This window comes from Micromonospora sp. DH14, assembly GCF_029809455.1.
Lineage (GTDB): Bacteria > Actinomycetota > Actinomycetes > Mycobacteriales > Micromonosporaceae > Micromonospora > Micromonospora parva.
On sequence record NZ_JARVKT010000034.1, the window covers coordinates 1 to 57,671 of the forward strand.

At 71.3% G+C, this 57,671-nt stretch carries 45 protein-coding genes (1 of these 45 running past the window's edge); 11 read left to right on the forward strand and 34 right to left on the reverse strand.

What is annotated here, in order from left to right; translation table 11 throughout:
- Positions 1-280: 280 nt before the first annotated feature.
- A complete protein-coding gene (locus QCZ28_RS29110; RefSeq protein ID WP_279519610.1) occupies positions 281-622 on the forward strand; it encodes a hypothetical protein in 342 nt (113 codons plus the stop codon).
- Positions 619-1,278, forward strand: coding sequence for a nucleotidyl transferase AbiEii/AbiGii toxin family protein (locus QCZ28_RS29115; protein WP_279519611.1), 660 nt, complete (start codon positions 619-621; stop codon positions 1,276-1,278). Before QCZ28_RS29110 ends, QCZ28_RS29115 begins: the two co-directional genes overlap by 4 nt.
- 84 nt (positions 1,279-1,362) lie before the next feature.
- On the opposite strand, the gene QCZ28_RS29120 is transcribed toward QCZ28_RS29115, so the two are convergent.
- Entirely contained in the window at positions 1,363-2,265 is a 903-nt protein-coding gene (locus QCZ28_RS29120; protein WP_279519612.1) for an SDR family oxidoreductase, read from the reverse strand.
- A gap of 187 nt (positions 2,266-2,452) precedes the next feature.
- On the opposite strand from QCZ28_RS29120, the gene QCZ28_RS29125 reads away from it, so the two are divergent.
- The gene (locus QCZ28_RS29125) at positions 2,453-4,243 is read left to right on the forward strand and encodes a 5'-nucleotidase C-terminal domain-containing protein (RefSeq protein WP_279519613.1); all 1,791 of its coding nucleotides are present in this window, start codon (positions 2,453-2,455) and stop codon (positions 4,241-4,243) included.
- A gap of 57 nt (positions 4,244-4,300) precedes the next feature.
- Here QCZ28_RS29125 and QCZ28_RS29130 read toward each other — a convergent pair whose 3' ends face one another.
- The gene (locus tag QCZ28_RS29130) at positions 4,301-4,561 is read right to left on the reverse strand and encodes a hypothetical protein (RefSeq protein ID WP_279519614.1); all 261 of its coding nucleotides are present in this window, start codon (positions 4,559-4,561) and stop codon (positions 4,301-4,303) included.
- 1 nt (position 4,562) lies between these two features.
- Positions 4,563-5,720, reverse strand: a complete 1,158-nt coding sequence (locus QCZ28_RS29135) for a geranylgeranyl reductase family protein (protein WP_279519615.1) — start codon at positions 5,718-5,720, stop codon at positions 4,563-4,565.
- 147 nt (positions 5,721-5,867) lie between these two features.
- Between QCZ28_RS29135 and QCZ28_RS29140 the strand changes: the two genes are divergently transcribed.
- Both QCZ28_RS29140 and QCZ28_RS29145 read left to right on the forward strand, forming a co-directional pair.
- Complete coding sequence (locus QCZ28_RS29140) at positions 5,868-6,104, forward strand: hypothetical protein (RefSeq protein WP_210859535.1); 237 nt, start codon at positions 5,868-5,870, stop codon at positions 6,102-6,104.
- Between the two features lie 85 nt (positions 6,105-6,189).
- Positions 6,190-7,629, forward strand: coding sequence for an MFS transporter (locus QCZ28_RS29145; protein ID WP_279519662.1), 1,440 nt, complete (start codon positions 6,190-6,192; stop codon positions 7,627-7,629).
- Positions 7,630-7,722: 93 nt separating this feature from the next.
- On the opposite strand, the gene QCZ28_RS29150 is transcribed toward QCZ28_RS29145, so the two are convergent.
- From QCZ28_RS29150 to QCZ28_RS29165, 4 genes are all read right to left on the reverse strand, one after another.
- The gene (locus QCZ28_RS29150) at positions 7,723-8,286 is read right to left on the reverse strand and encodes a hypothetical protein (RefSeq protein WP_279519616.1); all 564 of its coding nucleotides are present in this window, start codon (positions 8,284-8,286) and stop codon (positions 7,723-7,725) included.
- A 761-nt stretch (positions 8,287-9,047) separates the two neighbouring features.
- The gene (locus QCZ28_RS29155) at positions 9,048-9,677 is read right to left on the reverse strand and encodes a hypothetical protein (RefSeq protein ID WP_279519617.1); all 630 of its coding nucleotides are present in this window, start codon (positions 9,675-9,677) and stop codon (positions 9,048-9,050) included.
- 13 nt (positions 9,678-9,690) lie between these two features.
- A complete protein-coding gene (locus QCZ28_RS29160; protein WP_279519618.1) occupies positions 9,691-11,469 on the reverse strand; it encodes a DUF4012 domain-containing protein in 1,779 nt (592 codons plus the stop codon).
- A gap of 104 nt (positions 11,470-11,573) precedes the next feature.
- Positions 11,574-12,821 carry a glycosyltransferase family 4 protein gene (locus tag QCZ28_RS29165; RefSeq protein WP_279519619.1) on the reverse strand — a complete coding sequence of 416 codons (1,248 nt, stop codon included), beginning with the start codon at positions 12,819-12,821 and terminating at the stop codon, positions 11,574-11,576.
- 168 nt (positions 12,822-12,989) lie between these two features.
- Between QCZ28_RS29165 and QCZ28_RS29170 the strand changes: the two genes are divergently transcribed.
- Positions 12,990-13,544 carry a low molecular weight phosphatase family protein gene (locus QCZ28_RS29170; RefSeq protein ID WP_279519620.1) on the forward strand — a complete coding sequence of 185 codons (555 nt, stop codon included), beginning with the start codon at positions 12,990-12,992 and terminating at the stop codon, positions 13,542-13,544.
- Here the strand turns inward: QCZ28_RS29170 and QCZ28_RS29175 are convergent.
- The gene (locus QCZ28_RS29175; protein WP_279519621.1) at positions 13,525-14,988 is read right to left on the reverse strand and encodes a polysaccharide biosynthesis tyrosine autokinase; all 1,464 of its coding nucleotides are present in this window, start codon (positions 14,986-14,988) and stop codon (positions 13,525-13,527) included. The two genes, QCZ28_RS29170 and QCZ28_RS29175, sit on opposite strands and share 20 nt — an antisense overlap.
- Before the next feature lie 337 nt (positions 14,989-15,325).
- Here QCZ28_RS29175 and nhaA point away from each other — a divergent pair, with 337 nt between their 5' ends.
- Complete coding sequence (gene nhaA, locus QCZ28_RS29180) at positions 15,326-16,684, forward strand: Na+/H+ antiporter NhaA (RefSeq protein ID WP_279519622.1); 1,359 nt, start codon at positions 15,326-15,328, stop codon at positions 16,682-16,684.
- A gap of 78 nt (positions 16,685-16,762) precedes the next feature.
- Here the strand turns inward: nhaA and QCZ28_RS29185 are convergent, their stop codons facing one another.
- The 10 genes from QCZ28_RS29185 to QCZ28_RS29230 form a co-directional block, all read right to left on the reverse strand.
- On the reverse strand, positions 16,763-16,960 hold the full coding sequence (locus QCZ28_RS29185) for a hypothetical protein (RefSeq protein ID WP_030338041.1): 198 nt from the start codon (positions 16,958-16,960) through the stop codon (positions 16,763-16,765).
- A gap of 4 nt (positions 16,961-16,964) precedes the next feature.
- The gene (locus QCZ28_RS29190; RefSeq protein WP_156058029.1) at positions 16,965-17,288 is read right to left on the reverse strand and encodes a hypothetical protein; all 324 of its coding nucleotides are present in this window, start codon (positions 17,286-17,288) and stop codon (positions 16,965-16,967) included.
- On the reverse strand, positions 17,285-17,647 hold the full coding sequence (locus QCZ28_RS29195; protein WP_279519623.1) for a DUF1622 domain-containing protein: 363 nt from the start codon (positions 17,645-17,647) through the stop codon (positions 17,285-17,287). Before QCZ28_RS29195 ends, QCZ28_RS29190 begins: the two co-directional genes overlap by 4 nt.
- Positions 17,648-17,686: 39 nt before the next feature.
- The gene (locus QCZ28_RS29200) at positions 17,687-18,274 is read right to left on the reverse strand and encodes a TMEM165/GDT1 family protein (RefSeq protein ID WP_030338044.1); all 588 of its coding nucleotides are present in this window, start codon (positions 18,272-18,274) and stop codon (positions 17,687-17,689) included.
- 217 nt (positions 18,275-18,491) lie between these two features.
- Positions 18,492-19,457: an L-histidine N(alpha)-methyltransferase gene (gene egtD / locus QCZ28_RS29205; protein ID WP_279519624.1), complete on the reverse strand. Its 966-nt coding sequence runs from the start codon at positions 19,455-19,457 to the stop codon at positions 18,492-18,494.
- A 20-nt stretch (positions 19,458-19,477) separates the two neighbouring features.
- On the reverse strand, positions 19,478-20,251 hold the full coding sequence (gene egtC, locus QCZ28_RS29210) for an ergothioneine biosynthesis protein EgtC (protein ID WP_279519625.1): 774 nt from the start codon (positions 20,249-20,251) through the stop codon (positions 19,478-19,480).
- A 43-nt stretch (positions 20,252-20,294) separates the two neighbouring features.
- The gene (gene egtB / locus QCZ28_RS29215; RefSeq protein ID WP_279519663.1) at positions 20,295-21,641 is read right to left on the reverse strand and encodes an ergothioneine biosynthesis protein EgtB; all 1,347 of its coding nucleotides are present in this window, start codon (positions 21,639-21,641) and stop codon (positions 20,295-20,297) included.
- A gap of 20 nt (positions 21,642-21,661) precedes the next feature.
- Positions 21,662-22,897, reverse strand: coding sequence for an ergothioneine biosynthesis glutamate--cysteine ligase EgtA (gene egtA / locus QCZ28_RS29220; protein ID WP_279519626.1), 1,236 nt, complete (start codon positions 22,895-22,897; stop codon positions 21,662-21,664).
- Between the two features lie 155 nt (positions 22,898-23,052).
- Positions 23,053-23,871 carry a hypothetical protein gene (locus QCZ28_RS29225; protein WP_279519627.1) on the reverse strand — a complete coding sequence of 273 codons (819 nt, stop codon included), beginning with the start codon at positions 23,869-23,871 and terminating at the stop codon, positions 23,053-23,055.
- Positions 23,872-23,887: 16 nt separating this feature from the next.
- Complete coding sequence (locus tag QCZ28_RS29230) at positions 23,888-24,517, reverse strand: RNA polymerase sigma factor (protein ID WP_279519628.1); 630 nt, start codon at positions 24,515-24,517, stop codon at positions 23,888-23,890.
- Between the two features lie 537 nt (positions 24,518-25,054).
- On the opposite strand from QCZ28_RS29230, the gene QCZ28_RS29235 reads away from it, so the two are divergent.
- Both QCZ28_RS29235 and QCZ28_RS29240 read left to right on the forward strand, forming a co-directional pair.
- Positions 25,055-26,425 (forward strand): serine/threonine-protein kinase, encoded by a 1,371-nt coding sequence (locus QCZ28_RS29235; protein WP_279519629.1) that lies wholly within the window; start codon positions 25,055-25,057, stop codon positions 26,423-26,425.
- Positions 26,426-26,548: 123 nt separating this feature from the next.
- Positions 26,549-27,811 (forward strand): nucleotide sugar dehydrogenase, encoded by a 1,263-nt coding sequence (locus tag QCZ28_RS29240; RefSeq protein WP_279519630.1) that lies wholly within the window; start codon positions 26,549-26,551, stop codon positions 27,809-27,811.
- Positions 27,812-27,902: 91 nt separating this feature from the next.
- Here QCZ28_RS29240 and QCZ28_RS29245 read toward each other — a convergent pair whose 3' ends face one another.
- The 4 genes from QCZ28_RS29245 to QCZ28_RS29260 form a co-directional block, all read right to left on the reverse strand.
- Positions 27,903-30,377 carry an ABC transporter permease gene (locus tag QCZ28_RS29245; RefSeq protein WP_279519631.1) on the reverse strand — a complete coding sequence of 825 codons (2,475 nt, stop codon included), beginning with the start codon at positions 30,375-30,377 and terminating at the stop codon, positions 27,903-27,905.
- Positions 30,378-30,524: 147 nt separating this feature from the next.
- Complete coding sequence (locus QCZ28_RS29250) at positions 30,525-31,190, reverse strand: response regulator transcription factor (protein ID WP_279519632.1); 666 nt, start codon at positions 31,188-31,190, stop codon at positions 30,525-30,527.
- A complete protein-coding gene (locus QCZ28_RS29255; protein ID WP_279519633.1) occupies positions 31,187-32,410 on the reverse strand; it encodes a histidine kinase in 1,224 nt (407 codons plus the stop codon). Before QCZ28_RS29255 ends, QCZ28_RS29250 begins: the two co-directional genes overlap by 4 nt.
- Positions 32,411-32,474: 64 nt before the next feature.
- A complete protein-coding gene (locus tag QCZ28_RS29260; protein ID WP_279519634.1) occupies positions 32,475-33,182 on the reverse strand; it encodes a DUF305 domain-containing protein in 708 nt (235 codons plus the stop codon).
- A gap of 138 nt (positions 33,183-33,320) precedes the next feature.
- Between QCZ28_RS29260 and QCZ28_RS29265 the strand changes: the two genes are divergently transcribed.
- Positions 33,321-34,766, forward strand: a complete 1,446-nt coding sequence (locus QCZ28_RS29265; RefSeq protein WP_279519635.1) for a hypothetical protein — start codon at positions 33,321-33,323, stop codon at positions 34,764-34,766.
- A 291-nt stretch (positions 34,767-35,057) separates the two neighbouring features.
- Positions 35,058-36,284: an SLC13 family permease gene (locus tag QCZ28_RS29270; protein ID WP_279519636.1), complete on the forward strand. Its 1,227-nt coding sequence runs from the start codon at positions 35,058-35,060 to the stop codon at positions 36,282-36,284.
- A 41-nt stretch (positions 36,285-36,325) separates the two neighbouring features.
- On the opposite strand, the gene QCZ28_RS29275 is transcribed toward QCZ28_RS29270, so the two are convergent.
- From QCZ28_RS29275 to QCZ28_RS29330, 12 genes are all read right to left on the reverse strand, one after another.
- A complete protein-coding gene (locus tag QCZ28_RS29275; protein ID WP_279519637.1) occupies positions 36,326-37,153 on the reverse strand; it encodes a MerR family transcriptional regulator in 828 nt (275 codons plus the stop codon).
- A 61-nt stretch (positions 37,154-37,214) separates the two neighbouring features.
- A complete protein-coding gene (locus tag QCZ28_RS29280) occupies positions 37,215-38,804 on the reverse strand; it encodes an asparagine synthase-related protein (RefSeq protein WP_279519638.1) in 1,590 nt (529 codons plus the stop codon).
- A 4-nt stretch (positions 38,805-38,808) separates the two neighbouring features.
- Positions 38,809-39,777 (reverse strand): DUF5715 family protein, encoded by a 969-nt coding sequence (locus QCZ28_RS29285; RefSeq protein WP_279519639.1) that lies wholly within the window; start codon positions 39,775-39,777, stop codon positions 38,809-38,811.
- A 428-nt stretch (positions 39,778-40,205) separates the two neighbouring features.
- On the reverse strand, positions 40,206-41,003 hold the full coding sequence (locus QCZ28_RS29290) for an isocitrate lyase/phosphoenolpyruvate mutase family protein (RefSeq protein WP_279519640.1): 798 nt from the start codon (positions 41,001-41,003) through the stop codon (positions 40,206-40,208).
- Complete coding sequence (locus QCZ28_RS29295) at positions 41,000-41,938, reverse strand: cytochrome P450 (protein ID WP_279519641.1); 939 nt, start codon at positions 41,936-41,938, stop codon at positions 41,000-41,002. The genes QCZ28_RS29290 and QCZ28_RS29295 overlap by 4 nt, the downstream gene beginning before the upstream one ends.
- Before the next feature lie 191 nt (positions 41,939-42,129).
- Positions 42,130-42,873 (reverse strand): winged helix-turn-helix domain-containing protein, encoded by a 744-nt coding sequence (locus QCZ28_RS29300; RefSeq protein ID WP_279519642.1) that lies wholly within the window; start codon positions 42,871-42,873, stop codon positions 42,130-42,132.
- 222 nt (positions 42,874-43,095) lie between these two features.
- A complete protein-coding gene (locus QCZ28_RS29305; RefSeq protein ID WP_279519643.1) occupies positions 43,096-45,477 on the reverse strand; it encodes a hypothetical protein in 2,382 nt (793 codons plus the stop codon).
- A 62-nt stretch (positions 45,478-45,539) separates the two neighbouring features.
- Positions 45,540-45,842: a hypothetical protein gene (locus QCZ28_RS29310; protein WP_279519644.1), complete on the reverse strand. Its 303-nt coding sequence runs from the start codon at positions 45,840-45,842 to the stop codon at positions 45,540-45,542.
- Positions 45,843-45,856: 14 nt separating this feature from the next.
- A complete protein-coding gene (locus tag QCZ28_RS29315) occupies positions 45,857-55,816 on the reverse strand; it encodes a polymorphic toxin-type HINT domain-containing protein (RefSeq protein WP_279519645.1) in 9,960 nt (3,319 codons plus the stop codon).
- 537 nt (positions 55,817-56,353) lie between these two features.
- The gene (locus QCZ28_RS29320; RefSeq protein ID WP_279519646.1) at positions 56,354-56,863 is read right to left on the reverse strand and encodes a 2'-5' RNA ligase family protein; all 510 of its coding nucleotides are present in this window, start codon (positions 56,861-56,863) and stop codon (positions 56,354-56,356) included.
- A 46-nt stretch (positions 56,864-56,909) separates the two neighbouring features.
- A complete protein-coding gene (locus tag QCZ28_RS29325) occupies positions 56,910-57,515 on the reverse strand; it encodes a response regulator transcription factor (RefSeq protein ID WP_279519647.1) in 606 nt (201 codons plus the stop codon).
- On the reverse strand, positions 57,512-57,671 hold the final stretch of the coding sequence (locus QCZ28_RS29330; RefSeq protein WP_279519648.1) for a histidine kinase. It continues 995 nt past the right edge of the window; 160 of the gene's 1,155 nt are visible here — the last part of the coding sequence; the start codon falls outside the window, past its right edge; its stop codon occupies positions 57,512-57,514. Before QCZ28_RS29330 ends, QCZ28_RS29325 begins: the two co-directional genes overlap by 4 nt.

Here is a 57,671-nt window from a genome sequence, read left to right on the forward strand (position 1 = left end):
CACCCCACGACCCGACACACCATCCACACAACCACGAACCCGCGGCACCGAACCGGGCCCGCACACGCGTGATCCACTCGGGTTTCAGGAAGTCGGGGCATCCCGGACGGCCGGACACCCCGACTTCATGAAACCCGAGTCGATCACGCATCGGCTGATGAGCGCGGCTGGTGCATAACCGGACAAACATCGCGGCGAACAGGGTCGGGTGGGGCGTCTGCGGTAGCCCGATGGGATCAGCCTGAGCGACACCGGCCCGGGTGGGCGTTACCCTGACACCATGCAGGCCGTCTCCCCCACCGCGACCGGCGTGGCTTTTCTGGCCCGCCCGGGTCGTCCCGCTGTGGTGGCGCGGACGCTCGCCGAGCTGGCCGGTCCGACCCGGGGCGTGGTGGAGCTGCCGGTGCGGCTGATGTGGAACGCCGAGCGCACCTTCGACCTCGGCGACCCCGACCAGCTGCTCTGGATGTACGAGAACGTGCTTCGCGAGACCACCCGGGCCGAGGATCTGCGCGCCCTGATCAACGGGCGGACGTTGCGCCGGGTGTGGCGACTGCTCAACCTGCCTCGGGGCGTACGCCAGGCGTGGGAGAGCCGGCACCGCGGCCTGCGTACGGCGTGACCGAACCTCATCTGCACGAGTTCTACCGGCAGGTGGCCCGGGTGGCGCTGTCCGCCGCCGGGCCGTACCGGTTCGTACTGGGTGGTGGCGTGGCGTGGGCGGCGCACGGTCTGGTCGCCCGGCCGACGGAGGACGTCGACCTCTTCGCGGACGTGGAGGGTGCCGCGGCGGCGGCGTCCGCCGGGGTGCGCGTGGCCCTGGAGCGGGCAGGGTTCCTCGTCACTGACGCCGACCCGGACAGTGAGCTGGCCGAGCTGTTCGACGGGTACGAGCAGGACATGAAGGACTTCTTGGTGAGCCGCGACGGACGGCAGATCCGGCTCAGCCTCGCCCGGTTGGACCGCCAGCAGAGCCCGGTGGTGATGGACCTCGGCCCGGTGATGGACGTCCGTGACCTGGTGGCGAACAAGATCGCGGCGTTGGTCAACCGGCGAGAGGTTCGCGACTTCATCGACGTGGCCGCGGCTCTCGACCACTATGACGTGACCGAGCTGTTGGTGCTGGCCCGCCAGGTCGACCCCGCGCTGGACCCGGACGACGTCCGCGCCGCCGGCCGCTACCTGGACCGGCTCTCCGACCAGCGCTTCGGCCGGTACGGCCTGGGCGCCGCCGACGTCGCCGAGATCCGACAACGCTTCGCCGGCTGGCCGCGCTGACCCCACGCCCGACCACACCGCATCACCGGAGTAGGCCCGACCGCGCCGGGTGGGCGTCCGCACGACGCCCACCCGGGCGGGTCATCACTTGGTCGGTCGACCACCGGTGACGCCGAGGATCTCGCCGGTGACGTAGCTGGACTCCTGCGAGGCGAAGAAGACGTACGCGGGTGCCAGTTCGGCCGGCTGCCCGGGGCGTCCCTCCGGGGTGTCGGTGCCGAACTGCTCCACCTTCTCCTTCGGCATGGTGGCCGGGATCAGCGGCGTCCACACCGGACCGGGTGCGACAGCGTTGACCCGGATGCCCTGCTCGGCCAGGTCGGCGGCGAGGGCCTTGGTGAAGTTGGCGATCCCCGCCTTCGTGGTCGCGTAGTCCAGCAACTGCGGCGACGGGTCGAACGCCTGGATCGACGACGTGTTGATGATCGCCGCCCCTTCGGCCAGGTGCGGGATGGCGGCCTTGCAGAGCCAGAACATCGCGTACAGGTTGGTCTTGAACACCCGGTCGAACTGCTCGGTGCTGATCCCGAGGATGCCCTTGTCCTGCGACATCTGGTACGCCGCGTTGTTGACCAGGATGTCGAGGCCGCCCAGGTCCCGCACCGCCCGGTCGACCAGGTCCTGGCAGTGCGCCTCGTCGGTGATGTCGCCACGTACCGCGATGCCTCGACGCCCGGCGGCCTCGATCAGCCGGACGGTCTCCCGGGCGTCGGCGTCCTCCTCCTCGCCAAGGTAGGAGATGAGGACGTCCGCGCCCTCCCGGGCGAAGGCGATCGCGACCGCCCGACCGATCCCGGAGTCACCGCCGGTGATCAGTGCCCGCTTGCCGTCGAGTTTGCCGCTGCCCCGGTACGACTCCTCCCCGTGGTCCGGCTTCGGGGTCATCTCCGCGGTCGCGCCCGGCGCCGACTGCTGCTGTGCGGGTTGGCCGGACTGCTGGCCGTACTGGCTGGTCGGGTCCTGTGGGGTGTGCTGGTCCTCGCTCACTGCTGCCATCTCCTCGTCGCGCGCGGGAGGTGGGGCTCTCCCGCGAATGTCGTCGTGATCGCCCTACCCTGGGTCGGCCTGCGGAAACCGTTGCAGCTGCCGGGGCTGGCGTGGCGGGAGTGTCAGCTGCTGGTTATGGTGCGCAAGGCGCTCACGAGGCGCGTCCACCCCCATGGAAAGGCACGTCATGACCTCTGGATCCGGCCCGTCGCGCCGCCAGGTGCTCGTCGCCGCAGCGGCGGCGGCGACCACCCCGCTGATCGCCGCCGCGCCCGCGCAGGCGGCCGGCCCGGCCCGGCCGCGCACCTGGGACCTCACCCTCCTGGGCACGTCGGACACGCACGGCAACGTCTACAACTGGGATTACTACCGCGACGCCGAGTACGACGACAGCAAGCAGAACGACATCGGCGTCGCGAAGCTGGCGACCCTGATCAACCAGATCCGTCGGGAGCGGCGCGGCAAGGCGACGCTGGTGCTCGACGCCGGCGACACGATCCAGGGCACGCCGCTCGCCACGTACTACGCCAAGCAGGAACCGATCACCGCCACCGGGGAGAAGCACCCGATGGCCCGGGCGATGAACGTCATCGACTACGACGCGGTGACCCTGGGCAACCACGAGTTCAACTACGGTCTACCGTTGCTGGACCTGTGGATCCGCCAGCTCGGCTTCCCCGCGCTCGCCGCGAACGCGGTCAACGCGAAGACCGGCAAGCCGGCCTTCCTGCCGTACGTCATCAAGAAGGTCTCCCTCGGTTTCGCCGCGCCGACCCTGCGCGTCGGCATCCTGGGGCTGACCAACCCCGGCGTGGCCATCTGGGACAAGGGCAACGTCGAGGGCAAGCTGCGCTTCGACGACATGATCGCGACCGCCGCGAAGTGGGTGCCGATCATGCGGGCCCGCGGTGCGGACCTGGTGCTGATCTCCGCGCACGGCGGTGACAGCGGCACCTCCAGCTACGGCCCGGAGCTGCCGAACGAGAACCCGGTGGCGCTGATCGCCCAGCAGGTGCCGGGCATCGACGCGATCCTCTTCGGCCACGCGCACAACGAGGTGGTCGAGCGGTTCGTCACCAACGAGCGGACCGGTGCGCAGGTGCTGCTCTCCGAGCCGTCGAAGTGGGGCCAGCGGCTCACCCGGATGGACTTCACCCTGGCCCGCGAGCGCGGTCGGTGGACGATCACCAAGAAGGCCGCCACCATGTTGAACACCAACACGGTGGTCGAGGACCCGAAGGTGCTCGCGGCCGTGCGGGCCCAACACCAGAAGACCATCGCGTACGTCAACCAGGTGGTCGCGCAGTCGACAGTGGAGTTGTCGGCGGCCGAGTCGCGGTACAAGGACACCCCCATCCTGGACTTCATCAACCACGTGCAGACCGAGGGGGTCGGCGCGGCGCTGGCCGGCACCGCGTACGCGGACCTGCCGGTGCTGTCGATCGCGGCGCCGTTCAGCCGCACGGCCGTCTTCCCCGCCGGCGACGTCAAGATCCGTGACGTGGCCGGCCTGTACGTGTACGACAACACCCTCGAGGCGGTGGTGCTCAGCGGTGCCGAGGTGCGCGCGTACCTGGAGTACTCGGCGAAGTTCTTCCGCACCCTGGCGCCGGGCACGCCGGTCGACCCGGAGCAGATCAGTGACCCGGCCGTGCCGGACTACAACTACGACGTCTTCTCCGGCGTCGACTACGACATCGACATCTCCAAGCCGGTCGGGCAGCGGATCACCCGCCTGGTGCTGGCCGGCACCGACACTCCGGTGGCCGACAACGCCCAGTTCGTGGTGGCGGTGAACAACTACCGGCGCAGCGGCGGCGGCAACTTCCCCGGCATCGTGAAGACCCAGGTCTACAACGCGCAGCAGGAGATCCGCCAGCTGCTCATCGACTGGGCGCAGGCCAAGGGGACGATCGACCCGGCCGACTTCTTCCAGCCCAACTGGCGGCTGGTACGCGAGGGCGTGCCGGTCTTCTGACCTCAACGCACCATCGACGGGCCGTGGGTGGCGACACCCGCGGTCCGTCGTGCGTTGTCAGCCGGCGTGGCGCAGGTTCCAGTGGACCGGGTCGTCCCACACCTCGGGCTGATCGCTTCGTGACTCGGTTTCGGTCAGCTCGACCCGCTGATCGGGGCGGGCGGCGAGCGGCAACTGCCCGAACCGTACGTGGCGCAGGAACGCGTACTCGTCGTCGGTGAACGGCTGCTCGGTCATCGGCACCTCCTGGCTCTTCTGCGATTGTCCAGCGCCCCGCCCGCTGGACACCAGTGGCTGGGCGCACGTCGCGTAAGGCATCCTAGGATCCTGGGTGAATAGCGGGCGCCCGGCGCGGGGCGGGTAACCGATCCAGCACCGCCAGGGCCGCCCGGATGGGGCGGCGGCGCAACATCTCGTCGAAGCTCGCCCGCCCCTGGCAGAACTGCACGAACATCCGCCAGCCCGGCGGGGTCGCCAACAGGGCGTGGAACACATCCGGTCGGCGGGTGAACACGTCGAGCAGCCGGAACCCCGCCCGCATCTCCGGCAGCAGACGCTCGGCCACCGCCCGCTCGTACCCCGCCAGATCACCGCCCGCGACCGCCGCACCGGCCAACGCACCGGACCGCAACGCGAAGCTGATGCCCTCCCGACTCCACGGCTCCAACAGCCCCGCCGCGTCCCCCACGACCAGCACCCGGCCGTTGCGCAACGGTGAATCCTCCGCACGGCACCGGGTCAGGTGACCGGAGTCGTGCTCCGCCGGCAACCCGGTCAGACCCAACCGGTCGACGAACCGCCGCAGGTAGTCACGGGTCCCCTCCCCCGCGCCGCGACCGGCGATCACACCGACGGTCAGTCGGTCACCCTTGGGAAAGACCCAGGCGTACGAGCCCGGCATGGCACCCCAGTCCAGCAGCAGCCGACCCCGCCACCGCTCCTGCTCGGCGGGCGGCACCGGAAGCTCCACCTCCAGACCCAGATCCACCTGCCGGTACCGAACCCCGACATGCCGGCCGGTCACCCCCGACGAGCCGTCCGCCCCGATCACGGCACGAGCCGCGATCGTCGTACCGTCGGCCAGCCGCAGGCGTACCCCCTCAGGGTCCTGCTCGACAGCGCGGACCGCGACCCGCTCCCGCATCTCGGCCCCGGCGGCGACCGCGGCGGCCCGCAGCCGGTCGTCGAACTCCTCGCGGCGCACCATCGTCACCACTGGGCTGTCGTTGCGGCGGGTGAACTCCCGACGGCCGTCGCGGGTGAACGTCACCCGTTCCACCCGGTCGTGCGCGGGCACCTCGATCCGACCCTCGACGGCCGCCAGAGAGGTACCGATCAGACCACCACCGCAGGTCTTGTACCGCGGATGCGCGGCCCGCTCGACAACGAGTGTGGAAACGCCCGCACGGGCGGCGGCGTGCGCCGCGGACAGCCCGGCGGGGCCAGCGCCGACAACGACGAGGTCCCAAACGATCACGGAAGCAGCCTAGGGCACCACCGACACGCGACCAGCCGACCCGCCCGCCGTCGCGACCGCCCGATCGGGTGCGCATCTTCGGTCACCGAGGGGGTAACCGGCGCACGGCAACCGCCACCGCAGTGGCGGCCGAGCGAAGGAGGAACCATGCAGCAGGTGCCACTGTCGGAGGCCGAGCAACGGGTGTACCAGGCGGTCACCACCCTTGAGGCACGCGGGCAGGTGCCCTACCCGGACCTGATCGCCGAGGAATCCGGGCTCACCGAGGAACAGGTGGGCAGCCCCCTGCACCTGCTCACCGAGAAGGGCCTGCTGCACCGCGAGGACTCACCGATGGCCGGCCTCGACTTCGGCCCCCGGTTCTGCGCCCGCCAGATGGCGTGACCCACGGAACCAGCCGGCACGGTTCGCCCCCCGACGACCCGGGTAGCGGTCAACCATGCGTGACCCAGAGTCGACGGGGGGCACGATGAGCGCGGCGCAGCCGCCGCAACCGGTCACCCCGGCCGAGAACCGGCGACGCTGGCAGGCCGTCGGCGTCGGGCTCGTCGCCGCGTTCATGACCCTGCTCGACGTGAGCATCGTCAACGTCGCGGTGCCGTCCATCGACCGGGCGTTGCACGCCTCACCGAGCAACCTGCAGTGGATTCTCTCCGGGTACGCGCTCACCTTCGGCCTGGCGCTGGTGCCCGCCGGCCGCTTCGGCGACGCCCGCGGGCGGCGCAACGCGTTCGTCTTCGGCATCGCGCTGTTCACCATCACCAGCGCGCTCGCCGGCCTCGCCACCTCCCCCACCTGGCTGGTCATCACCCGACTGCTGCAGGGCGCCGCCGCCGGCGTCGTCAACCCGCAGGTCATCGGGCTGATCCAGCAACTCTTCCGGGGGCCCGAACGCGCCCGCCCGTTCGGGCTGCTCGGCGCCACCATCGGCATCTCCACCGCCGTCGGGCCGCTGCTCGGCGGGCTGCTCATCGCCGTCGGCGGCGAGGAGCACGGCTGGCGCTGGGTCTTCTTCGTCAACGTGCCCGTCGGTGTTCTCGCGGTGATCCTCGGCTGGCGGTTGCTGCCCGGCCGCCCCACCGGTCAACCCGGCTGGCGTCGACTCGACCCCGTCGGCGTCCTGCTGCTCGGCATCGGCGTGGTGCTGGTCCTGCTGCCACTGGTGCAGGAACAGCAGTGGCGCACCCCCTGGAAGTGGGCACTCATCCCGGCCGGCCTGGCGGTGCTGGTCGCCTTCGGGCTCTGGGAACGACGGTACGCGCGCCGCAACCAACCCCTGTTCGACCTTCGACTGTTCAACCTCCAGTCGTACACCCTGGGCTCGATCCTGGCGCTCGTCTACTTCGGCGGGTTCACCGCGATCTTCTTCATCTTCACCCTGTTCCTGCAGATGGGCCTCGGCTACAGCGCCCTCGTCGCCGGCCTGGCCATCACCCCCTTCGCCCTGGGCTCGGCCGCCGCCGCCGTACTCGGTGGCCGCATCGTCAACCGCTTCGGCCGACCACTGGTCGCCATCGGCCTGCTCACCGTGGTGGTCGGGCTGGCCGCGACCGTGATCGCGCTGCACCTCGCGCCGCACGCCCCGGCACCGTGGGTCACCGCCGGCCCGCTGCTCGTCGCCGGCATCGGCAGCGGACTGGTGATCGCCCCCAACCAGACGATCACCCTCTCCGAAGTGCCGGTAGATCAGGCGGGCAGCGGCGCCGGCATGCTCCAGACCGGTCAGCGGATCGGCGCCGCGGCCGGCATCGCCGCCGTCGGCTCACTGTTCTTCTCGTCGTTGGCCGACAGCCGCGACGACTGGACCACCGCCTTCGAACGGTCCCTCATGCTGGCTACCGGCATCATCGTGCTCGCGCTGATCGCCGCGCTGATCGACATCTGGCGCAACCACAACCACAAGAACTGACCGGGGTACGCCGCTGGCCGGCACCCCGGGTTGCGGGTGCCGGCCAGCGGTCGGTGTTCTTGCGGTGGTGCGGTGGTGCGGTGGTGCTGGTGGTCAGCTGTTCCAGTGCTGGGCGACGAGGTCGGTGGCCTGCTGCTCCCACTGGGCGTAGGCGTCCGGGTAGGCCGAGACCTGCACGGTCTGCGCGGCGTCGGTCAGGGGCATGTCCTGCCACCCGTCGACCTGCTTGAGGCCCTTGAGGAACGCGGTGGTGGAGTACTCGGGGTCGGTGATCTGCTCCGGGGTACCCCAACCCGAGCTCGGGCGCTGCTGGAACAGGCCCAGCGAGTCATGGTCGTTCATATCGCCGAGGTGGCCGAGGTTCTCCAGCTTGGACTCCTGCAGGCTCGTCGCGATGGAGATGACCGCGGCGCGCTCGGGCAGGCCGGCCTTCTTCGTGGCGGCGATGATCGCCTTGACGTTGGCGGTCTGCTCGTTGTTCAGGGTGATCCGGGACTGGTCGCCCTGCGGCTTCGCCGCCTGCACAGCCATTGCGGCGGCGGTGGGCTTGGCGTCCACGGCCGGGTTGGCGTGGGCGGCGATCGGGCCGGCGAACACACCACCGGCGAACGCGAGACCAGCAACAGAGAGCATGCTCTTACGGAAGATCGTGTTCATGGGGGTAGCTCCTTCGGGGGTAGGAACACCCGCACCACCAAGGGGGGAACGGCGGCAAGGGGTGTGAGCACCTCGTCCGGCGCTGCACTTGCAGGGGAAAGTCTTCGGGGTCGGCGGCCTGCGAGCGGAGGCTCGTGGCGCCGGGGTCCATGTGTAACGACCCGGGGGCCGGGGTCATTCCGGGGCGGCCCAACCCGTCGGCACTCACCCGGAGGCGGTGCCTGCGGTCGTTCGTGGAGGTCACAACGACCCGGCGGCCAGGGTCATTCCCGGTGGCCCGACCTGTCGACACCCCCATCACGGCGGTGCCTGCGGTCGTTCGTGGAGCTCACAACGACCGAGCCGCGGCGGGCATTCCAACCTGCGCGACCAACCTCACGGCCAGGGGTGCGGGTCGGTGGTGCTGCGATCGTCCGCATGTGTAACGACCCCGGGCCGGCCATGATTCCGGCCTGCGGGTGCGCCCGGTCACCACCCACAAACACCCACAACCCGACACACCACCCACACAACCACGGCCCCACGGCACCGAACCGGCCCGCAACAGCCGTGATCCACTCGGGTTCACGGAAACCGGGGTATCCCGGACGCCGGGACGCCCCGACTTCCTGAAACCCGAGTCGATCACGCATCGGACGACAGCATCAACGTGCACAAAGCGGACACACCGACCCTTGAGGCAGAAACCATGGACTGGCGCCCGTCGGAGTGTTCCGACGGGCGCCAGCTTCCGTGCGATCCAGGCGCAGCCCGGGGGTTGATCAGTGCGCCGCACCACCGAAGCGCTGGCGGCGACGCCAGGCCAGGGTCAGCAGGAGCATGACCGCTCCGGCGCCGACCAGGCCGCCGCCGAGCTTCATGGGTGTGCCGAGGCTGTCACCCGTGACGGGCAGCGGCTGCTTCTTGTGCAGCACCCGCAGCTCGGTGCTGGCGGTCCGGCCGGACTCCCGACCGGTGGCGGTGAAGGTCAGCAGACCTGTCACCGACGGCTTGTAGCTCTTGGTGAAGCGACCCTGGGCGTTGGTGTACGCCGTGAAGTTCAGGGGCGCGCTCGCCTGGTACGCCACCGGCTTCATGGCGACGGTGGTGCCGTCGCTCCGGCGAGCCGGAGCCTGACCGCCGGCCGGTGCGGCCAACGGGGTCACCGTCACGGAGATGTCGACTGTCTCGTTCGGGCCGAAGCCGGTGCCGGTCAGCAACACCGTCTCGCCGAGGAAGATCGTCGGCCGGTTGACGGTCAGCGAAGCGGCTGCCGGCGGGTACGGCGGCGGCTGGGGCGGGTCAGTGGTCGCGCTGGGCGCCGGCTGCGGCTGTGCCGCCCCCGCTGCCGTCGGCACGGCCACCACGGCCAGGCCGACCGTGAGCGCCATGATGATGCGGGATAGCCGCATGATTGGTTCCCTCCTACTGGTCACAGCTTGGTGCGGAATGAACTTGGGTGGTCCAGGGGCTGGCGGTGGGGGTCAGCCACAGCTCGGCCTGCCCGACGCCGGTCTTGGCGGTCAGCACGGTGACCTCCAGCGCCCTTTCGGCACCGGGGCCGACGTCCACGCTGGCCGTCGCCACCTGACGGCGGCGTTCGGTGCCGCTGCCAAGTGCCGTCTCGACCCCGTCGAGCCGGGCCTCGAGCACCGCTCCACCGGCCGGGCTGAAGATCGACACCAACGTGCGTGCGGTGTACGGATCGCCTGCCAGGCCGAGGCCGAGGACCGACTTGGTGAGTCCGGACTTCGGCGCCGTCGAGCGGAGGGTCACCCGCAGCCGGAGCTCGCGGCGGCCGTCGGGCCGGCATTCGCCGACCGTCAGGTTCGCCGTCGGCCGCAGGTAGTAGCCGAGCTTCGCGCCGCTGCCGTCGTTGAGGAACACGCCGACCGTTGGCACGGTGTCCTGCTCCGGAAGCGTTCCGGCCATGCGGCTGTCGCCGAATGTCCGCTGCTCCTCAGGTCGGGCACTCCAGAACAATATCCGGCGTTCCGTAATAGCACGGTCAAATGCGGACAACAACACCTTCGGGTTGACATTCTTCTTGAAAAAGGCGTCGAAGACCGCTGCGGCCGACGCCGCGAAGAACTCGTCCTGCTGTTTGAGGTCCAACCGCTGGTAGCTGTCGTTGAGCAGCGTCTGCACGACCTTCTCGCTGGCGAGCGGCACACCACCGGGCACGAGCACCGGGCCGGTCGCCTTGAGCAGATAGGACAGCACCACCGGGTCGACGGCGAGCACCCCGTCGACAGTGGTGCCGGTCTTGCGGCGGAACATCTCGCGGTACAGCGTGGCGGCGGTCGGGAAGTGCGGAGACAGGTTGACGTCGGCGGGGTAGATGCCGGGCAGGTCGGTCCAGAGGGCGCGGGTTTCGGTGGGCACCTTCAACGCCGGGACGAACCGACCGAGCGAGGCGCTGCTGCCCTGCTTGCCCATCGTCACTGCGCCGTTCTCGGCCTCGATCATCGCGTACGCGCCGAACATGCCGCCGGTCGCGCGCAGCTCGGCGAGGTTCTGCGAGACGAGCAGGTAGCGACGAGGGCCGTTCGCGCCGAGCAGCGGCGGCAACAGACGGGCTCCCTGGTCGGCGGCCGTGGTGAGGCTGGACAGCCGGCCGATCTCGTCACGCAGGTCCGTCAGCGCCTGCCGAATCTGGCTGACCAGCCGGTCGGCGGGCACCGCTGCCAGGTCCCGGCGGGTGCGCTGCACCGACTCGTTCACCCGGGTCAGCTCGGCGGAAACGGTGGTGAGCCGGGCCAGGTCCAGCCGGCCGCCGGTCGGCACCAGGCTGGTCAGGTCCGTGCGGAGCAGGGTCGGGAACGCCTGCCGGGCCAGGTCGTCGATGGCGATGGCGATCTGGCGGACGGCGTCGAGGTCGTCGCCGGCGATCGGCGTACGGCGGCCGAGTTGCCAGCTCGGGTCGGTGGTCGCGGCGCGGGCCGCACCGGCCTGCTCCTGGAGCGCGGCGAGGGTCCGCAGCGCCCGGGCACTGTCCCCACCGACCACCTGGGCGCTCAACTCCCGGGCCAGCCCGGCGGCGTTGAGCAGGTGGGCGCGCGCCTGCCAACCGCGGAAGCCGATCCATCCGCCGGTCGCCAGCAGCAGCGAGCCGACTACCAGGACGCCGAGAAGGGCCCGACGCAGTCGGGCACGCCGACGACGCCGGGACCGGCTCCGTCGCCGGGTCGGTCGTTCGCTCACCGTCACACCACACTCCTGTTCACGGAACCGGACAGAAGGTCGATTCCCTGACGTTCTTAGCACGCCTTAGGGACGTTCGTACCCTTATCACGGTTGTTGCCCTTTTAATGAGTCTTCTTCGTACTTACCGGCTGGCTGGGCGCGACCCGCCCGGCCGCCTCGTGCAACAGCCGTTCGATCTGGTCCACGCCGGCGGGCAGCGCCATCTCCCGCAGGTATGCGGCCCGCCCTCGACGCCCCATCTCGGTACGGGTCGGCGGCGGAATGGTGGCGGCCAACCAGAACCGGTCGGCCAGCGCCGCCCAGTCCTCCGGCGGGCAGGACAACCCGGCCCGCGCCCGCTCGACCAGCTCGGCGGTGTCCCCACCGGCCGACGCGATCACCGGCGCGGCACAGGAGAGCGCGGCCTGGAGCTTGCCGGGCACGGTGCCACGCAGCTCCGGAAGGTCACGCAACATGACCAGCTGGTAGTCGGCGGCGGCGTACAGCTCGGGCATGTCGACCGGCGAGCGCCGCTCCAGGAAGCGCACGTTCTCCGCGCCCAGCTCGGCGGCGAGCCCCCGCACCCGCCGCTCCTGCGCACCCGAACCGACCAGGACCAGATCCATCGTCCGGTCCAGCGCCGCAGCCGCCCGGACCGCGGTTTCCAACCCCTGCCGCGCCCCGATGGTCCCGGCGTGCATTACCACGCACCGACCGTCGCGGCGGACCAGTTGGCGGGCCGCCGCGCCGGGCGTCGCCGGGTGGAAGATCCGCTCGTCGGTCCAGTTCAGCACCATCCGGACCCGGTCCGGGTCCGCGCCGGCGGCGACCACCAGGTCCCGCATCGACGGCGCGGCGACCGCGATGCGCGCCGCGCTCCGGTAGATCCGGGTCATCGCGGCGCCCAGCCGCGCCGCCCAGCGCCCCTCGCCCCGCTCGTCGACGCCGTCGCGAGCCCAGACGTCCTGCACGTGCAGCACCGCCGGCACCCGGCCCAGCAACCGGAGCACCCCGGCGGCGGCGAACGTCGTCGCCGGCAGCTGGAAGACGTAGAGCGCGTCGACGTCGCCGAGGAACCGGCGGGCGACCAGGCCCGCGCTGCCGGCGAAGGAGAGGTAGCTGGCCATTCGGCCACCGACCGACGCGGCGCCCCCGGGGTAGCGGGGCACCCGTCGAACGCTGAGCCGTTGGCTGTGCGTCTCGTGGTGCCACCGCTGCCGCCAGCCCGGATAGACGTGCCCGCCGGGGTAGTCCGGAAAGCCGGTCAGGACCCGTACCTCGTGCCCCCGCGCGGCCAACTCCTCGGCGAGGCTCCCGGGGATGAACGCCGGCTCGGGCGGGAAGTGGTACGACAGGATGCCGATCTTCACCGGTTCACCCCCGTCCGCGGCGGATCGGCGTCGGCCGGCGCGGCAGCACAGCCGGTGGGCGTGCGGCCCGCGTACGATGCCGACAACCCCTCCTTGCGCGGCCACCGGCGTCGACGCACCGCCCTCACGGTGTGCGCGCCCGCGTCCGCACCGATGAGAGGGGCACCGATGCCTGATCGCGTGTTGTTCGTCTGCCACGCCAACCTGTGCCGTTCGCCAATGGCCGAGTACCTCGCCCGTCGGCTGCTGACCGACCGACCCGTCGAGGTGGCCAGCGCCGGCACCGACGCGATCGACGGGTTGACCATGCACCCGTACGCCATGGAGGTCGCGGCCGAGAGCGGCGCGGACCCGGCGGCGTTCCGGACCCGGGTGCTGCGCCCCGAGTACCTGGTCGACGCGACGCTCGTGCTGACCGCGACCCGGCGCCAACGCTCGGCCTGCACCGCGTTGGCGCCGGGAGCGCTGCACCGGACGTTCACGCTGCGCCAGTTCGGACGGCTGGCCGCCGCGGCCGAGCCGCCCGTCGGGTCGGCCGAGGATCCGCTGGGGGCGGCGATCGCCGCCGCCACCCAGGCCCGGGGCCGACTGCAACCGGCCGCCCCGGACGCGGACGACCTTCGGGACCCGATCGGCGGCACCGCCGCCGACTTCCGACTCTGCGCCGAGGAGATCGAACGGTCGCTGCGACCCCTCGCCGCGCTCATCGGGGCAGCCGGGTGAGTTCCTGGGTGTGGTCGGCGACGCCGTTGACCCCGGTGATGGTCTCGCTGTGCCGGCCGGACGCGGCCCGGTCGGCCGGCACCGAGGCTCCGGTCGCCGACGCGACCACCCGGTAGGCCTCGTACTGGTACGCCTCAGCCTTGGCCACCTTGGCCATGTTCAGCACACAGCCGAGCAGCCGGACCGAAACCGCGTGCAGTGACCGGGCCGCCGCGGCGACCTGGGTGCGCGAGGTACGGCCCTGCTGGGTCACCAACAGCGCGCCGTCGGCCTGCACGGCCACCACCACGCCGTCGGTCACGGCGAGCAGCGGCGCGGTGTCGATGATCACGATGTCCGCGGACTCGCGCAGCGCCAGCAGCAGGTCCGACATGGCCTTGGAGCCGAGCAGCTCGCTCGGGTTCGGCGGGGCGGACCCGCTGGGCAGCACCAACAGCGACTTGTCTCCCCAGCGCTGCACGACGTCGCCCACCTTCACGTCGCCCACCAGCACGTCGGTGAGGCCGACGCCGGCGTCGAGGCCCAGGTAGTCGTCGACCTTCGGTCGGCGCAGGTCCGCGTCGACAAGCAGCACCCGCCAGCCCGCCTCGGCCAGCGCGATGGCCAGGTTGCAGGAGAGCGTGGTCTTGCCCTCGCCCTGCAGGGCGCTGGTCACCGCGATGACCCGGGCCGGCTCGTGGACGTCCACGAAGCGCAGGTTGGTGCGCAGCTTGCGGACCGCCTCGGCCCGCGCCGAGGTGGCGGCGTCGCCCACGATGAGCGGGGCGCTGCGGGCGCTGGCCTCGAACGGGATCTCACCGAGCAGCGGGCTGGCGGTGGCGCGTTGCAGTCCGGCGGCGTCGCGCAGTCGGACGTCGGCGACGCCGCGCAGGATCGCCAGGCCGATGCCGAGGATCAGGCCGATCAGACCACCGAGGGCGAGGTTGCGCACCGGTTGCGGCGAGACGGGGTTGGCGCTGACCCGCGGGCCACTCACCACTTCGATCTTGATGGGCGCCTTGCCCTCCGGCGTCGTCTCGACCTTCTGGACGAGTTCGACGAACTTGCTGGCGAGGCTCTCCGTCACCCGCAACGCACGGGTCTGGTCGGTGTCGGTGACCGAGGCCCGCAGCAGGACGGTGCCGGTCTCGGTGGAGGTGCTCACCCGGCGCTGCACCTCGTCGGCGGTGAGGCCGACCGGAGTTTCGGCCACCACGCTCTGCGCCAGCCGGTCGCTGCTGAGCAGGTCGGCGTACGACTTGACGCGCTGTTGCAGGAAGAGCCCGCCCTGGTAGGCGTCGGTGACGCCCGAGTTGGGGGTGGTGACGAAGAAGGTCACCGAGGCGACGTACCGGGGTTGGGCCCGTACGGTCACGAACGCCGAGACGCCGAGGGCCACCATGACCGTGACCAGCGCGACCCACCAGTGCCGACGCACGTGGCGCAATTGGCGGAGCAGGTCCATCAGGAGCGCCTCCGTGTCGGTCCGGTTACGCCAAAGAACTTCACGAAAACCCCCAAGGTCGTCTCTAAACTCGTGAAACCATTAAAGCGGCTCATACGACTTATGTCCGGAGTTATGCATTTTCCGGCGACGTGATGCGCGCCCGCTTGACCAACCCGACAAACACCCATTCGGCAGCGGCGACAACCGGGAAAAAGTCGCCGGCCGATCGGACGGCAGCCGCTCGGGCCGGCCGTCGCCCCGCCCGAGCCGCCGGATAGGGTTGACAACGGTGTGCCGGGAAGCCTGGTCGGCGAGTGGATTTTTGCCGTCCCGACTCCCCTAGGTGAGCCCGCAGATGACCTCCCACACCCCGCCATCAGGGCCGCGCCCGCCGAAGAACCGACTGTTCTCCCGGTCGTCCTGGCCGGAGGCCCGGCACCTGGCCGACGTGCTCCGCACCGAAACCGTCGGTGGCGCGCTGCTGCTGGCCGGCGCCGTGATCGCGCTGATCTGGGCCAACTCCCCGTGGTCCGACTCGTACACCCGGCTCAGCCAGGCCGTGCCCTGGCCGGGCGCCCCCTGGCACCTCGACCTGGACGTGGCCACCTGGGCGGCGGACGGCCTGCTGGCCATCTTCTTCTTCGTGGTGGGCCTGGAACTCAAACGGGAGTTCGTCGCCGGGGAACTACGCGACCCGCGCCGGGCCGCGCTGCCGGTGGCGGCCGCACTCGGCGGAATGCTGCTGCCGGCGCTGATCTACGTGGCGGTGGTGCTGAGCGCGGGCGGCGACGGCCTGCGCGGATGGGCCATTCCGACCGCCACCGACATCGCTTTCGCGCTCGCCGTGCTCGCGGTGGTCAGCTCACATCTGCCGCAGGGCCTGCGCGCATTCCTGCTCACCCTCGCGGTGGTCGACGACCTGTTCGCGATCACCATCATCGCGATCTTCTACACCGCCGATTTCCAACCCCTTCCGTTGCTCGCCGCGTTGGCGCCGATCGCGCTCTTCGCGGTGCTGGTGCAGCGGGGGCGTACCTGGTGGTGGGCACTGATCCCCCTCGCGGTCGCCGCCTGGACCCTGATGCACGCCTCGGGCGTGCACGCCACGGTGGCCGGCGTCCTGCTCGGCTTCAGCGTCCCGGTGCTCGCCCGCCGACCGCGCGGCGGCGGCCAGCCGGCCACCGCCGACGCGGGAGCGGACCAGGGCGGCCTCGCCGCGCGCCTGGAGCATCGCTGGCGGCCGGTGTCGGCCGGCCTCGCGGTGCCGATCTTCGCCCTGTTCGCCGCCGGGGTCACAGTGCGCGGCACCGACCTGGGTGCCCTGTTGCGCGACCCGATCGTGATCGCCATCGTCGCCGGGCTGGTGTTCGGCAAGAGCATCGGCATCTTCGGGTCGACGTTCCTGTTGGCCCGGTTCACCCGCGCCGAACTGGACGAGGACATCACCTGGACCGACCTGCTCGGGATCGCCCTGCTGGCCGGCGTCGGGTTCACCGTCTCGCTGCTCATCGGCGACCTGGCCTTCGGCGCGGGCAGCACCGCCGACGACCGGGTCAAGGTCGCCGTCCTGCTCGGCTCGGTGATCTCCGCCGGGCTGGCCGCCACGGTGCTCAGCCGCCGCAACGCGACGTACCGGAGGGTGGCGCAACGGGAGCGAATGGACGCCGACGGGGACGGCGTACCCGACGTCTACCAGCACCCCGACGCCCGCTGAACCGTCCGACCCGGGGTGCGCACGACGCGGCCTGACGAGCACGGGCTCGTCGCCGCGCCGGCGGCCCGGGGCCGGCGGTCAGTGGCGACGGTCGGCGGGCGGCAGGTCCTCGGTCTCCTCGGCCAACGCCTCGGCGGTCGGCCCGGTGAGGTCGTCGCCCGGCACCGCCACCGCCTCGGCGCGGTCCTGCTCGTCGGGCTTCCCGCCGGGCTGCGGCTCCGGAGCGGTGGCACCGCCGGCGAAGCCGTACTCGTTCGGTTCGTCGTGCCGACCCATCTGGTCATCCTCCCGATTTACCGATTTCACCTGTCGACGCCAACGGTAGGTGGTGATCGTCGTCGGCGCAGCGGGCCGGGGATTGTCGGCCGGACCATGGTGCTGGCCTGCTCAGCGCCGCCCCGAGCAGCTGACGCAGGGCGATGATCGCCACCGCGCCGGCCAGCCCGTTCCAACCCGGATCGCCGGCGAGCCGCAGCAGGCCCGCCGCGGTGAGCAGGTCCAGCAGGACGCGTACGCCGCTGCGCAGCGCGCGGGCGCTGAGCGCGGTGACCACGCCAGCAACCAGCGCCAGCGCGGTGACCGCCGTGACCAGGACGCCCGTCACCGCCGACGCTCGCCCTCAGCCACCTGACGCTGCTCCTGGCGGATCTCCCGGCCCAGGAAGTAGTTCAGCGCCGTTCGGATCGTCGCGATCGCGGCCAGTTGGCCGATCTGCGTGAACGACGGGGACACCGCCGTACGCAGCACGTCGGCCGCCAGCTGGAACTCCAGGCCGAGGGTCAGAAACCGACCCAGCGAGAGCCGGATCGGCGTGAAGCGGGCGGCGGTGCGGTGTCGCAGCCCCTCGACCACGAACCGCACCGCCGCCCACACCGCGCCAACGAAGATCACCAGCGCGCCGGCCACCTCCACCACCGCAACCAGCACCTGGTCGCCCTGGCGCAACAACTCGGCCGGGTCCACCCCGGGCCGTTACCCGCCCACGGGGCAGCTAGTCGGCGCTCAGGTCAGCTCGTTCACCGCCTCCAGAATCAGCCAGAGACCGGAGATGGCGAAGAGGATCGCGGCGCCGTACTTGATGGTCTTCTCCGGCAGCCGCCGACCGAGCATCCGGCCGACCAGGATGGCCAGCGCGTCGGCGGCCACCATGCCGATCGTCGAGCCGAGCCAGACACCGAACCAGCCGTACTTGGTGGCGAGCGTGATCGTGGCCAGCATCGTCTTGTCGCCCAGCTCGGCGAGGAAGAACGCCACCGACACCGCCACCAGAGCGGTCTTGTTGGTCTTCTCGGCCTTGCGCTTCTCCTCCTCGGTGAGCTTGTCCCCGCGCAGCGTCCACGCACCGAACCCGAGGAACGCCACGCCAGCCACCAGGGAGATCCACTCGGTGGGCAGCACCGCCCCGAGACCCGCGCCGATGGCGACCGACGCCAGATGCACCACAGCGGTGGCCACCGTGATGCCGATCAGCACCGGGATCGGTTTGAACCGCGTGGCGAAGGTCAGCGCCATCAGCTGGGACTTGTCCCCCAGCTCGGCGACGAAGATGACGCCGAAGCTGACGACCAGCGCGGCGAAAAATCCCTCCATGACGTCCTTCCCGTTCACGCCGGGAGGAGGAGACAGGGGCGCCCTCGACCCGGCTGCAACAGCCTGAGTCGAAGGTCTCGCCCGCCCCGGCAGAACCGGGGCCGCGTGGCCGGATGCGGAACGCACCAGTATGTCGACCACGACATTGGGGGCTACTCCCCTTCGCGTGGTCAGCCTATCGGATCACCTCCGGCCCGACCGGGTCGGGTGAACAGGCTCACCGCGCCCGCGCCAGCGTGACGCCGAAGAGGGCGTCTGGCTCGGTCCAGAACTCCTGGGTGGCGAAGCCGGCGGTGGCCAACTCCGCAGCGATCCCCTCCCGGCGGAACTTCGCCGAGACCTCGGTACGCAGCTCCTCCCCCGCCGCGAAGTCGACGGTCAGCCCCAGCACCCGCACGCTCATCGGCCGGGTCGCCCGCAACCGCATCTCGATCCACTCATTGGCCGAATCCCAGACCGCGACGTGCTCGAACGCGCCCGGGTCGAAGTCCGCGCCCAACTCGCGGTTGATCACATGCAGCACGTTGCGGTTGAACTCGGCGGTGACCCCGGCGGCGTCGTCGTACGCCGGCACGATCACCGACGGGTCCTTCACCAGGTCCGTGCCGAGCAACAGCCAGTCGCCGACCTCCAGCGCCGCGCGCATCGCCGTGAGGAACTCGGCCCGCTCGACGGGCAACAGGTTGCCGATGGTGCCGCCGAGGAACACCACCAACCGCCGACCGCCGGTGGGCAGCCGGTCCAGTTGCCGGGTGAAGTCCCCCACGATGCCCCGGACCCGCAGGCGGGGATAGTCGGCGGCGATCTCGGCGGTGGACCCGCGCAGGGCACTGACCGACACGTCCAGCGGAACGAACGTGCCCAGCCCACCCTGGCGGGTGAACGCGTCCAACAGCAGCCGGGTCTTCTCCGACGAACCGGAACCCAACTCGATGAGCGTCTTCGCCCCGGTCAGCGCCGCGATGTCGGCAGCGTGCGCGGCCAGCACCGCCCGCTCGGCCCGGGTCGGGTAATACTCCGGAAGTCGGGTGATCTCCTCGAACAGCTCGCTGCCCCGCGCGTCGTAGAACCACTTCGGCGGCAGCCACTTCCTCCCGGCGCTCAACCCGGCCCGAACGTCGTCACGCAGGCCGCGCTCCAGGTCACCCTCTTCGAGGTAGATCTCCAGGGGTTCGGCTGTCATCGGTTCGCTCCTCTGTTCGATCAGTTGCGTGCCTGCCCGGCGCGGCGCACCGGAGCCGGCAGTGGACGTACCCGCAGCTCGCCCGCAGTGGCGACGACAAGGTGCCCCTCCGGCACCGACCGCCACCCGGGATCGTCGTCATGCGGCTCGGAGGCGAGCAGCACCGAACCCGGCGACTCGCGGACCGACAACGCGTGCCCCGCCACGCTGGCCACCACCCGGTGCCCGTCGGTGAGCAGCAGGTTGAGCCGCGACCCGGCAGCGGCGGCGGCGACGTCGGTCACCGTCCGCCCCACCGCCTCGACCGGGTCGACGCCGGCGCGCAACCGATGCCGCACCAACGCCCAGAGCAGCGCCGAATCGGTGGCCGCGTCCAGGGTGAGCAGGTCACGCACGGGCAGACCGGTGGCGAGTGGCACCACGCTGTCCGGCCAGCCGCGGACCACACCGTTGTGGCTGAACAGCCAACGCCCCTCGGCGAACGGCGCCGCCGCGCCGTCGAGCACCGCCATCCCCACCGTGGCCGACCGCACCGCCGCCAGCACCGCGCCACTGCGCGTCACCGCGGCCAACTGCGCGATGGTCGGATCGCTCCAGATCGGCTGCGCCCGCCGGTACCGCACCGGCTCACCCTCACCCGGATACCAGCCGACACCGAACCCGTCGGCGTTGATCGTGCCGCCGCCGCGCATGTCGCGCGGCGCCCAGGACTGCCGCACCAACGAGTACGGCGGCTCGAACAACAGCTCGGCAAGGGTCACCGGCGGCCCCAGGTAGGCCAGGTGGCGGCACATCAGCGCCCACGGCCCGCCGCCGGGCCACCGGTCGTGCGGCCACTCACCGGTACGACTCGTCCGGTCGCACGTCCCGGGCGCAACGGAAACCGCTGAAGATCTGCCGGCGGATCGGATAGTCCCAGTTGCGGAAGGTGCCCCGACAGGCAGAGCGGTCGGTGCCGAACGAGCCACCCCGCAACACCCGGTAGTCCTCGCCGAAGAAGACCTCCGAGTACTCGCGGTACGGAAACGCGGCGAACCCCGGGTGCCCGTCGAACGTCGTCGAGGTCCACTCCCAGACATCACCGATGAGCTGGTGCACACCCAACGGCGACGCACCCGCCGGGTACGCGCCCGCCGGCGCCGGCCACAGATGACGCTGATCGAGGTTGGCGTGCGCCTCCGACGGGTCGTCGTCCCCCCAGGGGTAACGACGGGACCGCCCGGTCGCCGGATCCCACCGGGCGGCCTTCTCCCACTCCGCCTCGGTCGGCAGCCGCTTGCCGGCCCACGCCGCGTACGCCTGCGCCTCGTACCAGCACACATGCACCACCGGCTCATCGGCGCGCACCCGATCCCACCGACCAAAACGCCGGTACGACCAGTCGTCACCGTCGCGACGCCAGTGCATCGGCGCGCTGAGCTGCTCGCGAACCCGATGCTCCCAACCCGCCGGGCTCCACCAACGCCGCTCGGTGTAGCCCCCGTCGGCGATGAAGGCCGCGTACTGGCCGTTGGTCACCGGCGCCGCGTCGATGGCGTACGCCGGGAGGTCCACCCGGTGCGCCGGGCGCTCGTTGTCCAACGCCCACGGATCGGTGTCGGTGCCCATGATGAACTCACCCGCCGGCACCAGCACCTCCCCGCCGACCCGCGCCGACGGCTCCGGCGGCGGCGGGGCGTGCAGCACCGCCGGCCCCGAACGCAGCTGATGGGTGGCGAGCATGGTCTCGTCGTGCTGCTGCTCGTGCTGCACGATCATGCCGAACGCGAACCCGTCGGCGACCAGCGGCCGCTCGGTGAAGGCCACCGCGTCGAGCAGGTCGTGCACCTTGTCCCGAACCGTGGCCAGATAGGCGCGCGCCTCCGCGGGCGGCAACAGGGGCAACGCGGGACGGTCCCGACGCGGCTGCTTGAACGCGTCGTACAACTCGTCGATGTCACACCGGACCGGCTCCCGGCCCCCGACGTCACGGACCAACCAGAGCTCCTCCTGGTTACCCACATGGGCCAGGTCCCAGACCAGCGGCGACATCAGCGGTGAGTGCTGGCGCATCAGGTCGCCGTCGTCGACCACCTCGGTCAACAAGGTGGTACGGGCACGCGCCCGCGCCAACTCCGCCGCGATGCGGTCGCGCAACCGCTCCCCGTGAACACCGCTCTCCGTTCGCGACTGCGAGGCTCGCAACCCCGGCTCACTCCTCGCGCTCACTGGTCTCTCCTCTCTGCGGCGGCCAGCCGTCGGCGTACCCCTTGTTGGATCTCGTCGTGGGTGCTGGCCGGCAACTCCAGTCGGGGTAGGGCGGTCAGGGCAAGGTCGAGCAGGGCCGCCGCGACGGCGGCCAACGCCGGGTCGGCCAGACCGTGCCGGGCGGCCGCCGACCAGCGGTGCGCCACCGGCATGGCGACCGCGTACGCCTCGCGCACGGTGCCCGGGTCGTCGAACAGGGCGGTCAGCACCGCCAACGGCAGCCGCCAGTCCCGGTCGGGCTGGGCGTCCAGGTAGCGCAACTCCAGGTAGCCGCGCGGTCGCACCGGCGGGAAGAGCGTGCTGACGTGGTAGTCGAGGTCATCGGTGGTGGGCGACTGCGGCAACGCGCCGTCGAGCCAGTCGGCGAAGGTCACGCCCGGCGGGGCGGCCCAGTCGGCGTCCCGCCGGCGCAGACACAGCAGCGGCGCGGCGAGCACATAGCTGACCCAGGCGTCGATCGGATCGTCAGCGGCACGGGCGGGTGACCAGACCGGGCGGGTCCGGGCCGGGTCGATGGCCAGCCAGGCGGCCATCCGGGCGGATGCCCAACCGGTGCGCCGCCCGGCGTGTCGGGCGGCGGAGGCGAACGCCGCGAGCAGTGGCGGCCCGACCGCGTGGGCCGCTGCCCAGCGGTCACCGACCTGGTCCGCCTCACCGGCGTCGAGGCAGACCTGCAGGCCGGCGGTGCTGTACATCATCGTGCGGCCGGCCGGGCCACGGCGGTCGAAGGTGTCGCGCATCGCGCGGTAACGGGGGGTCTCCACCACCGGGCGGGGCCGTCGGTGGGGGTCGATGCCGCTGCGGCCCAGGATCAGCCCGGCGGCGGCCAGCAGGTCGGTGACCTGGGCGATATCGGCCTCGGTGGCGCTGATCAGCGCGGCGACCGAGGGGCGGGGCGGGGTGGAGATCTCCAACTGGCCACCCGGCTCCAGGGTGACGGTGCCACCGTTTCGCAGCGGCTCGGCCGGGCTGCCGGCGTCCAGCGTGGCGGGGGTGTGCCGCCCCAACGCCGTCCGCAGCCGCGTCGCGTCGACAGGGCGGGCGGGATCGGCGGCGTCGTGCACGGTCCATTCCAGTTCGACGCCGGTGTGGGTGGGCGGCCCGGTCTTGAAACAGATCCGGACGAGGTGTCGGACCGCGGCTGCGGAATCGCGCAGGATGGTGCTGCGGTCCAGGTCGGGTGACGTCACCACGGGTCGGACCCCCTCTCCGTGTGCCGGTTTCGGCACTTCGCGCCACCGTAAACCCACCCACCGACACCGTCGGTGGGCGTGCGTGCCGCCAATCTCTGTCTAACAGACGAATTTCCGGCGCAGGGCGGAACCAAACCGTCTCGGCCGCCTACTGTTCAGCCGCCGGTGGGATGGCCTGGTCGCGGTGGTGACGGCGGGGCTTTCGCCGCCGGGGACGGCTTGGTCTTCGCCGACTCGGACGGGGTGGCCTTCGCCGACTCGGACGGCTTCGTCTCCGGCACCAGGCGCTGGCAGTACGCCTCGACGTCGGCGGGGCCGCCCGCGGCGGTCACCAGCGGGTGGAAGCCCGGCGTGCGCAGCGCCTTCTCCCGCTGGTCGGGCTTCTTGGCCCGCCACGCGCCGCACATTCCGGGCAGCTGGTTGGCGAGGGCGGGACTGGCCGATGGCGTGGCGGTGACGGACGACGACGCGCCCGGCGACGGGACGCCCGGGGCCACCGACCGACCTGACTCGTCCGACCGGGACGTGCCCGGCTGCGGCGACGGTGACGAGCCTGACGGGGCCGGCGCGACGGGGTCCGGTGCCCGGTCCCGGGTGACCGCGGCGAAGGCGGCCCCCGCGGTGGCGGTGGCGGCCACCGCGCCGATCCAGGCCACCACGCCGGTCCGGATCCGACGACGACGGGTCGGCGGCGGCGCGGCTGCTGCCGGGTCGGCCCGGGCGGCCCGGAACGCGGCCAGCGCGGCCTCCTCCCCGGCCAGCTCGCCGGCACGGACCGGCCCGGCAGCGGCGGCGAGCAACGCGGCCACCGGCTCGGTCGGGGGCACGTTCGGGCCGGTGGCGTACGCCTCGGGCGCGGTCGCGTCCGGGGGCGTGGCGGAGTGACGCTGGGCCGGCGCGGTGTCCAGCCGGGTGCGGGCCGAGTCGAGCAGCCGCTCGCTGTCGGCGTGGTCGGCCCGCCGGAACGGGTTCATCGGGAGTCCCCTCACGTCAGCCGTCCGCCGGTTCGGCCTGCGGTGCCCGCCGGGCGGGGCCGCTGCCCGCACGCGGCGGCGTCCCCTCGGTCGCGACCGGCGACCCGGTCGGGCTCTGCCGCTCCAACAGCACCGCCAGCCGTCGTAGACCCCGGTGAGCGGCGGTCCGCACGGCACCGGCGCGGCGGCCCAGCACCCGGCCGGCGGATCCCGCGTCCAGGCCGATCACGGCCCGCAAGAGGACCGCCTCGGCCTCCCGGGGCGGCAGGGTGGCGATCAGCGCGAGCGCGGTCTCGGTACCGATCGTCTCGCTGGCCCGCTCGGCGGTGTCCGCGTCGCTGGCCAGATCGACGAGCGCCTGCACCGGGACCGGGAGCGAGGGGCGGCGGCGCATCCGGCGGAGATGGTCCATGGCGCGGTTCCGGGCGATGGTGACCGTCCAGGCCCGGAACTCGCCGCCGGTGAAGCCGGGCAGGTCACGGGAGACCTGCAGCCAGGTCTCGGAGGCGACGTCCTCGGCGTCGGCCCCGACAATGGCGGTCAGGTACCGCAGCAGCCCGGGCTGGAGGCTGCGGTAGAGGAAGCGGAACGCCTCTTCGTCTCCGGCCTGCGCGGCGCTCACCACCTCCGACAAGTCGTCGGTCATCCGCGGCCCACGCATCGCCCGGGGCGGACCCGCCCGACCAACGGCACCGGGGCACGGCAGTGGGTACGAGTCGTCCGCCCGTTCAGCACCACGCCCGCACCGCCCTCCGCCGCTCTCGTTGTGCCCGCGACCACGATTGTCGGGGCGGCGTGTTTGGGGCCGACGCCAGGGGGTCGATCGGCGCGCTGCCCGCCGAGGTAGCCGGGAGGGCCCGAGCCGGGGCTAACGCTAGGAGGGGGCTCACGACGCGACAAGTCGGCGTCGTGTCACGGAAGAGTGACAATTCTCAGTCCTGCCGGGCGGCGCGTCGCGGTAACGGCCGGTGAGCAGGGAACACGAACCGCGTTCGGAGGCGGTTTCTTGCCACCGTTAAGGGCTTGAACGACGGAATTTGTCGCTTTTCGTGACACCACATATCCGCTGCGTCACCAAGGGTGAGCGTCCACACAGGTCACAGCGAATCAGCCAACCTGAACCAGCCACACGGCGGCCCTGCCACGGCGCGCCGGCCCGAGCCGCGCTAGGTACGGTAAGGCGGTGCTGTCATCGGAGGTCGTGCTCAGCGGTCGCTACCGCTTGGACGAACGTGTCGCCACGGGCGGCATGGGCGACGTTTGGCGTGCCTCCGACCTGATCCTCGGCCGACAGGTCGCGGTCAAGGTTCTGCTGCCGGCGCTGGTCTCCGACCCGGACTTCATCGCCCGGTTCCGCGCCGAGGCCCGGATCATGGCGGCGCTGCGGCACCCCGGCATCGTGCAGGTCTTCGACTGCGGCGCGGACGACCTGCCTGACGGTGGCCGGGCGGACTACCTCGTCATGGAGTTCGTCGCCGGTGAGCCGTTGTCCAAGCGGATCGAGGCGGCCGGGCGGCTCGACGTGGCCGAGACGATGTCGATCGTGGCCCAGGCGGCGGCAGCTCTCAACGCGGCCCATCGCGGCGGCATCGTGCACCGCGACGTCAAGCCCAGCAACCTGCTGGTGCAGGAGGACGGCACCGTCGTCCTGGTCGACTTCGGCGTGGCCCGCTCCACCGACATCACCAGCATCACCAGCACCAACGCGGTGCCGGGCACCGCCCTCTACATGGCTCCCGAGCAGGCGGCCGGTCGGCCGGTCAGCGGCGCCACCGACATCTACGCCCTGGGCGCGGTCACCTACTGCTGCCTGACCGGCAGTCCGCCGTTCACCGGCGACAACCCATTGCAGGTCGCCGTCCGGCACCTGGACGACGAGCCGCCGGAGCTGCCACACGACATCCCGGAGGCGGTCCGCGCCCTGGTGTCGCGGGCCCTGGCCAAGGATCCGCTGGAGCGGTTCACCAGCGGCGCGGCGATGGCCGAGGCCGCTCGGACGGCGGTCACCGACGGCGAGCCACCGACGGCGATGGCCACCCCTGTCGCGCTGCGCAACGCCGGGCCGGGCACCCGCACCGACGTGCCGGTGGGCGCGGCGGTGGCGAACGAGTCAGGGCTGGCGCGGCGGCGAGGCCCGCTGGTCGGTGCGGCCGCGGCCATGCTTGTCGCGCTGGTCGGGCTCGGTGCGGCACTGGCCGCGCAGCGCCACGTGGGCGACGATCCGGCGGTCCATCTGCCGACCACCGCGCCGACGGTGGCGCCGAGCGGTCCCGTGGACCTGCCCGCGGCCAACGAACAGATCACCAGCGTCGACCCGGGCCGACCCGACCGCCCACGGGCACCCAACAACTCACCGTCGGTCTCGGTCTCGGCCACGCCGAGCCTGGAGCCGAGCCAGACCGCCACCTCGCCGACGCCGACGGCGGTCGTCACCAGCGCACCGCCGACCAGCGCGCCACCGACCAGCCCGCCACCGACCGATCCGACGCCGCCGACCACGCCGCCCACGACCACGAGCGCGCCGGCGGACCCGGAGGTGCCGGCCGGCGGCTGAGCCGCGCGCCGTCGACGTCCCCACAGTCCCACCGGCACCGATATCCCCAAAACGGACTTACGTCACCGAAGACGCCTCTAGGCTCTCAGCAGGCCATTTACACCATCTGCTGCGGGAGCCTGGGTGAGCGCTGAAAAGCTGGTCGTCATCGGTCAGGGGTATGTGGGACTGCCACTGGCCATGCGGGCCGTCGAGGCGGGGCTCGACGTGGTCGGGCTGGACGTCGACGCCGACCGGGTGAAGCGTCTCGCCTCCGGCGAGTCGTTCGTCGAGGACATCCCGGCCGACCGGCTGGGCCGGGCGTTGGGCAGCGGTCGCTACCACCCCAGCACCGAATACACCGACGCCGACGGGTTCGACATCTGCGTGATCACGGTGCCGACCCCGCTGCGCGACGGCACCCCCGACCTGAGCTTCGTCGAGCAGGCCGGCATCGGCATCGGCCCGTACGTACGCCCGGGCTGCACGGTGATCCTGGAATCGACCACGTACCCCGGCACCACCGAGGAGCTGCTGCGCCCGCTGCTGGAGTCGGCCAGCGGGCTGACCAGCCCCGGCGACTTCCACCTGGGCTACAGCCCGGAGCGGATCGACCCGGGCAACCCGACCTGGCGCCTGGAGAACACCCCGAAGGTGGTCTCCGGTGTGGACGGGGCGTCGCTGGCCCGGGTGGACGAGTTCTACCGGCGCCTCGTGGAACGCACCGTGCCGGTGGACTCCACCCGCGTCGCCGAGCTGACCAAGCTGATCGAGAACACCTTCCGCCAGGTCAACATCGCGCTGATCAACGAGCTGACCATGCTCTCGCACCACCTGGACATCGACGTCTGGGAGGCGATCGACGCTGCCTCGACCAAGCCGTTCGGTTTCCTGCCGTTCCGGCCCGGCCCCGGCGTGGGCGGGCACTGCCTGCCGATCGACCCGTGCTACCTGTCCTGGCAGGTTAAGCGCCGCCTCGGGCGTCAGTTCCGGTTCATCGAGCTGGCCAACGACGTCAATCACGAGATGCCCGAACACGTCGCGCAGCGGATCATGGCGGGGCTGAACCGGGACGGTCGGGCCGCCAGAGGCGCCCGGCTGCTGCTGCTCGGTCTGGCCTACAAGAAGAACACCGGCGACATGCGGGACTCCCCCGCCGTCGACGTGGCGCGACGGTTGCAGGCCCTCGGCGCCGAGGTGCACGCCGTCGAGCCGTACGCGGAGGCGCACCAGTTCCCCGGCGGGGTCACCATGGTCGGGCTCACCGAGCGGGAGGTGCGCGCGGCCGACGCGGTGGTGGTGGTCACCGACCATGACGTCTTCGACTACGACCTCGTGGTCACGCACGCCCGCTACGTCTTCGACACCCGCAACCGGTGCGTCGGCCCGATGGTCGAGCGCCTGTAGACCCGGCACCGCTGGCCGGTCCCGCCGCCGGGGAAGAGGGCGGGACCGGCCGGCGATGTCCGTCCGGTGCCACTGCCGACAACCCGGCCGGTCACTGGTCGGCGAGCGCCTCGACGACCGGGCGGGACAGGGCCCGGCGGGCCGGCAGCACCGAGGCGAGCAGGGCGGCCAGCACCGCCACGCCGAGGATCAGCCCGAGCTGACCGAACGGCAGCACCACCTGGAAGTCGCCGCCGAGGCGGTCCAGCAGGGCCATCGTGGACGCGCTGACCCCGGTGCCGAGCCCGACGCCGAGCACCGCGCCGACCACCGCCATCAGCACCGCCTCGACGGCGAGCACGGCCCGCATCCGCCCCCGGCTGAGCCCGACCGCCCGCAGCACGGCGTTCTCCCTGGTCCGTTCGAGCACCGACAGGCTCAGCGTGTTCGCCACGCCGACCAGGGCGATCACCACGGCCAGGCCGAGCAGCGCGGTGACGAAGGCGAGCAGCATGTCCACGGTGCCGGTGAGCATCTTCTTGTATGCGCCCTGGTCCATGAGGTTCACCGTCGGGTACCGGCCGAGCACGGCCGTGATCGCCGCGCGGGCCTGATCGGCGCTCACCCCGGCGGCGGGGTCGATCTCGGCCAGGTAGCCCCGCTGGGCGGGGAAGAGCGCGGCGAAGTCCTGATCGGACAGGTCGATGACGTGACCCGCCGGCACCGCACCGCCGGGGGTGTCGTCGGTGACCACGGCGGCCACCCGCAACGACCGGCCGGCGACGGTCACCGGCGAGCCGACCTGCCAGCCACGGGAGCGCGCCAACTCGCTGTGCACCAGCACCTGCCCCGGACCGACACGGTCGGCGTCGCCGGCCAGCACCCCGCTCAGCGTCCGAGCGACCAGCGCCGGGTGGACCGCGCGGATCTCGACGTCGTCGACGACCACGCTGCGCTGCTCGTGCACCACCCCCAGCTCGGGACGGGCGGTGAGCTCACCGACGAGCGCGGCCGGCAGGTCCTGTCCGATTCCGCTGACCACAAAGTCGGTGCCGATCTGGGCGTCGACGCTGCGTTCGATGCCGTCCTTGGTGCTGCGCGCGCCCACCATGAACGCCGAGACCAGTCCGATCCCGATCACCAGTGCGGTGGCTGTCGCGGCGACCCGCCGCGGATTGCGCACCGTGTTCGCGACCGCCAGCTCACCGGGGGTGCCGAGCACCCGTCGTACCGGCCAGCCGAACACCCGGGCCAGCGCCGGGACGAGCACCGGCCCGAACAGCACGATCCCGAAGAAGCTGAGCACCCCGCCGGCCGCCACCAGCAGCAACTGCCCCGCGCTGGCGGCACCGGCCAGCGCGGCGACCCCGACGGCGAGCACCACCGCGCCGGCGGTCAGCCGGAGCCGACCGGCACCCCGGCTGGGCTGCACCGCGGCGTCGGTGAGCGCGGCCACCGGGGCGATCCGCGTTCCCCGCCAGGCCGGGAGCAGGGCGGCGCACACGGTGAGGCCGGTGCCCAGCAGCAGGCCGGTCAGGACCGTCGAACCGGTCACGGTCAGGCCGCCGGTGACCGGTACGTCCAGTCGGGACAGCAGGAGCCGCATCGCACCGGCGAGGGCCACCCCGATCAGCACTCCGAGCGCGGAGGCGACCGACCCCAGCACCGCCGATTCCAGCACTGTGGACCGGAAGACCTGCCCCCGGGTGGCGCCGATCAGGCGCAGCAGCGCGGTCCGTCGGGTGCGCTGTGCCAGCACGATCGCGAAGGTGTTGGCGATCACGAAGCCGGCCACCACGATCGCGACCCCCACGAAGATCAACAACAGCATGCGGAACTGGTCCACGTTGCGGACCGCCTCCTGCACCGCCTCGTCGAGGATCTGCTGGCGACTCTTCACCGTGGCTTCGGCGCCGGCCACGGCGCGTACCCGCTCGGTCAGCGCCGCGACGTCGGCGCCCGGGCGGGCCGCCACCATGACGCGGCCGTAGCCCCGCTCGCCGGTGAGGGCCAGCGCGTCCGGCCCGACCAGGCCGACGAACGGACCGCCGACGTCGCGGGAGGTGCCGGCCACGTCGACGGTGCCGACCAGCGTGTACGGGCGGGCCGCCCCGCCGGTGGCACCGATCCGGACCGTCGCGCCGAGCCCGAAGCCCTGCTCGGCCGCTGTGGGCGCGTCGAGCACCACCTCACCGGCCCGGTCGGGCAACCGGCCGGCCACCACGTCGTACGAGCGCAGCGCGTCCTCGGTGGGGACGGCGACGAGCATGGTGAAGCCGAGCACCGGCCGACCGTCTGCGCCGACGATCCCGGCGGTGTTGGTCAGCTCACCGGCTGCGGCGGCCACCCCGTCGACCGCCCGCACCCGGTCGACCAGGGCCGGGGGCAACACCTCCCGGCCGGTCGAGTAGACACCCAGGTCGGTGTGGCGGTCGAAGGTGCCGGCCCGCTCGTACGCGCCGGTCCGCATCCCGTCGACGAAGATCATCGTGCCGGCGACGAACGCGACGCCGAGCACGACGGCGAGCGCCGAGAGCAGCATGCGCAGCGCCTCGGCACGCAACGAGCGCAGGGTCAGGCGGATCATGCGGGGCTCCCGGTGCGGGTGGCGGATCGGACCCCTCCGACGCTATGGCCGGCACCGTTGAATCGATCTCCACCTGCGCGCTCGACCTGCCTGCGCCAGGGGTCGCGGTGCGCCCGCCGTCCGCTACGACCCAGGTCGTACGCGGGGTCATCCGCCGGGCGTGACCAGCCCGCTCTCGTACGCCAGGACCACCGCCTGGACCCGGTCGCGCAGCTGGAGCTTGGCCAGGATCCGCCCGACGTGGGTCTTCACCGTCGCCTCGGCGACGTGCACCCGGGCGGCGATCTCCGCGTTGGACAGCCCCTGGGCGACCAGCAGCAGCACCTCCCGTTCCCGTTCGGTGAGCTGGGCGAGCCGTGGGTCGCCGCTCGGGGCGGCGCCGAGCTGCCCGGCGAACCGGTCCAGCAGACGCCGGGTGATCGACGGAGCCACCACCGAGTCGCCCTGGGCCACCACCCGGATGGCCGCCAGCAGCTCCTCCGGTGGGACGTTCTTGAGCAGGAATCCGCTCGCCCCGGCCTGTAGGGCGGCGAACGCGTCCTCCTCGGTGTCGAAGGTGGTCAGCACCAGCACCCGGGGCCCGTCCGCGGGCCGCTCGGCGCAGAGTCGCCGGGTCGCCTCCACCCCGTCCATGGTGGGCATCCGGATGTCCATCACGACGACGTCGGCCTCGGTGCGGGCGAGCACCCGCAGGGCGTCCGCGCCGTCGATCGCCTCCCCGACGACCTCAAGGTCGGGCTGGGAGTCCAGCACCATCCGGAACCCGGCGCGGACCAGCGCCTGGTCGTCCACGATCACCACCCGGACCGTCATGCCGCGATCACCTCCGTTGCCGGCTCCGACGGTAGCGGCAGCCGAACCTCGACCTGCCAGCCCCCGGTCGGTCGGGGGCCGGCGGTGAGGCTGCCGTCGTACACCGTCACCCGCTCCCGCATGCCGAGCAGGCCGTGACCGCCGGGCGGCGCCGGGCTGACCAGCGGGCGGCCGCGACCGTCGTCGACCACCCGGACCACGACGGCTTCGACGGTGTACGACAGGACGACCTCGACGCTGGCGCCGACCCCGGCGTGCTTGAGCGCGTTGGTCAGCGCCTCCTGCACCACCCGGTAGACGGTCAGCTCCAGGCCCGGCGGCAGGGTCGGTGGCGTACCGGTGGCGGTGCTGCGGACGTGCAGGCCGGCGTCGGCGAACCGGGCCAGCAGGTCGGGCAGCTCGGCCAGGGCGAGGCGCCGGTGCTCGGGGTCGGCCGCCACCGCCGGCCCCGCTGCGTCGTCGTCCCCGCCGGTCGGGCCGGCGTCGCGCAGGACCCCGACCAGCCGGCGCATCTCTTCGAGGGCCTGCCGGCCGGTGTCCGCCACCACCTTCACCGCGGTACGCGCCTGGGCGGGGTCACGGTCGAGCATGAACCGGGCACCGTCCGCCTGGACGATCATCACGGCCATGCTGTGCGCGACCACGTCGTGCAGCTCACGGGCGATCCGGGTGCGCTCCTCGGCGACCGCAGCCCGGGACTCGGCCTCCCGTTCGCGTTCCAGGGTCGCGGCCCGCTCCTCCAGACTGAGCACGTAGAGCCGGCGGGTGCGCACGTTCAGCGCTACCAACCACACCGCGCCGGTGACCAGCGCGTACCACAGCGCGGTCACCCACCACTGGATGACGTTGGGGGTCTGCGCGGCGGCCAGCAGCACCCCGACGGCCGCGACCGCGCCGGCCAGCACGCCGTCGCGTAGCCGCCGCCCGTACTTCACCACGCTGTAGAGCGCGATCAGGACGGCCACGTCGTAGATGAGCGGACCCCACCGGGCGACCACCTGGATGAGAGCGAGCACCGCGACGGCCACCGTGACCACGCCCGGGTGGGTGCGGCGGAACAGCAGCGCCACCGCCATGCCCACGCCGACCGCCGTGGCCGCCCAACCGCCCGGCTGGCTCACCGCCGCGGCCAGCGAGACGAGCACCACCAGGGCGGCGACGGCCACGTCGAAGGCGACGCCGCGCAGCGAGCGGCCGAGCACTGTGCGTCTCACGGTCACCCAGCGTACGTGCCGGGACGGGCGGCCCTCGCGCCCCGCGCGCCCGGGCCCCTCGCGCCCGGGCTCAGGAGCCGAGGATCTCGCGCATGCGGTCGATCTCGACGGTCTGCTCGGTGGCGACGGCGTTGGCGAACTCGTTGAGCGTCAGGTCGGAGCCGACGGTGAGCAGGTTGGTGGCCATCTCGATGGCGCCCTGGTGGTGCTCGGTCATCATCCGGACGAAGAGCTTGTCGAAGTCCGGGCCACGGGTCGCGGCGAGCTGCGCCATCGCCTCGGGTGACTGCATGCCGCGCATGGTGCCGTGGTCGTGCCCCTGGACCTCCGCGGGGAGGCCGCGGGTCTGCAACCAGCCGCGCATCATGCCCATCTCCGGGCCCTGGCTGGCCCGGATGCGCTCGGCGATGGCCCGCACGTCGGGGTCGGCGGCCCGGTCGGGGGCGAGCTCCGCCATCGCCAGGGCCTGCGCGTGGTGCGGGATCATCATCCGGACGAACCAGACGTCCAGCGAGTTGTGCGGGGCAGGGCCGACGTCGCGGACCTCGTGCGCCGGCCGGGTGGCCGCCGTCTCGCCCGGGCGGCCGGGCGCGATGACGGTCAGGTCGGTGGGGACCGGGCTGACCGTCGGCGACGCGGTCGCGGGGGCGGGCGCGGAGACCGGCTGCGCGGCCCGCGTGCCGGTGTCGCCGTCGAGGCGGATCATCATGAACACCACCAGCGGCAACGCGACAGCGAGTGTGACGATCGCCAGGGTGCGTGCGCGCCGGTTGGTCATGGGCCACTCCCTGCAGTCGAGGTCACCGCGATGCTATCCATTGAAGAACCCACATTCATGTGATCCAGCTCACATCGACGTTCTTCGTCGAGCGGTAACGTGTCAGCCATCGTCTCCCCCTTGCGAAGGGCCCCGCCGATGATCAGACTCCACAAGCCACGGTTACGACAACTGCGCATCGTGGCGCTCGCCACGACCGGCCTCCTCGTCGCCAGCGCCCTCGTCGCCCCGGCGAGCAACGCCCAGACGGTGCCGCAGGCGGCCCCAGCCCCCGCGCTCACCAACACGATCCCCGGCGTCGACGAGATCGTGAGCAGCCCCAACCTGCGTCAGATCGCCAACGTGCCCAAGGTCGCCCCACTGGACGCGACCAACAGCGACATCGCCTTCCAGGGCAAGTACGCGTTCGCCGGCAACTACAACGGCTTCGTCATCTATGACATCTCGCGGCCCAGCGCCCCGACGGTCAAGGCCCGGGTCCTCTGCCCGGGGTCGCAGAACGACATCTCCGTCCACGGTGACCTGCTCTTCCTCTCCACCGACTCGTCCCGCAGCGACGACTCCTGCAACAGCACCGCGCAGGGGGCGGACGTGAAGGGCTCGTGGGAGGGCATCAAGGTCTTCGACATCAAGGACAAGGCCAACCCGCGCTACATCAAGTCCGTCGAGACGGCCTGTGGCTCACACACCCACACGCTGGTGCCGGGCAAGGACCGCAAGGCCATCTACCTGTACGTCTCGTCGTACAGCCCGCGGGCCGAGTTCCCGGACTGCCAGCCCCCGCACGACTCCATCTCCATCATCAAGGTGCCTCTGAAGAAGCCGACCGACGCCGCGGTGATCGCGGCCCCGAACCTCTTCCCGGACGGCGGTTTCCCGGGCAGTGAGACCGGTTCGGCGACCACCGGCTGCCACGACATCACCGTCTACCCGGCCAAGGACCTGGCCGCCGGCGCGTGCATGGGTGACGGCATCCTGCTCGACATCAAGAACCGGGAAGCGCCCCGGGTCATCAACCGGGTGCGTGACGAGGTCAACTTCGCGTTCTGGCACTCGGCCACCTTCAACAACGCCGGCACCAAGGTGATCTTCACCGACGAGCTGGGTGGCGGCGGCGCGGCGACCTGCAACGAGGCTGTCGGCCCGAACCGGGGCGCGGACGCCATCTACGACATCAGCGGCCGCGGCAACGCCCGGAAGATGACCTTCCGCAGCTACTACAAGATCCCCCGGGCGAACGCCGACACCGAGAACTGCGTGGCGCACAACGGCTCGCTGATCCCGGTGCTCGGTAAGGACATCATGGTCCAGGCGTGGTACCAGGGCGGCATCTCGGTCTGGGACTTCACCGACTCGGCCAACCCGAAGGAGATCGCCTTCTGGGAGCGCGGCCCGCTCTCGGCAGACCGGCCCGTCGGCGGTGGCACCTGGTCCGCGTACTACTACAACGGCCACATCTACTCCAACGACATGGTGAAGGGCCTGGACGTCCTGGAGCTGAACGACTGGCGCACCTGGACGGCCAAGCTGACCCGCTACCAGGAGCTCAACGTGCAGACCCAGCCCAGCTACCTGGGCTGGTAGGCACCGAGCCCGCAGCCGGGCCCGGCCCCCGATCTCCGGGGGCCGGGTCCGGCCCTGTTCGAGAGGGCCCGCCGCTCAGCTCATCGGCAGGATCCTGCGCATACCTATCGGACGCGGTGGGGTCGATCGTCGGTTGTCTCCCATCCCGGGCCGGTCTGTCGGGATCGCCGTGCCGCAGCGCCGCGACTGGTCGACCGCGCTGCACCTCGTCGGGCCCGCGCTGGTGGCACTGGTCACCCCGACGGCGCCAGCGCGGGCGGCAGACCCGCCACCGTGTCAACGTGGTCAGACGTGAAGCTTGCCGCCGTCGCACCGCCCGCCACACCCGAGCCGACCACCCGCTGGCGACCCCACCCCCTGGACCTGGTGGCGGTCGTCCTCGCCGTGGTCGGCGCGGCCTGCGCGCTGAGCGGGCTGCTGCCCCGCGCGGAGACCACCGCCACGCTGCACCGGATCCTGCCGCTGCTGCTCTTCCTCGGCACCGTCATCGTGCTCGCCGAGCTGACTGCCGTGGCCGGTGTGTTCGACGTGCTGGCCAGCCGACTGGCCATCGCCTCCCGGGGGAGGTGGGCGGCGCTGTTCCTGCTCTGCGGCGGCCTGGCGACGCTGACCACCCTCGTGCTCAACCTCGACACCACCGCCGTGCTGCTCACCCCGGTCCTGCTCGCGCTGGCGCGCACCCTGCGCGTGCCCGCCGGCCCGCTCGCGGTCACCACGGTCTGGCTGGCGAACACCGCCAGTCTGCTGTTGCCGGTGTCCAACCTGACCAACCTGCTGGCCGCCGACCGGGTCGGGCTGGCGCCGCTGACGTACGCGACCCGCATGGCGTTGCCGCAGCTGGTGGCGGTGACGGTCACCATGGCGCTGCTCTGGTTCACCTGGTGGCGGCGGGACCAACCGGCCGGGGGGCGCTTCGTCCCGCCGGCCGCGCACGTGCCGGCGGACCCGGTGCTGCACCGCACCGCCCTCGCCGGTTGTCTGCTCTTCATCGGCGGGATCCTCGCCGGCGTGGAGATCGGTCTCGCGTCCACCGTCGCGCTGGCGCTGGTGCTGGTCGGGTTCGTCGTCCGCTCCCCCGCCACGCTGCGCCCGGGGCTGGTGCCGGTGCGCCTCCTGCTCTTCGTCACCGGCTTGTTCCTGGTGGTGCAGACCCTCGGCCGGCACGGGCTGGACGACCTGGTGGGCACCCTGCTCGGGGCCGACGGTGGGGCGCTCGGCGCGCTGCGCGCCGGCGGCACCGGAGCGCTGCTCGCCAACGCGCTGAACAACCTGCCGGCCTACCTGGCCGGCGAGTCGGTGCTGCCGGGCGGCGACGCGACCCGGCTGCTGGCCCTGCTGATCGGCACCAACATCGGCCCGCTGGCCGCACCCTGGGCGTCGCTGGCGACCCTGCTGTGGTTCGAGCGGTGCCGGGCGGCCCGGGTCACGGTGCCGGTGACCCGGTTCGTGCTGACCAGCACGCTGCTCGCGGTCACCGGCACGCTCGGCGCGGTCGGCGCGCTGCTGCTGGTGAGCTGAGCGCCGGCCGGTACGGGACGATCCGGTGCGCGGCGGCCGGCTCAGTCGCGGTACACGGCGAGCTGAAGCTCCGTGACGCCCTTCTCCGGGGTGTCCGCGCAGTAGTCCAGGTAGACCTCCCGGGCGAAACCGTCGGTGCGGTAGCCGTTCTCCTCGATCCACCGGGCGAGCGCCTGCATGCTCGGCTCGACGTCGGCCATCGCACCGTGGTGGATGATGGTCGCCGCGCTGCGCAGCGCCGGCAGGTCGCGCACCGTGACGTCGGGTGCCGCGGCCGGCTCGGCGTCGACGAGCACCCCGGCGTGGACGACGACGGCGTCGCCGCCCGCGTCGGCGGGCTCGTACCAGGCGACGGCGGGCCCGCTCGGGTTGACGCCGGCCGCTGACAACCGCCGGAACAGCTCGGGGTAGAGCGGTTGGATCACCGGTCCGATGTCCTCGCCCTGGTAACTGGCCGCGACGGCGGTCAGCTCCGCGACGCGGGCCGGTGCGATCTCCTTGAGTACGACGTCCTGGGTGGTCATCCGACCCTCCGACTCGATCATTCGGAGCCTCGCCTCCACGGCCGCCAACCGGGCCGTGTCGGCGGCCAACTGCTCCGCCAGCTGGCTCCGGCGCAGCCGCAGCATGCCGCGCAGCTCGGCCACGTCGACGGCGTCGTCGAGGATCGCGCGCACCTGTTCCAGGGTGAGGCCCAGCTCCTTGAGGGCGATCACCCGGTTGAGCCGACGCAGCTGGTCGGCCCGGTAGAAGCGGTAACCGGTGTGCGCGTCGACGCTGGCGGGGCGCAGCAGGCCGATGCTGTCGTAGTGGCGCAGCATCCGCACCGACACCCGGCCGAGTCTGGCGAAGTCTCCGATGGTGAACATGGCCCCCTCACACTCGTCCCTGACACCGTGTCAGAGTCAAGCGTGGCGTGCGGGGCGACCGTCAGGGGCGGGCCGGGCGTGGGCCGACCAGCCGGCGGACCATCGGCGCGGCGTTCCACTTGGCCGCGCCGACCAGGTCGCGGGCGTGTTCCAGGACCGTGTAGTCGGGTCGGCTGAGACCGTCGGCGATGGCCCGGTCCAGGTCGTTGCCGCACCGGCTCAGCACGGTGTCGAAGTCCCGCCGGACCGGCTCCTGCAGGTCGTAGCCGAACGAGCGGTGCAGCCGGGCGAAGAGCGGCTTGTACAGCCGGACCCGCTCGTGCAACCCCGACGAGTACGACATCGGGTTCTTCGGGCGGCGGAGGATGTAGTCGGGCAGCACGTCGCCGAACGCCCGCCGGACGATCCACTTCTCCTGGCCGTGGCGCAGCTTCAGATCCACCGGCAACCGCATCGCCAGCTCCACCACGCTGAGGTCGAGGAACGGCACCCGTGCCTCCACGCCGTGTCCCATGGCGGCCCGGTCGACCCGCTGCAACTCGGTGCGGCACAGGTTGCGGATACGGTGCAGGAACAGCCTGCGGGCCGCCGCCGGGGCGACCTGGTGGTACATCGGGTACCCGCCGAACAGCTCGTCGGAGCCGTCACCGGTCAACACCACCTTGATGCCCAGGTCGCGCAGCCGCCGGAAGATCGGCACCGAGACGACCGCGTTGATGATGTCGCCGTACTCGGTCAGTTCGGAGATCCGGATGGCCTCCCGGACGTCGGCGAGCCGGATGTCGCGCGGGCGCAGCTCGACCACCACGTGCGGCACGTCGAGGTCGGCGGCGAGCCGCCGGGCGTACGCGACGTCGGGGCTGTCCGCCACGCCGACGGTCACCGCGACACAGTCCGGGTGGATGTCCCGCACCTGCCGCAGGGTCAAGGAGCTGTCCAGGCCACCGGAGAGCACCACCCCGACGGTCAGGTCGGTCTCCACCCGCATCCGGATCGCGTCGCTCAGCGCGGCGCGGACCAGCAGCGCGGCCTCGTTCGGGTCGTCGATGACCGGCAGGCCGTCGCCGATGGTGAGCAGGTCGACGTACGGGCTCAGGCGCACGTGCCCGTCCGCCTCGGCCCAGCCGTGGTGCCCGGGCGGCACCTCGGCGATCGGGGCGCCGTGCCCGACGAGCGCCTTGACCTCGGAGGCGAGGTGCAGGCAGCCGGGCCGACGGGACCAGTACAGCGGCTTGACGCCGAGCGGGTCGCGGGCCAGGTACGCCCGACCGGTGGCCCGTTCGACGACCGCGAAGGCGTACTCGCCGCGCAGCCGGGTCACCGCCGCCTCGCCCCACTGCTGGAACGCGGCGAGCAGCACCTCGGTGTCGCTCTCGGTGCGGAACACCTGCCCCAGGCGGGTCAGCTGCGCCCGCAACTCCCGGTAGTTGAAGATCTCGCCGTTGAAGCAGAGCAGCCATCGTTCGTCGGTCGAGGTCCACGGTTGCACCGCCCGGTCCCGGTCGACGACCCGCAGTCGACGGGTGCCGGCGAGCAGCCCGTTCTCCGACCGGGTCTCGGTGACCTCACCGCGTGGGGCCAGGGCGGCGAGCATCCGCCGGAAGGTCGCCGGGTCGGCCTCGGGGCCGATGCTCAACGCGATGCCGCACATCGGTTCAGACCCCCATCTCGGCCTCGTAGGCCCGGCGTAGCCGACGCCGGGCGGTGGGCGCGAGACACAGGTGCCAGGCCTGCCCCTCGTCGATCACGTTCAGCTCGCCGGCCTCCTGCCGGCTCAGCAGCAGCTGCGCCAGGGCGTCCCGCGCGCCGAAACGCTCGAACCAGGCGAGCTCGACGTCGACCGAGTAGCCGAGGCAGTGCCCGCTGGGCAGCATCGCCGCGTAGCCGAGGCGGCGCAACCGGTACTGGTGCTCGGCGCTGCGGACCAGGCTGGTCACCCAGAGCGGCGGGGTGGCCGGCGGCGCGACGGCGGCGAACTCCCGTCCAATGTCGTTGAGCAACGCCACCACCTCGCGGCGGGCGCGGCGGAACAGCAGCCCCGCGGTGTGCGGGGTGACGTCGGGTAGCAGCCGGCGCCGCAGCCCGCGCGCGGCCCGGCCCAGCATCGTGGCGGGCTGTTCCTGGTAGCGGAAGCGCAGCAGGTCGCGACGGCGCAGCCACTCCAGGTCGACCAGTTCGGCGCTGCCGTTGACCTGGTCGTCGGTGACGAAGGTCGGCGCGTCCTGCCACCACAGCACGTCGATGCGGGAGAGCAGGTAGATCCGGACCAGGGCGCTGAGGTCACCGGCCGAGGTGCGGTCGTTCGGCTGGTAGCGGGCCATCTCCAGCAGCAGGGTCTCGCGCGCGCCGATGAGCCCTTGCGGGGTGGCGTCGAGGACCGCGGCGAGCGCCGGCTCCCGCAGCCGCTCGTCGATGAGCACCTGCCGGGCCCGGGTGCTCGCCGCGTCCGCCAGGGCGCCGACCTCGACCAGCAGCTCGGCGACGGCGGCCCGGTACGCGGCCAGGTCGGGCGCGGCGGCAGGAAGGCGTCGGGGGGCCGTGCCGGAGGGTCGACGGCGGGCCGGTGCGGTGGGCGACGGAGGCGAGCCGGGCTGCTGTCCCGGGCTACGGCTGGGCACTCGCATGACGGGTCCCTCTCTCCGGTCACGGCACTGGGTAGGTTCGCCCTGAAACACACCGTAATCATCGGGACCGGAACGGACCGAACATTCCTCCTATCTCCCCTCGAAGGGTGCGCAGACGCACCGGCCCCGGGAGGGGGTACCACTTGAATGTGGTGCCTTTGGAGCTGATGTCGTCAACGAATCAACACCGCCGCGCCCTTTCCTGGCGGCGGCCCGCCTGGGGAGACCACCCGAGCGCGAGCCCGAAGCCCCGGAGCAAGCGGGCCCGCGATGTCACAAACGATTCAGCTCCAAAGGCGCCGACCAACGCATCACCCACCACCCACCGGGCCGTCCCGCGCGGGCCGGAACACGGCCCCGCCGACGGGCCGTAGAGCGTGAGCCAAGCCCAGCCCGCCACGCACCGTCGAACGCCCAGGCCGCCACTGTCAGTCGCCGCCCGTCGGCACCAGGGCCTGCACCTCGGCGTACGACGGCAATCCCCCCGCAGCGATGGACCCGTCGTGACGGACGGCGTCGGCGGCGGCGAGCGCGGCTCCCAGCGCGGCCCGGAACAGCAGCGAGCCGGTGCTGACCCGGGCCACCCCGGCCGCGCCCAACTCGGCCAGCCCTGGGCCGCCCGGCTGGTACAACGCATTCACCGGGGCGTCGATCCGCTCGGTGAGGACGCGCAGGGTGGCCAGGTCGACGGTGCCGGGCACGAAGATCCCGTCGGCACCGGCCGTCCGGTAGGCACGGGCCCGGGCGAGAGTCTGCGGCAGTGGGTCGTCCACCCCGAGCCACCAGGTGTCGGTGCGGGCGTTGACGAACAGCTCCGGCACCGCCGCCCGCACCGCAGCGATCTTGTCGGCGACGCACTCGGGTTCGGCGAGGGTGCCATCGGCGCGCCCGTCCTCCAGGTTGATCCCGACCACGCCGAGCCCGGCCAACTCCGCCACGTACTCGGCGACCTCTGCCGGGTCGTCGCTGAAGCCACCTTCGACGTCCACGCTGAGCAGCACCGGCAGCCGAGCCAGCCGGCGGGCCAGGGCGAGGGTCTCCGTCGCGGTGGCCGCAGCGCCGTCGGGAAGACCGGCGGTCGCGGCGACCCCGAGGCTGGTGGTGCCGATGGCCGGATGCCCACGCGCGGCGAGCGCCGCCGCCGAGGCGTGGTCCCACGCGTTGGGCAACAGCAGCGGGCGGCCGGCGCGGTGCAGGGCGTGGAACGCGGCACGACGTTCGATCATCGGACGGTCACCTCCAGGGTTGTCGGCACCCGCAGGGTCGGGTGCGGTTCGTAACTCATCGGGGTGGGGCCGCGCCGGCAGCGTTCCCGCAGCACGTCGAGCACCCCGGCGGCCAGCGCCACGGCGTGCCGGTCGCCGGGGCAACCCCGCTCCCCCGTCCCAAAGGTCAACAGGCCGGCACCGGGCCGACCGGGCTGAAACATCGCGGGCCTGGTGAACGCCTGCGGGTCACGGTTGGCCGCGTCGAAGCGCAGCAGCACCGCGCTTCCGGCCGGCAGATCCTGCCCGCCCACCCGGGCCTCGTCGACTGTGACCCGTCGGGTGGCCCGGACCGGTGGGTCGAGGCGCAGCACCTCGGCCAGCAGGTCGGCGGTCCGTGCCGTGCCCGCCGCTGCCGGGGGAAGCAGGTGATGGGCGGCGGCGCCGATCAGGCCGGCGGTCGCGTCACACGCCTGGACCAGCAGACCGATCAGGTTCGCCCGTACCTCCGGCGGACCCTGCGGCGCGAGCGCCAGCAGCGGTGGCACCGCCCGGTCGGCCCGCGCGGTCAACGCCGGGTCCACCCCCGGGTGGTACGCCGCCGCGACGACCGCGACCGCCGTCGCGGCGGCTGCCGGATCAGCGAAACCGAGGCGAGCGGCAAGCGCCCGCAGCGGCACCGGCCGGGCCAGTTCCCGCATCACGTCGACGCGGTCCCCGGCGCGGTCGAGCACGGCCACGGTCAACCGCGCCGCGTCGTGTCGCAGGTCCTCCGGGTTCAGCGCTGCCAGCCCGGCCACCACGACCGCCCGACGATCGGCGTGCCGTCGCGGTGGACTGAACCGGCTGACGTTGGCGCGCAGCCAGGCGAGGGTGCCGGGCGGACCGCTGTCGACGGCCGGCACCTGGAACGCCGGGTCGGTAAGTGCCGCCTGCACGTCGGCATGCCGGCTCACCCACCAACCGCGCTCCGGTTCGAACGAGGGCGGCCCACACGCCGGTGTTCCCGGGGCGGGCGCAATGCGCGGCCAGTTGTCAGTCACCGCCCGACCGTAGGGCGCGAACCGTTCGCCCCACACCGAACGATGCCGGCACGGTCAGCCACGGATCGGCCGTCCGGCACGCACAACCGTCAGGCGCGCAATCGTCAGGCGCGGCCGCTCGTGGGCGGCGGGGCTACCGGCGGGTCGAGGGTGTGGTCGGGGACAGCCAGGGCCGCGGCCAGGCCAGGGCGGCCGGTGGGCGTGAGCCGGACGGCGCGGCCGCTGCCCCGGCTGATCCAACCCAGGTCGGTGAAGCGGCGGCAGAGCGCCGCGCCGAGCGCGCCGGCCAGGTGCGGGCGGCGTTCGGTCCAGTCCAGGCAGTCGCGGACCACCGGGCGGCGGGCGGCGCGCAGCACGTCCACGGGTACGCCCAAGCCGGTCGCCCAGGCCCAGCCTTCGGGCGTCAGCGCCAAGCCGCTGGACCGGTCGAGCCGGCCCGCGCTGAGCAGCGCGTCGTACATCAGCACGCCCAGCCGCCCGGCGAGGTGGTCGTAGCACGTCCGGGCGTACGCCAGGGAGGCGCTCGCGGTCGCCGCGCGCAGCGACCCGGTCGGTGTGGGGGTGGCCGGGGCGTGCCCGGCCAGGTCCTCGATCAGCTGGGCCACCGACGGCCCGGCCAGCCGCAGGTAACGGTGGCGGCCCTGCCGTTCCTCGACGATCAGCCCACCGCGGACGAGCCGGGTGAGATGGTCGCTGGCCGTCGACGGGGCGACACCGGCGCGCCGGGCCAGCTCACCGGCAGTCCATGCCCGCCCGTCGAGCAGCGCCAGGCACATCCCGGCACGGGTGCCGTCGGCCAGCAGGGCCGCCAGCTCGGCCATCCCCCGACCGTCGGTGCCAACGCTCATCGCCGCAGTCTAGGCCGAGCGGTCTGCACAACGCTCCTGTCGACCAGCGGGCCAGCGCCCGCCGCCGGACCATCGACCCCAGCCAGTTCACCGAGGCCGACGGGCGCAGCTACCGCTACTACGACAGCTACCGCGCTTTTACCGCTGAGAGCGTCGACAAGCGGCGGCCCCGGGGGCCTCCGTCAGGTGGACGGAGGCCCCCGGGGCCGGTGGTGCCGAGGATCAGGCCGGTGGAGCCGTCAGCACGTGCGCGTCGAAGCTGACCGCTGACGGGCCTGCCTTGGCCGCCGATGCCGCAGAACCCTCAAGCTCCCGGGTGACAGCGGTCGTGCTGCCGTTGCGGTTGCGGTAGACCGTCACGAATCCGGGCCCGCTACTCGTCTGGACCGGTGCGATCACCGGATCGGTGACGCCGGTCGTGTCCCGCGGAGGGATGTCGGTGTCGATGACGAGGCGTCGCCACTCACCCCAGGTTCCCGACTCCTGCTCTGCCTCGTACACCCGGTACATCTCGTTGTCGGGGCCACGGGCGGCGACGACGATCCGGCCCAGCACAGGGTCGACGATCGCCGTCGGCGAGCCGGCCGAGACGAAGGTGCCAACCGTCTGCCAGGCGGACGGCCAGGACAGATCGAAATTCTGCTTCTTCATCACGACAGATCCGTCGGCCGCACGGGCCACCACACCGGTACGCCAACCCTGGCCGACGAACGCCCCTGGCAGTCCGGTCACGTTCCCGCCGAGGTCGGTCCAGGCGGAGAGGATGCCGTCGGCGGAGTAGACGGCGGTCTTGATGGTGCCGGTGCTGCTGGTGGCGACGAGCCGAGCCCCGGTGGCAGCGTCAAGTTTGACCGCCGTGAGACCACCGACGATGTTGGCGAGACCCAGGCTCCGCCATGACGCATCGGTGCCGGTCTGACGGTAATGCCAGAGGCGACCGTCGGCATCGACCCCGAATATCACGCTGATGCCGTTGGCGAGGGTGACGGCGACCGGCGGGACAGCCAGCGGCCCGCTGAGTTGTTCGTCGGCCTCCTTCGAGCTCCAGATGTCGGCGTTGGGAGCAGTCTGAGTGTCGTTCCACACGCCGCCGTTGATGTGCAAGGCGTTGATCTGCATCTGCCCGGTGCCGGCCAGCAAATTGAGCGTCGGCCGCCCGGTGAACGCCTCCATGCCGAACATGGGGATGTGCTTGATGTTGTTGAAGCTGAAGTCATCGGGGTTGTACTGGTTGATGATGCGTACCTGGCCACCGTTGTCGGTGTAGGCGTACACGACACCCCCGAGCTGTGCGCCCTGAGCAGGAGCCGACTGCATCACGACGGTGCGAGAGAAGGACTCGATCGGCAGGAACGGAAGCGGGTCGGCGAACCAGCCCTGCAGGTCGACCACGATGTGCACGGTCCCGCTGCTGGCGTTCTTGATTCGCACCTTCCCCTCGGTACCCAGCTTGGTCACCACGAGGCTGGACCGGGCGACGTGGGGGGCCGGGAAGTTGGCCGTGGAGACGGTGTTCGTGGTGCCGTCCAGCGGCGTCACGGTGAGGAACCCGGCGACGGTGGGGCTGACCGCGTGGACGTTGAGGACGGCCGCGGCGATGCCACGGATTGGCAGACCGTTCGTGCCGCCGACGGCCACATCGATGCTGCCGTTGGCCGGAACCGGCGGGGCACCACTCGGGAAACGGCTGTCGTACAGCGTGGTCGCCGCAATCGGACGCAGGCCGGCACCGGTGGTCGGGCTGCCGGTCCAGTAGCCCTGGACGGTGATGGCGACGTGCACGGCCGAACCGCGATTCTCCAATATCACTGAGCCGCCACCGCCGGGGTTCAGCTTGACGACCATCCCCATTGAGGTGACGCCCTTGGCGTAGTCGATGCCGGTCTCCGCGACCGCGCTCGACCCGACCGTCATCCAGCCGTTGCCGGTCGCGCCGATCACCACCACGTCCAGCATGACCGCCGTCGCGGAGGTGGGCACCAGCCCACCGCCGGAGATGTTGGCGGTACGCGTCCCACTCGTGGGCATGGTGCCGGCAGTGATCCCCTGCCCGGTCCGGCTGTCGACAACCCGGGTGTGGTTCACCGGCACGAAGCCGGAGCCGACGCTGCCGGTGGCTGTGGTGAAGTAGCCCACCACGTCCACGCGGATGTGGACGTTGCCGCCCGCGTTGCGCACCGCGAGCTTGCCGTTCGTACCGGGCTTGACCACCGCCGAGTTGGTCATGACCTCCCCGATAGAGGCGTTCATGGCCGAAGCCTTCGGGTCGGTCAGGTCCGGGTAGATGGTCAGGAACGTGTTGGCGGTCGGATAGATCGCCGTCACGTCGACCATCAACGCGCTGACCCCACTGGCCGGGATACCTCCGATGCCGACGGCGTTGAAGGTGGTGACGGACTTGGCGCCCCGAACACCGGTCGTGCCACCGGTGCCGTCCCGGGTGTCCAGGAGGGCGATGCTGTCGATCGGTACGTAGTCACCACCCCTGCCGGAGGCGTCGGCTTGTGCGGGAATCGGCGAGACAACCATTGCCAGCATGACACCGAGGGTTACAAACATACTCCCCAAACGGGCGCGGCGGCCTGACTGTACAAACTTTTGCATGCAAATTCCTCCGAGGAGAAGAAGTGACGGCGAAGATGGCGGGAAAAACTCGCACAATATTCTCAGCGGTCCGACTGCAGCTCCTGGCGACCCCTTTCTAGATTCCCAATAAGCGCAGCCAACTCCGGGGGTAGTGCAGACTGGATTTGAACCGCCACCTCTACCACCAATTTTGCCGCCCCTACTACATCTTCTAGCTCACAGTCATCGGAGAGTGCGTTCAAAAGACCGGCCAGCGGCGTGGCCAGCTCGCGGTCAACCACCTCCGGCAGACTGTCGAAGTAGCCCATGTCGTCCGTGAAGATCAGGTCAACAAGTTCCCTCGCCGACCGCAGGAATTCTTCGACGCTTTCATTGCCAGCCATCCTTGTTACCGTTCCTATTCGGGCGTTTCGGGTGTTTCGTAATCGATGCCAAGGCGGTCAAGGCGAGGAGTGCAGGCAGTGTCACATGGATATCCGACCGTACCGTGAGCACCATTCGGCGGCGAGTTGATGCCTCTGACCCTGACGACCTCCATTACACCATTCTTGAGAGCCTGTGCACCCTCGGCGCGCTCGGCAAGAATAAGGCACATGGTTTCGGCGCATCCGGCATGATCACGCTTTCCTAACGTCTTTACCAGACGTTCAACGACGCCACCAGGCGTGGGCAGGAGATCGTGGCCGTTGTAGCCGAAGTAGCTGCGTCCTGACGATGTTGTGAATTTTGCGGCATACACGATCCCGCCGGACTTTCCGCCGTGAGGTCGGAGGAAATCTGCGTACCCGAGCAGATCCGCGGAGGGACCACAGCCCGCGTTGTGAACAAGTAGCTCGCTGTCACCAGCCGCCACGTAATAGGTGTGGATGGTATCAACGGTGAGGTTGTAGACCTGGCGTTGCTCGGTCCACTTTCGCGTGGCAACCACAGACGCTGGCCTGTGGTCTGCCGTCTCGAAGACGGAGCCCCTCGCCAGATCCTGCGCTTCGACCCAACGGCCTTGATCGGCGACCCAGAAGGGGTGGCCGGTCGTAGCGGTCAGCTTTTCCGTCCGATCAGCCTGCTTGCCGTCAGTATCGACCGTGATCTCGATAAGATCTTTGCTACCCGCACCGACGATCAGTGCCGTAACGGCGCGTTCCTCGGTGCGGCCAGTGGTCGGATCGGTGGCAAGCACCTTCTCGCCGATCTGCACCTGGTCAATGCGCTTGGAGTTGCCGTCCGCCATCAGCACCCGGGTCTCGCCGGTGAAACTGTTCATGGTGGGGCATCTACCTAGCAAGCCTCGACCAATGCTGCGGGCCTCACCGATGCCCGCGTTCAGCGCCTTGCTTCCCGCTGACCGGAGCCCGCCGCTCAGCCCACGGATACCCGCGCCCAGCGCCTGGCCGCCGATGGAGCCGAGCGCACCACCGAGGGCGCCGGTGAGACCACCCATGGCGGTGGCGCCGGCGAGGTCCCAACCGCGCTTGCCGTCCATGTAACCGGTGACCGCCGAGCCGACCGCGCCGGCGAGCGCCCCACAGGCCACCGCCCCGACACCGGTCCAGCCGATCGCCGCGCCGCAGCCCAGGCCGACGACGGCACCGACGGCGAAGCCGGCGATCTCGGCGGCGTGATCCTCGACGAACTGGGTCGCCTTGTCCCAGATCTTCTCGGTGCCCTCGACGAGCGGTGCCAACTGCTGTGCGGCAGCCAACCAGAGGTTCTGTTTGAACTTCTGTGGGTCCTGAATGGCCATTGTGGTGACCGCAACGACGCTCGCCGCCATCTTGAAGCCGGTGGAGACCACCTTGCCGAGCGAGATGAGCGGCTTTGTCAGGGCCTGGATCACCGGCAGCTTGGTGAACTTGACGGCTTGTTTGATGGCCGACTTCGCGGCGGCGGTCACCGCGACCTTGGCTTGGTGGATGCGTTGCGCAACGGCCTGTGCCTGCTGTTTCGCCCAGTTGACGGTGCCAGCGACCTTGGACCGGATCTGGTTGCCGACGTACCGGACAGCGTTTATCCCCTTCTCCACGAGCTTCATCGCGGTGTCGGAGATCGTTCGGCCGACTGCCTTGAGGCCGGACCAGGCGTAGTTGATGACAGTGGAGGTGAAATTCCTGGCGTAGTTGTAGACCGCGCTGGCGCCACTGACCACGTTGGACACGGTGTTGCTGACCGCGCTCGCGGCACGCTTCACCCAGCGCGGCCAGTGCCCGTCCGGGTCGTCGAAGTCCAGCGGGGCGCCAGCACCGTAGGTGTAGCGGTTGGCCAGGACCGAGTCGCCGGTGGTGTAGTTGACGCTGTCCCGCGAGGTGAACGTTCCGGTGCCGGGCTGGTACCAGCGGGCGCCCATGTCGACCTGCCCGGTGTCCGGGTCGGTCCAGTCCCCCTGGAAGCCCAACCGGCCGGTGCTGCCGACGCTGGTCACCTTCTTGCCGAACGGGTCGTACGCGGTGGAGTCGTTCAGTGTGGACAGTTGGGTGTCGGCCGGGTTGATCGCCGCCACCACGTCACCGTGGGCGTCGGTCAGCGACAGGCGCTTGTCGGCGCCCTGGGCGGTGGCGAGCAGTTCGTCGTTCGGGCCGCGACCGTAGTACTCGACGCCGTCGTGCACCACCTCGTCGCCCAGGCCGGCGTAGACGAAGGAGTTGCCGGTACGGGACGTGAGCCGGTCCAGGCCGTCGTAGCTGTAGGTCTGGTCCTGCGCCGCGGTGAGGCGGTCGAAGGCGTCGAACGAGTACTGCTCGGCCAGACCGGAACTGGTCCGGGTCCGCAGGGTGCCCCGCGCGGTGTACGCGTAGGTGTAGTCGCCGTCGGAGAGCAGGCGGTTGCGCTCGTCGAAGGTCGCGCTCTTGGATCCGGCGCGGATCCGGTTGCCGCTGGCGTCCCAGGCGTACGTTACGGCCCCGGCCGGGCTGGTCCAGGAGATCAGCCGGCCGGCCTTGTCGTAGTCGTAGGTGTTGTTGCCGGCGCCGGCGGTGCCGGTGGTGTTCTTGCTGGTGAGGTGGCCGTTCAGGTCGAAGCCGTAGGTGACCGAGGCCACCGTCTGACCGCCCGAGTTGCGCAGCACGTCGCTGGCGACCCGCCCGTAGTCGTCGTACCCGAAGGTGCGGACGCGGCCGGCGCCGTAGTCGACGGTCTTGACGTCACCGGCGGCGTCGTAGTCAAGCTTCTGCTGCTGGCCGGTGATGCCGTCGGTGAGCGTGTCGAGGCGACCCTTGAGGTAGCCGAAGGTGGCAGTGCCGGTCAGGTCCGTGCGGCTGGTCACCTGGCCGTCGTCGTTGTAGTCGAAGCTCGCCGTGCCGGACGGGCCGGCGGTGGACAGCAGCCCGCCCCGGTCGTTCCAGCTGTAGGTGTTGCTGCCACCGGGCGCGTTGACGCTGGTCAGCCGCCCGTCCTGGTCGTAGTCCAGGGTCCGGGTCGCGGTCGGGGTGTCGCCTCCGGAGCCGGTCTCCACTGTCAGTCGACCGGCCGCGTCGTAGGTCCGCACGCGGCTCACCCCACCCGGGGCGCTGAGCCGCACCGGGTTGCCGTCGGCGTCGTACGCGACGGTCCAGGTCCGGTCCGCGGCGCTCGGGTGGCTCGCCGTGGACGGCTCGATCGCCGACTCCGGCAGACCCAGGGTGTTGTACGTGTAGATGGTGGAGTTGGTGCGGCCGTCGGTGTAGCGGGTCCGGTTGCCGGCCGCGTCGTACCCGAAGGTGGTGGTGATTGGGTCGGCGTCGGTCGGCTCGACCTGCTTCACGAGCTGGTCCGCAGCGTCGTACTCGTAGGTGGTGACGGTGTTGTAGGGGTCCGTCGACGAGGTCATGTTGCCGGCCACGTCGTAGCCGTAGCTCTGGGTGCGCAAGACCGTGCCGTCGGCCTTGAGGTTCGTGGTGCTCGTCCGGTTGCCGAACTGGTCGTACCCGATCCGGGTGGTGCGGCCGAGTCCGTCGGAGACGCGGACCTGGCGGCCGGCGAAGTCGTACCCGAAGATCGTGGCCTCGCCGGTCGGCGCGGTGCTGCGGGTGATGTCACCGACCCCGTTGAAGGTGTTGACAGTGGTCGCCCCGGTCGGGGACGTCGACGAGACCAGGTTGCCCGCGTCGTCGTACGTGAGCTTGCTGACCAGGTTGCGGGTGGTCGGCCGCCGCTCGACGACGGTCTGGGTGACCTGCCGGTCGAGGTCGTCGTAGGTCGACTCGACCCGGGCGCCGGTCGGTCCGGTGACCGAGAGGACCTCACCGGTGCGGGTGTACGTGTAGCGGGTGAGCGCGCGGTCGTCGTTGGTCTTCGCCGGTTCGTCCCGGACGGTCAACCGGTTGAGCTGGTCGTACGTGTAGCTGGTGACGCCCGCCGGGTCGGTCTCCTCCAGCACGTTACCCAGGGCGTCGTAGCGGCGCTTGTGCTCCGGGGTGACCGTCTGGGACACCCCCGGAGCCTGGTACGTCGGCGCGAGGCTGCGCACCATCCGGCCGAGCTTGTCGTACTCCGAGGTGGAGACTCGCCCGAGCGGGTCCTTGACGGCGACCTGCTCGCCGAAGGTGTTGTAGCCGACCGAACTGGTCGGGTTGGTGGAGACGGCCGTGCTGCCGTCGCTCTCGGCCAGGACGGTCGGGCCGCTCTGCACGGTCTGGCGGCCGAGTTCGTCGTAGCTGAAGGTGCTGGTGTACTTCGCCTTGTCGGCGCCGGAGACGTTGCCGCGCGGGTCGGTGACCGAGGTCCGCAGACCGCGCCTGTCGTACGTGTAGCTGGTCACCCTGCTCTCGCTGCCGGCGGTGACCTTCTCGGTGAGTACGTTGCCGGCGTCGTCGTAGGTGTAGTCGACGACCTCGGAGGTGGCCAGCACCGTCCAGTTCAGGTTCGACGGGTTACCGGTGCGCACGACCTGCTTGACGTTGCCGTCGTAGTAGTAGGTGAAGGTGTTGGTGCGACGCACACCGGTCGGGTCGAGCACGGTGCTCTGCACCTTGCCGGCCTTGTCCGGCGTGTGGTCGGTGATCTGGGTGCCGTTGGCGCCGACCTTGCGGGTCACGTTGCCGGCCCCGTCGTAGGTGTTCTCCTCCACGACGTAGTCCCGCTTGGAGCCGTCCGGGTTACGGAAGTCCTTGAGGGTGATCTTCTCCAGCAGGTCGTCGCGGTAGTACTTGTACTCCAGTCGCCGGCCCATGGCGTCGGTGTCGCTGGCCAGTCGCCCGGCGAAGTCGTACGAGTAGGAGTGCAGGACCAGGTAGTCGCCGGTGCCGGTGCCGGTGCCGGGGGTGCCGGCCGGGTCGCTGCGCCAGTCCCGCAGCCGCACCTCGGCCACCTTGTTCTGCGCGGTGTACGCCCAGTCGTAGCGGTTGCCGTTGGCGTCGGTCATTGTCGTCTTGTTGCCGAACCGGTCGTAGCCGTAGCTGGTCTCGTTGCCCTCCGGGTCGACGACCCGGACCGGCCGGCCCTCGTCGTCGTACTCGGTGCTGGTGACCCGTTCGGGGTCACCGCCGAGCAGGTCGGAGACGGTGACCTTGGTGGGGTTACCGTCGGCGTCGTACTCGTTGACGGTCCGGCTCTGGTGCTGCTTGCCCATGACGGCATCGGTGGTGACCGGCCCGGTGACGGCGGCGACCCGGGAGTGCCCGTCGTAGGTGATCGTGGTGGTGACGCCCGCGGGATAGGTGTCGGAGATGACCTTCTCGGTGATCCGCCGGCCGAGCGCGTCGTACGTGTACTCGGTCACCAGCCCGGACGGCTCGGTCACCTTGTGCAGGTCACCGTTGGCGTAGTACGCGTAGCTGGTGGCCTTGGGGCGCGCGTTGGTGATGCTGCTGGCCAGCAGCCCGGACGGGACGAAGCCGTTGATGCCGACCTCGCCGCCGCTCGTGTAGGCGTGGGTGACCGTGCTGCCGTCCGGGTTGGTCTGGATGCGGAGCTGTCCGGTGGAGTGGTACGTGAAGGTGGTCAGGAAGTTGTTGTCGGTCGGCCCGGTGGATCGGCCGTCGCGCTGCGCCACCGCGAGGTCGATCAGCGGGTCGAGCGGATTGGTGATGGTGGCCGAGTAGGTGTAGTAGTTCGTGAAGCACTGCGTGGAGGTACGGCAGCTCTTGCGGGTGGCGAGACGGCCCCTGCTGTCGTACGTCATCTCCACCGTGTCACCGTTCTCGTTGGTGACCTTGCTCTGGTAGCCCTCCGCGTTGTAGGAGAACGAGCGGATGGCCATGCCGTCCAACGGGTGCCGCACGAAAATGGGTCCACCTGCGTCGCCGGGGATCACCGTGCAGAAGGCCGGATCGTTCGGGTCGGGCTGGGTGCAGACCTCGGTCGGCGGTGGGCTCGGGGTCGGGCTGGTCTGCCCCGGCCGGTCCTCCTCGCGGATCTCCAGTCCGAGCGGGGTGCCGGAGCGCAGCAGACGACCGGCGAGCGCGTCGTACTCGTACAGGTAGGGACGGTTGGCCGGGTCGAGGACCTGGACGCTGCGCCGCAGGTCGGTGTCGCCGCCGTAGACGGTGGGCTGGCCCACCTTCCAGGTGCCGCCGTTGTCGTCGGTGTACTCCTTGACCCGGTCGGTGGCCGTGTCGTACTCGACCTCGGTGGCGACCCGGCCACTGGGCAGGGTGACCCTGGTGAGCTGCTGGGCGGCCGGCTTGGCGTACTGGAAGTGCGCCCTGGCCGTGTCCGGGCCGATCGGGTGGGAGTAGACGGCGACCTCGTCGATGGTGCCGGCGAAGTAGCGCTGGGCGGTGCCGCCCCAGGCCGGCCAGGACGTGGGTGAGGTCGCCGAGGCGAGGCCGACCTGGTTGAAGGTCAGCAGCGAGTGTTCGATCGGCTGCCCGGTCTGCCCAGGGGGATTGGTGACCTTGACCCCGTCGAGGTACATGGTCTGGGTGTTGGCCATCGCGGACAGCACCACGTGGTGCCACTTGTTGTCGTTGACGGTGCTGGTCGAGGTGATCGGATCGATCGTGCCGTTGGCGAACTGGCCCCGCAGCTTGCCGTCGATGCCGGTGTAGAGCAGGGGCGCGCCGCTGGTGGCGGCGGTGCCGACGGCCTTGTCCTGGTAGCCGATGAGTGGGCCACCGGTCTGGGTCAGGCCGATCTTGAACCACAGCTCGACGGAAACGTCGCGGCTCTTCTTCACCAGGCCCTTCGGCAGTTCGAGGTACGCCGAGGTGCCGTTGAAGGCGGCGGCGGTGCCGTTGGTGCCCTCCAGCACGCCGGGCTGGCCCAGCGTGACGTTGTTGCGGTACGTGCCGGCGTCCTTGCCCAGGTTGATCGCCACGTCGCTGGCCGCGCCGGTGCCCTCGGCCTCGCCGAGGTGGTAGTACGAGTCGGGCTTGGCGTCGAGGACGGCGGTGCGGTAGTGCGAGCCGGCCGCGTAGTCGTAGGTGGTGCAGGCGGACTCCGGGCCGCAGACCTTGGTCAGCAGGTCACCGTTGTAGGTGTAGTTCCAGGTCAGCTTCGCGCCGTTGACCACGTCGGTGCTGACCGTGGCGATGCGGTTGCCGTTCCAGGTGAAGGTGAGCGAACGGCCGGCGGTGTTGCTCTGGCTGTTGGCGACCTGCGCCCGGGCGAGCTTGCCGGTCATCGGGTCGAGGATCAGGTTTACCGAGTGCCCGGAGTTGTCGGTGATCTTCTGGAGTTTGTTGAGCAGGGAGAACTGGTAGGTGCTGCCGGTGCGGTCGACCAGCTTCCAGTTGCTGCTGTCGACGCTGAGCTTCGCGACCCGGCCCGGCGGCGGCGCGTACGTGCCGTCCGGGTTCTTGCCGAACCGCACCTCCTGGCCGTCGGGGTAGCGGACGACCACGTTGCCGGTCCCGTCGTTGTCGGGGACCAGCGTCATGTCGTACCGGCTGGACCAGCCGGCGCCGAAGACACCTGTGGTGCGGGGGTCGAGGCTGTTGTAGGTGCGGACCAGGTTCAGCTCCGGGCCGACGGTCACCACCGTGGCGTCCACCGCGGAGGTGGCGAAGTTGCCGGTCTGGGCGTCGAACTCGCGGCCCTGCTCGGCGCCGGGCGAGGTGGCGATCCGGGACAGCAGGTCCGGTTGTGGCACCGAGCTGATCATGGTCGAGTACGGCGAGATGACCTCGTTGGCGCTGTCCTTGACGAAGGACCGCCACAGGTAGCTCTTGCCCCAGACCATCCGGCCGGCGGGCACCACCCAGGACTGCTTGGCCTGGTAGCCGGAGTTGGTGCAGTTGGTGGCCGCGCCGGCGTCGGTACTGTCGCAGATCTCGAACTTGAACGACAGGGTGGCGCCGGGTGCGGCGTCGGTGTCCACGGCCCGGGCCCAGAGCAACGGGGTGAGCGTCGGGGCCTGGTAGCCGTTCTCCGGGTAGAGCTCCTGTACGACAGGCGGAACGTCGAAGACCTGGAGCACGATCCGGCCGGGTGGCACCTGGTGGTCGGTGAAGACCGCCCCACCGGTACGCACCATGGTGAAGTCGAGGAAGTAGGAGCCGGGCTCCAACCGCTTGACTGTCGCGTCGAGGGTGACCTTCGCGCCACGGGCCAACGTGGTGGGCAGGTTGGCCGCCCGCTGCTGGGTCACCGCGGCACCGGTCTGCGCGTTGTAGACCCGGTAGGCGAGGTAGTAGTTGGCCGGCGTCCACGCCTCGGCACCGAGGTTGGTGACAGTCACCTTCACCTTGCCGTCCTGGTTGCGCAGGACGGGCGGCTCCGGGGTGGGCTTCGGGATCGCGTACCCGGCGTTGTACGGGCTGTGCGTGACGTAGAGCGCCGGCGGGTTGGCCGTGCCGGTGCCAGCGAACTTCTTCCACGCGGAGCTGTCGGTGGTGGACGCCCGCAGCGAGAGACCGTTGTTGGCCTGCTGGCCGTTGGCCCACCGCTGCACCAGGTTGCGGCCGGCGACGCCGAGGTCGAACATCTCGCCCGCTGCCGGGCAGGCGGATTTGGACTGGCCGAGTGCGACGTACCCGTGGGCGAACGAGCGGCTGACCAGCGCGCCACCCACTGCCGGCCCCGGGTACGAGTAGCCGGTGCCGGCCGACCACGACCCGGTGACCGGGTGGACGGTGACCGCGCGCGCCTTGCAGGAGGCCGCGTCGAAGTTGACAGCGGAGAGCGCCGCGCCGTGGATGGTGTGGTTCTGGAGTCGGCTCACCAGGTTGCCGAACTTGAGGTAGGCCGCCGCGTTGAAGTCGCCGCCGCAGTTGCTGCCGGGGCAGGCCGACGAGGGGAAGCGTCCGACGAGCAGCTCGGAACCGCCGGAGGTAGAGCTGCTGCCGTGCACGGACATGCTGCTGTCGGCGTTGACCGCGTCGACCGGCGGGCCGACGGTCGGGTCGACCTCGACCGGGTAGTGCCGGGCCGGGTCGGTCAGCCAGGCCCGGTCGGGGGTGACCTTCAGCGCCGTCTGCCCACCCGTGGTGATCAGCTCGTACGCGACCTTGGTCGAGGTGGCGGGACCGGCCGCCCCCGAGCCGGCGTCCACCATCCAACCCGGCGGGATGACCCCCCGCGCGTTGCCGTCGCGGTCACTCAGGACGATCTGGCCGTCGACCAGTTTCGCGGTGAGGTTGCGCAGGCTCAGCGGGAACACGTACGAGGTGGGCGCCTTGGCCGAGTGCAGGACCAGGGTCTCCTTCACACCACCGGCTCGGGGCTCCAGGCGCAGGTCGACGTCGGGGCGTACGCCGGGGTAGGTGACGGCCGTGCCGTCCACCCGTCCCGGTGCGTTGGTCGCCTCGGCCAGACCGAAGCCGAACTCGGTGTCACCGTCGAAGCTCAGCCGGGCCACCTGGTTCGCGGCGCCGTTCCCGGCGAGGTGCAGCCCGACCGAGTCGGCGGTGGTTCCCCACCCGTCGGCGGCGGGCACCAGAGTGTGGTCGATGGGTGCCCAGGTGCCGTCCGGCTTGCGGTAGTTGATCGGGGCGGACGAGAACTCGGTGGTCTGGGTGCCGTCGGCATTGTCGAAGACGCGCTGGTCGACGGTGCGCTCGGCCGGCCGTTCCCGGCTGGTGCGCTTGTCGAAGCCCGGGGTGTCGTCGACGGGTGCGGTGGCCACCGACGCCTTGTTGCGTCCGGGGGCCGGCTTGTCGGCGAGCTTGTGCGGCGGGTACTGCCCGCGCAGCGACTTCGGGAGGTCACGGTTGGGTCGTCCGGGCGTCACGTGCGCCTTGCCCGCCGCCGAAGCCCATGCCTGGCTTGGTTTCGCGCCGCCACCCCGACCGGTGGAGGCGACACCGTCGCGGTCCCGGGCACCGCCCGCCGGCAGCGCGGTCACCCCGCTGCCACCCAGGTTGAGCATCAGCACACCGGCGAGGGCGGCTGCCAGGACGGATCGGGTGGTGCCGGAGCCGAACACCGAGCGTTGCCGGAGTAGCCGACCACGCAGATCGGTCAGCCGACCGCGCGGGTCGGGCAGACGCCGAATGCTGAAGGACATGGTTGGTCACCCCTGGATCGAGGACGGGCTGAGCGGCGGAGACAGGCACGCGCGGGCCGCGAGACCGGCGAAGGCCCCGCACAGTCGTACGTGTGATCGCCGTACCTCTCTGCGGGCACGGCGGTACGGCATCGACCCAGCGGTCGACGAAGAACTCAGGAGATAGGAAGAGGCAACTCGGGTGGACGGAATTCACGCCGGAGCGGCTCGTCCAACAAAACCACTAACGCCTCACCACGGCACAATGCCGCCGGGTCAACGGTCACAGCTTCACACCCCCGTGTGCTGTTACTCATCGATATGCCGCTGTAGGTTGCAGCACCGCCAATCGGCTGTCAAGCCACAGTGGCCGGATGTCCGTTGGTTAGCGCTGCGACCTAGGACGATTACTTCCGGTAAGACGAAGGGGCTTTAATGGCGTAGGTCCGTTTACTGCCGGCACTGCCCGGCTCGCGGGCCGTCCGTTGTGGACACCGCCCGAACTCGCCCTGATGTGACCGATCGACGAACTCCCGCTGCGTCAAGGAGGCGCTGACGTTAGCGGAGCCCGGTCAGCGCGGTCACCGACCGGTCCGTGCCGTCGTAGCTGCGGGCGGCGTCGAAGTCACCCGTCGGACGCTGCCCGTCGGCGACGGCACGAGCCAACCGCAGGTCCGCGTTGCGGAACCGCAGGGCGAGGCTCAGGTGCGGCACCCACGCTTCGGGCGCATGCCACGGGCGGTGTCCGTCGGCCTCGGCGAGAACATCCCAGACGGCGGTGTGCAGCGCGGTCAGCGCCGGAGTGGGTCGAACGAGCCAGACCAGTGGGGCGCTGCCGTCGAGGACGACGACCCGATCGAGTGTCACCGGCACCGGCAGCGCGGCGTCGAACAGCTCGGCCAGGCGGTGCTCCACCCCCGGCGGGAACTCGTCGACAACGGCGAGGGTGAGGTGCGGCCGGTTGGTCGGATGGATGTTGCGCGCCAGGCTGGGCAATCCGGCGGCGGCCAGGCGGCCCCAGACCGCCCTGACCACGACCTCCAGGCCGGGCGAGCAAACCAGTTCCACCGTACGCACCCCGACACGTTACCGGGGAAGCCGCTGGTGACGGTGGTCAGAGCCAGCCGTTGTCCCGGGCTGTGCGGACGGCCTCGGCCCGGTCGGCGGCGGCGAGCTTCTGCACGGCGGAGGAGAGGTGGTTGCGCACGGTGCCGGTGGACAGGTGCACCCGACGGGCGATCACCGCGACCGGGGCACCGACCTCGGCCAGCCGTAGTGTCTCCAGCTCCCGTGGGGTCAGCGGGCACGGGGGCAGGGTCAGCGCGTCGGCGGCCAACGACGGGTCGACGTAGCGACCTCCGGCGTGCACCCGGCGGATCACGTCGGCGAGCGCCCCACCCGGCGCGCCCTTGGGCAGGAACCCCCGGGCGCCAGCGGTCAACGCCTGGCGCAGGTGCCCGGGCCGGCCGTGCCCGGTCAGCACGACCACCGCGCAGTCAGGTCGGACCCGGGTCAGCTCGGCGGCCACCGCGATACCGTCCAGGCCCGGCATCTCCAGGTCCACCACTGCCACGTCCGGGCGGTGCGCCAGCACCGCGCTGACGGCCGCCGGACCGTCGGCGGCGTGTGCCACCACCTCGACGTCCGGTTCCAGGTCGAGCAGCGCGGCGACGGCGACGCGGATCAGCTCCTCGTCGTCGGCGAGCAGGACGCGGATCACGACCGCGCCGGCACTGTGGCTTCGAGGGTGAAGATCGCGTCCTCCCGGCGTACCCGCAACTCTCCGCCGGCGGCGGCGAGTCGGTCGGCCAGCCCCCGCAGGCCGTGGCTGCGCGCGTCCGGGCTGCTGTCGTCGGCGCCGTCGTTGGCCACCGTC

Bases quoted from the DNA above. Each gene is read 5' to 3' on its own strand.
- QCZ28_RS29185 (WP_030338041.1), bottom strand. From the start codon at position 16,960: ATGGGTCGGCACGACGAACCGAACGAGTACGGCTTCGCCGGCGGTGCC.
- QCZ28_RS29140 (WP_210859535.1), top strand. From the start codon at position 5,868: ATGCAGCAGGTGCCACTGTCGGAGGCCGAGCAACGGGTGTACCAGGCG.
- egtD (WP_279519624.1), bottom strand. From the start codon at position 19,457: ATGACAGCCGAACCCCTGGAGATCTACCTCGAAGAGGGTGACCTGGAG.
- QCZ28_RS29170 (WP_279519620.1), top strand. From the start codon at position 12,990: ATGCCTGATCGCGTGTTGTTCGTCTGCCACGCCAACCTGTGCCGTTCG.
- QCZ28_RS29280 (WP_279519638.1), bottom strand. From the start codon at position 38,804: ATGTGCGGCATCGCGTTGAGCATCGGCCCCGAGGCCGACCCGGCGACC.
- QCZ28_RS29245 (WP_279519631.1), bottom strand. From the start codon at position 30,377: ATGATCCGCCTGACCCTGCGCTCGTTGCGTGCCGAGGCGCTGCGCATG.
- QCZ28_RS29230 (WP_279519628.1), bottom strand. From the start codon at position 24,517: ATGACCGACGACTTGTCGGAGGTGGTGAGCGCCGCGCAGGCCGGAGAC.
- QCZ28_RS29310 (WP_279519644.1), bottom strand. From the start codon at position 45,842: ATGGCTGGCAATGAAAGCGTCGAAGAATTCCTGCGGTCGGCGAGGGAA.
- QCZ28_RS29265 (WP_279519635.1), top strand. From the start codon at position 33,321: ATGATCAGACTCCACAAGCCACGGTTACGACAACTGCGCATCGTGGCG.
- QCZ28_RS29275 (WP_279519637.1), bottom strand. From the start codon at position 37,153: ATGTTCACCATCGGAGACTTCGCCAGACTCGGCCGGGTGTCGGTGCGG.
- QCZ28_RS29250 (WP_279519632.1), bottom strand. From the start codon at position 31,190: ATGACGGTCCGGGTGGTGATCGTGGACGACCAGGCGCTGGTCCGCGCC.
- QCZ28_RS29130 (WP_279519614.1), bottom strand. From the start codon at position 4,561: ATGCCTTACGCGACGTGCGCCCAGCCACTGGTGTCCAGCGGGCGGGGC.
- QCZ28_RS29155 (WP_279519617.1), bottom strand. From the start codon at position 9,677: ATGCGGCTATCCCGCATCATCATGGCGCTCACGGTCGGCCTGGCCGTG.
- QCZ28_RS29110 (WP_279519610.1), top strand. From the start codon at position 281: ATGCAGGCCGTCTCCCCCACCGCGACCGGCGTGGCTTTTCTGGCCCGC.
- QCZ28_RS29200 (WP_030338044.1), bottom strand. From the start codon at position 18,274: ATGGAGGGATTTTTCGCCGCGCTGGTCGTCAGCTTCGGCGTCATCTTC.
- QCZ28_RS29175 (WP_279519621.1), bottom strand. From the start codon at position 14,988: ATGGACCTGCTCCGCCAATTGCGCCACGTGCGTCGGCACTGGTGGGTC.
- QCZ28_RS29285 (WP_279519639.1), bottom strand. From the start codon at position 39,777: ATGCGAGTGCCCAGCCGTAGCCCGGGACAGCAGCCCGGCTCGCCTCCG.
- nhaA (WP_279519622.1), top strand. From the start codon at position 15,326: ATGACCTCCCACACCCCGCCATCAGGGCCGCGCCCGCCGAAGAACCGA.
- QCZ28_RS29300 (WP_279519642.1), bottom strand. From the start codon at position 42,873: ATGAGCGTTGGCACCGACGGTCGGGGGATGGCCGAGCTGGCGGCCCTG.
- QCZ28_RS29125 (WP_279519613.1), top strand. From the start codon at position 2,453: ATGACCTCTGGATCCGGCCCGTCGCGCCGCCAGGTGCTCGTCGCCGCA.
- QCZ28_RS29150 (WP_279519616.1), bottom strand. From the start codon at position 8,286: ATGAACACGATCTTCCGTAAGAGCATGCTCTCTGTTGCTGGTCTCGCG.
- QCZ28_RS29145 (WP_279519662.1), top strand. From the start codon at position 6,190: ATGAGCGCGGCGCAGCCGCCGCAACCGGTCACCCCGGCCGAGAACCGG.
- QCZ28_RS29225 (WP_279519627.1), bottom strand. From the start codon at position 23,871: ATGAACCCGTTCCGGCGGGCCGACCACGCCGACAGCGAGCGGCTGCTC.
- egtC (WP_279519625.1), bottom strand. From the start codon at position 20,251: ATGTGCCGCCACCTGGCCTACCTGGGGCCGCCGGTGACCCTTGCCGAG.
- QCZ28_RS29305 (WP_279519643.1), bottom strand. From the start codon at position 45,477: ATGCAAAAGTTTGTACAGTCAGGCCGCCGCGCCCGTTTGGGGAGTATG.
- QCZ28_RS29260 (WP_279519634.1), bottom strand. From the start codon at position 33,182: ATGACCAACCGGCGCGCACGCACCCTGGCGATCGTCACACTCGCTGTC.
- QCZ28_RS29290 (WP_279519640.1), bottom strand. From the start codon at position 41,003: ATGATCGAACGTCGTGCCGCGTTCCACGCCCTGCACCGCGCCGGCCGC.
- QCZ28_RS29315 (WP_279519645.1), bottom strand. From the start codon at position 55,816: ATGTCCTTCAGCATTCGGCGTCTGCCCGACCCGCGCGGTCGGCTGACC.